The 57671-nt window shown below is 62.4% G+C and carries 51 protein-coding genes and 1 tRNA gene (2 of these 52 only partly in view); 31 read left to right on the plus strand and 21 right to left on the minus strand.

The window, feature by feature from the left end; all coding sequences use genetic code 11:
* Window positions 1–629, plus strand: partial view of a hypothetical protein gene (locus FLM52_14690; protein NVN56990.1) — the end only. It extends 883 nt beyond the left edge of the window; only the last 629 of its 1512 coding nucleotides appear in the window; its start codon lies off the left edge, out of view; its stop codon occupies window positions 627–629.
* Window positions 630–1970 carry a hypothetical protein gene (locus FLM52_14695; GenBank protein NVN56991.1) on the plus strand — a complete coding sequence of 447 codons (1341 nt, stop codon included), beginning with the start codon at window positions 630–632 and terminating at the stop codon, window positions 1968–1970.
* Window position 1971: 1 nt separating this feature from the next.
* Here FLM52_14695 and FLM52_14700 read toward each other — a convergent pair whose 3' ends face one another.
* On the minus strand, window positions 1972–2781 hold the full coding sequence (locus tag FLM52_14700) for a Dam family site-specific DNA-(adenine-N6)-methyltransferase (protein NVN56992.1): 810 nt from the start codon (window positions 2779–2781) through the stop codon (window positions 1972–1974).
* Between the two features lie 244 nt (window positions 2782–3025).
* The gene (locus tag FLM52_14705) at window positions 3026–3406 is read right to left on the minus strand and encodes a hypothetical protein (protein NVN56993.1); all 381 of its coding nucleotides are present in this window, start codon (window positions 3404–3406) and stop codon (window positions 3026–3028) included.
* A 138-nt stretch (window positions 3407–3544) separates the two neighbouring features.
* Between FLM52_14705 and FLM52_14710 the strand changes: the two genes are divergently transcribed.
* A complete protein-coding gene (locus FLM52_14710) occupies window positions 3545–4561 on the plus strand; it encodes a tyrosine-type recombinase/integrase (protein ID NVN56994.1) in 1017 nt (338 codons plus the stop codon).
* 54 nt (window positions 4562–4615) lie between these two features.
* Here FLM52_14710 and FLM52_14715 read toward each other — a convergent pair.
* Window positions 4616–4701, minus strand: a tRNA-Leu gene (locus FLM52_14715).
* A gap of 407 nt (window positions 4702–5108) precedes the next feature.
* On the opposite strand from FLM52_14715, the gene queA reads away from it, so the two are divergent.
* The 5 genes from queA to secF all read left to right on the plus strand — a co-directional run bounded on the left by queA (window position 5109) and on the right by secF (window position 10742).
* Window positions 5109–6140: a tRNA preQ1(34) S-adenosylmethionine ribosyltransferase-isomerase QueA gene (gene queA / locus FLM52_14720; protein ID NVN56995.1), complete on the plus strand. Its 1032-nt coding sequence runs from the start codon at window positions 5109–5111 to the stop codon at window positions 6138–6140.
* A gap of 161 nt (window positions 6141–6301) precedes the next feature.
* Window positions 6302–7438, plus strand: coding sequence for a tRNA guanosine(34) transglycosylase Tgt (gene tgt, locus FLM52_14725; protein ID NVN56996.1), 1137 nt, complete (start codon window positions 6302–6304; stop codon window positions 7436–7438).
* Between the two features lie 129 nt (window positions 7439–7567).
* Entirely contained in the window at window positions 7568–7903 is a 336-nt protein-coding gene (gene yajC, locus FLM52_14730) for a preprotein translocase subunit YajC (GenBank protein NVN56997.1), read from the plus strand.
* Between the two features lie 70 nt (window positions 7904–7973).
* The gene (gene secD, locus FLM52_14735) at window positions 7974–9824 is read left to right on the plus strand and encodes a protein translocase subunit SecD (GenBank protein ID NVN56998.1); all 1851 of its coding nucleotides are present in this window, start codon (window positions 7974–7976) and stop codon (window positions 9822–9824) included.
* Window positions 9825–9836: 12 nt separating this feature from the next.
* Complete coding sequence (gene secF / locus FLM52_14740) at window positions 9837–10742, plus strand: protein translocase subunit SecF (protein NVN56999.1); 906 nt, start codon at window positions 9837–9839, stop codon at window positions 10740–10742.
* Window positions 10743–10881: 139 nt separating this feature from the next.
* Here the strand turns inward: secF and FLM52_14745 are convergent, their stop codons facing one another.
* Complete coding sequence (locus tag FLM52_14745) at window positions 10882–11676, minus strand: inositol monophosphatase (GenBank protein ID NVN57000.1); 795 nt, start codon at window positions 11674–11676, stop codon at window positions 10882–10884.
* Window positions 11677–12118: 442 nt separating this feature from the next.
* Here FLM52_14745 and FLM52_14750 point away from each other — a divergent pair, with 442 nt between their 5' ends.
* The 14 genes from FLM52_14750 to der all read left to right on the plus strand — a co-directional run bounded on the left by FLM52_14750 (window position 12119) and on the right by der (window position 26939).
* A complete protein-coding gene (locus FLM52_14750; protein NVN57001.1) occupies window positions 12119–12916 on the plus strand; it encodes an RNA methyltransferase in 798 nt (265 codons plus the stop codon).
* A gap of 9 nt (window positions 12917–12925) precedes the next feature.
* A complete protein-coding gene (cysE, locus tag FLM52_14755; protein NVN57002.1) occupies window positions 12926–13879 on the plus strand; it encodes a serine O-acetyltransferase in 954 nt (317 codons plus the stop codon).
* A gap of 142 nt (window positions 13880–14021) precedes the next feature.
* Complete coding sequence (gene iscR, locus FLM52_14760; GenBank protein NVN57003.1) at window positions 14022–14495, plus strand: Fe-S cluster assembly transcriptional regulator IscR; 474 nt, start codon at window positions 14022–14024, stop codon at window positions 14493–14495.
* Between the two features lie 30 nt (window positions 14496–14525).
* Entirely contained in the window at window positions 14526–15674 is a 1149-nt protein-coding gene (locus FLM52_14765; GenBank protein NVN57004.1) for an aminotransferase class V-fold PLP-dependent enzyme, read from the plus strand.
* Between the two features lie 15 nt (window positions 15675–15689).
* A complete protein-coding gene (locus FLM52_14770) occupies window positions 15690–16016 on the plus strand; it encodes an iron-sulfur cluster assembly accessory protein (protein ID NVN57005.1) in 327 nt (108 codons plus the stop codon).
* A 260-nt stretch (window positions 16017–16276) separates the two neighbouring features.
* Entirely contained in the window at window positions 16277–16702 is a 426-nt protein-coding gene (locus tag FLM52_14775; protein ID NVN57006.1) for a nucleoside-diphosphate kinase, read from the plus strand.
* A gap of 354 nt (window positions 16703–17056) precedes the next feature.
* Window positions 17057–18214 (plus strand): 23S rRNA (adenine(2503)-C(2))-methyltransferase RlmN, encoded by a 1158-nt coding sequence (gene rlmN, locus FLM52_14780; GenBank protein ID NVN57007.1) that lies wholly within the window; start codon window positions 17057–17059, stop codon window positions 18212–18214.
* Between the two features lie 132 nt (window positions 18215–18346).
* Complete coding sequence (gene pilW / locus FLM52_14785; GenBank protein ID NVN57008.1) at window positions 18347–19285, plus strand: type IV pilus biogenesis/stability protein PilW; 939 nt, start codon at window positions 18347–18349, stop codon at window positions 19283–19285.
* Window positions 19286–19614: 329 nt separating this feature from the next.
* The gene (locus tag FLM52_14790) at window positions 19615–20652 is read left to right on the plus strand and encodes a DUF4115 domain-containing protein (GenBank protein ID NVN57009.1); all 1038 of its coding nucleotides are present in this window, start codon (window positions 19615–19617) and stop codon (window positions 20650–20652) included.
* 11 nt (window positions 20653–20663) lie between these two features.
* Window positions 20664–21779 carry a flavodoxin-dependent (E)-4-hydroxy-3-methylbut-2-enyl-diphosphate synthase gene (ispG, locus tag FLM52_14795; protein NVN57010.1) on the plus strand — a complete coding sequence of 372 codons (1116 nt, stop codon included), beginning with the start codon at window positions 20664–20666 and terminating at the stop codon, window positions 21777–21779.
* A 112-nt stretch (window positions 21780–21891) separates the two neighbouring features.
* A complete protein-coding gene (hisS, locus tag FLM52_14800) occupies window positions 21892–23175 on the plus strand; it encodes a histidine--tRNA ligase (GenBank protein NVN57011.1) in 1284 nt (427 codons plus the stop codon).
* An 87-nt stretch (window positions 23176–23262) separates the two neighbouring features.
* A complete protein-coding gene (locus FLM52_14805; protein NVN57012.1) occupies window positions 23263–23919 on the plus strand; it encodes a tetratricopeptide repeat protein in 657 nt (218 codons plus the stop codon).
* Complete coding sequence (gene bamB / locus FLM52_14810) at window positions 23916–25076, plus strand: outer membrane protein assembly factor BamB (GenBank protein NVN57013.1); 1161 nt, start codon at window positions 23916–23918, stop codon at window positions 25074–25076. Before FLM52_14805 ends, bamB begins: the two co-directional genes overlap by 4 nt.
* A 438-nt stretch (window positions 25077–25514) precedes the next feature.
* Window positions 25515–26939, plus strand: coding sequence for a ribosome biogenesis GTPase Der (gene der / locus FLM52_14815; protein NVN57014.1), 1425 nt, complete (start codon window positions 25515–25517; stop codon window positions 26937–26939).
* Between the two features lie 147 nt (window positions 26940–27086).
* Here der and FLM52_14820 read toward each other — a convergent pair whose 3' ends face one another.
* Complete coding sequence (locus tag FLM52_14820) at window positions 27087–27950, minus strand: ATP-binding protein (GenBank protein NVN57015.1); 864 nt, start codon at window positions 27948–27950, stop codon at window positions 27087–27089.
* Between the two features lie 273 nt (window positions 27951–28223).
* Here FLM52_14820 and FLM52_14825 point away from each other — a divergent pair, with 273 nt between their 5' ends.
* On the plus strand, window positions 28224–29027 hold the full coding sequence (locus FLM52_14825) for a M48 family metallopeptidase (GenBank protein ID NVN57016.1): 804 nt from the start codon (window positions 28224–28226) through the stop codon (window positions 29025–29027).
* Between the two features lie 312 nt (window positions 29028–29339).
* Window positions 29340–30590, plus strand: a complete 1251-nt coding sequence (locus tag FLM52_14830) for an EAL domain-containing response regulator (GenBank protein NVN57017.1) — start codon at window positions 29340–29342, stop codon at window positions 30588–30590.
* 225 nt (window positions 30591–30815) lie between these two features.
* On the opposite strand, the gene FLM52_14835 is transcribed toward FLM52_14830, so the two are convergent.
* Window positions 30816–33212: a response regulator gene (locus FLM52_14835; protein ID NVN57018.1), complete on the minus strand. Its 2397-nt coding sequence runs from the start codon at window positions 33210–33212 to the stop codon at window positions 30816–30818.
* A 48-nt stretch (window positions 33213–33260) separates the two neighbouring features.
* Window positions 33261–33704, minus strand: a complete 444-nt coding sequence (locus FLM52_14840; protein ID NVN57019.1) for a hypothetical protein — start codon at window positions 33702–33704, stop codon at window positions 33261–33263.
* 323 nt (window positions 33705–34027) lie between these two features.
* Here FLM52_14840 and FLM52_14845 point away from each other — a divergent pair, with 323 nt between their 5' ends.
* Window positions 34028–34744, plus strand: coding sequence for a response regulator transcription factor (locus tag FLM52_14845; GenBank protein NVN57020.1), 717 nt, complete (start codon window positions 34028–34030; stop codon window positions 34742–34744).
* Between the two features lie 180 nt (window positions 34745–34924).
* Here the strand turns inward: FLM52_14845 and aroE are convergent, their stop codons facing one another.
* From aroE to FLM52_14860, 3 genes are all read right to left on the minus strand, one after another.
* Window positions 34925–35758, minus strand: a complete 834-nt coding sequence (aroE, locus tag FLM52_14850) for a shikimate dehydrogenase (protein ID NVN57021.1) — start codon at window positions 35756–35758, stop codon at window positions 34925–34927.
* A 43-nt stretch (window positions 35759–35801) separates the two neighbouring features.
* Window positions 35802–36722 carry an oxygen-dependent coproporphyrinogen oxidase gene (gene hemF / locus FLM52_14855; GenBank protein NVN57022.1) on the minus strand — a complete coding sequence of 307 codons (921 nt, stop codon included), beginning with the start codon at window positions 36720–36722 and terminating at the stop codon, window positions 35802–35804.
* A gap of 179 nt (window positions 36723–36901) precedes the next feature.
* Entirely contained in the window at window positions 36902–37483 is a 582-nt protein-coding gene (locus tag FLM52_14860; GenBank protein ID NVN57023.1) for a tRNA threonylcarbamoyladenosine biosynthesis protein RimN, read from the minus strand.
* A 302-nt stretch (window positions 37484–37785) separates the two neighbouring features.
* Between FLM52_14860 and FLM52_14865 the strand changes: the two genes are divergently transcribed.
* Window positions 37786–38670, plus strand: a complete 885-nt coding sequence (locus FLM52_14865) for a 5'-nucleotidase, lipoprotein e(P4) family (GenBank protein NVN57024.1) — start codon at window positions 37786–37788, stop codon at window positions 38668–38670.
* Window positions 38671–38729: 59 nt separating this feature from the next.
* On the opposite strand, the gene dprA is transcribed toward FLM52_14865, so the two are convergent.
* Complete coding sequence (gene dprA, locus FLM52_14870) at window positions 38730–40004, minus strand: DNA-protecting protein DprA (protein NVN57025.1); 1275 nt, start codon at window positions 40002–40004, stop codon at window positions 38730–38732.
* 107 nt (window positions 40005–40111) lie between these two features.
* Entirely contained in the window at window positions 40112–41200 is a 1089-nt protein-coding gene (locus FLM52_14875) for a LysM peptidoglycan-binding domain-containing protein (protein NVN57026.1), read from the minus strand.
* A 219-nt stretch (window positions 41201–41419) separates the two neighbouring features.
* Here FLM52_14875 and FLM52_14880 point away from each other — a divergent pair, with 219 nt between their 5' ends.
* The 5 genes from FLM52_14880 to FLM52_14900 all read left to right on the plus strand — a co-directional run bounded on the left by FLM52_14880 (window position 41420) and on the right by FLM52_14900 (window position 47638).
* A complete protein-coding gene (locus FLM52_14880) occupies window positions 41420–41929 on the plus strand; it encodes a peptide deformylase (GenBank protein NVN57027.1) in 510 nt (169 codons plus the stop codon).
* 185 nt (window positions 41930–42114) lie between these two features.
* Entirely contained in the window at window positions 42115–43119 is a 1005-nt protein-coding gene (locus FLM52_14885) for a methionyl-tRNA formyltransferase (GenBank protein NVN57028.1), read from the plus strand.
* On the plus strand, window positions 43116–44567 hold the full coding sequence (gene rsmB / locus FLM52_14890; GenBank protein ID NVN57029.1) for a 16S rRNA (cytosine(967)-C(5))-methyltransferase RsmB: 1452 nt from the start codon (window positions 43116–43118) through the stop codon (window positions 44565–44567). Before FLM52_14885 ends, rsmB begins: the two co-directional genes overlap by 4 nt.
* Before the next feature lie 160 nt (window positions 44568–44727).
* Window positions 44728–46101: a Trk system potassium transporter TrkA gene (gene trkA / locus FLM52_14895; GenBank protein NVN57030.1), complete on the plus strand. Its 1374-nt coding sequence runs from the start codon at window positions 44728–44730 to the stop codon at window positions 46099–46101.
* 88 nt (window positions 46102–46189) lie between these two features.
* Window positions 46190–47638 (plus strand): potassium transporter, encoded by a 1449-nt coding sequence (locus FLM52_14900; GenBank protein NVN57031.1) that lies wholly within the window; start codon window positions 46190–46192, stop codon window positions 47636–47638.
* A 102-nt stretch (window positions 47639–47740) separates the two neighbouring features.
* Here FLM52_14900 and FLM52_14905 read toward each other — a convergent pair whose 3' ends face one another.
* The 9 genes from FLM52_14905 to FLM52_14945 form a co-directional block, all read right to left on the minus strand.
* On the minus strand, window positions 47741–48652 hold the full coding sequence (locus FLM52_14905; GenBank protein ID NVN57032.1) for a DTW domain-containing protein: 912 nt from the start codon (window positions 48650–48652) through the stop codon (window positions 47741–47743).
* Window positions 48653–48751: 99 nt separating this feature from the next.
* Complete coding sequence (locus FLM52_14910; GenBank protein NVN57033.1) at window positions 48752–49696, minus strand: bile acid:sodium symporter family protein; 945 nt, start codon at window positions 49694–49696, stop codon at window positions 48752–48754.
* Window positions 49697–49778: 82 nt separating this feature from the next.
* Window positions 49779–50528, minus strand: coding sequence for an NAD-dependent deacylase (locus FLM52_14915; GenBank protein NVN57034.1), 750 nt, complete (start codon window positions 50526–50528; stop codon window positions 49779–49781).
* Window positions 50529–50582: 54 nt separating this feature from the next.
* On the minus strand, window positions 50583–52361 hold the full coding sequence (gene aceK, locus FLM52_14920; GenBank protein NVN57035.1) for a bifunctional isocitrate dehydrogenase kinase/phosphatase: 1779 nt from the start codon (window positions 52359–52361) through the stop codon (window positions 50583–50585).
* A 218-nt stretch (window positions 52362–52579) separates the two neighbouring features.
* Window positions 52580–53545: a tRNA 2-thiocytidine(32) synthetase TtcA gene (gene ttcA, locus FLM52_14925; protein ID NVN57036.1), complete on the minus strand. Its 966-nt coding sequence runs from the start codon at window positions 53543–53545 to the stop codon at window positions 52580–52582.
* 212 nt (window positions 53546–53757) lie between these two features.
* Window positions 53758–53979, minus strand: coding sequence for a hypothetical protein (locus tag FLM52_14930; protein NVN57037.1), 222 nt, complete (start codon window positions 53977–53979; stop codon window positions 53758–53760).
* 430 nt (window positions 53980–54409) lie between these two features.
* Window positions 54410–55054, minus strand: coding sequence for a 3'-5' exonuclease (locus FLM52_14935; GenBank protein ID NVN57038.1), 645 nt, complete (start codon window positions 55052–55054; stop codon window positions 54410–54412).
* A gap of 28 nt (window positions 55055–55082) precedes the next feature.
* Window positions 55083–57041: a CBS domain-containing protein gene (locus tag FLM52_14940; GenBank protein ID NVN57039.1), complete on the minus strand. Its 1959-nt coding sequence runs from the start codon at window positions 57039–57041 to the stop codon at window positions 55083–55085.
* 164 nt (window positions 57042–57205) lie between these two features.
* Window positions 57206–57671: the end of a cation acetate symporter gene (locus tag FLM52_14945; GenBank protein NVN57040.1), read on the minus strand. It continues 1337 nt past the right edge of the window; only the last 466 of its 1803 coding nucleotides appear in the window; the start codon falls outside the window, past its right edge; its stop codon occupies window positions 57206–57208.

Raw genomic sequence — 57671 nt, forward strand, 5'->3', positions numbered from 1 at the left:
AAAACACTTCTAAAAGCTCAAAATCTGGCGGCCTATTTGGCGTTTCTAGTCATGATAGTGAGTCAATCATACCCTGGACGCGATCTCAACAAACAGCATTTATAATATACTTTGGTAACACTTTACTCGATGCTGTTAAAAATCATAATGGTGAATGGGTAAATGCTTTACGTCGAAACAAAACTGCCGATTTAGATGACCCAAGCTCCGATGCAGGTATGTTCGATAAGCGAAGTCACCTTAATACGGATCAAGGAATAAGATCAATTTTATCTCTTTTAAACGATGTTTGTGTCTCAAACTTACATTACCAAGACTTTATCGATTGGCATCCAGGTGAAGAATCAGGTGCGTTTTCTGAGGATAGTATAACGAAAGAACTATCTGCAATTGATGGGATGAATTTTTCAGTCCTTATCAAAGATTTCTGCAATACAATTGTAGCTTATGACTGGCGAACAGCTGCTGCACCGGAATTGAGTGAGGAAGCATCTAAACAAAAAATGATTTTTAGGGGCAGCGGTGGCTATGTAGAGTTAAAGAAAGACTTGACTGAATTCTGTATAAATAACAGTGTAAGTGCAGAATTTAGAACGTCTCTCGAACGCATGGTAGAGGCTACTAAATAAATGGAACCACAAGAGTTAAGTCAGAGTAGCCGGTCAGTACTGGAAAAGCAGTCTGAAGACGCTATTGTTAACGCACTAAGCTCTTTAAAAACAGCTTTCCATAACAGGACTCTTATCGACAGCGAAAACCCTTTTTTTATCAATCAAGAAGAGGCTATAAAAGAGTTTTTTAGTGAAATTACCGATTCACCAAAACCTAATAACGATTTGACAGAACACATGTCAATATCAGTCATCATACATAACAATGATGGATGGTCATATCTAACTCAAGCGATGCAAGCTATTATACGTGGCGATATAGGCGCTGCGAGTCACCTTGCATATTATGCCGAGCTAAGAGCCGCACTTAGCATTTTGGCAAGTCAAGGGATAGGTATATACAATTATAGAAATATCATCGTCGATAGCACAGGCAAAATTCATAAGCTAAATAAATCTCCAACGCATAAAATTACTTGGTTAGCTCTGGAGGAGTGGGCCAAAAGTGCCAATGCTAGCGACTTTTTTGGAAGCGAAATATTGCCCTTTAATATACCATTGCGAGACTGGCTGCATGAATATGAAGGTACACCTGACCTTTCCCATACAGGCGCAAGCTTAATCAAAATGTGGGGTCTAGAGCTTAGCAAATACTCTTTGGATAGAAGCTCTCGAAATGAGGTTTCGTATCAGGTCAACTTAAAACCAGAACTAAAGAGACTAACTCCACACGCTTTAACGAGTTTTATGTCTGAGATCTGGTCATCGTCAAATCCAGAATCAAAACCTTTCAGCAGCCTCGACAGCAAGCTATTAAAGAAAATATTACATACTATTTATAGTGAGAAATCTGATGCTATATTCACCCAATCCAGCTATGACACAACAATCAATAGAACTTGCTCAAATCTTGAAACGCCTGCTTATGTGAAATCATATTTAATAAGCAATGACAGCTCTGACGAATCATCTATCTTAGACTATGCATACAAGAATCGTGGCGCAGATGACGACTATCAGTTCTTAGATGTTTTCTCGAGAGCATTTTTGCTTTTAAGATTAGCATCTGCCAGCACATCAAGATTAATGAGAAAAGCAGATGTCACTCTCGATGAGCTGGCTTTCTGGTGGCTTCCGATGTCTTATTCATCCGGCATAGCCAATGAAGGTAGTTTGACAGGTGAGGCAGATTATGATTTTGAAAATTTATGGCACGAGATCAACGATGCTATTGAGGATCTGGAAGATGTAGATCCAGAAAACTCATGCGTAAAAACTTTCATGAGTGATTATGCTAACACTATAGAGCCTTTATCTCGCTTAGATAAGCTAACCTTTTTTGGTCTAAAAACAATGTAATCTACCAGAATTTAACCATTAGCTCTTCATATTTGCCGCGACTTTCTTTCTTACCAGATAGCACGCTATTTCTGGATAGCGTGCTATGGCCTACATAGTCACTATACAAATCAAAAATAGACTGATGATTCGCATTTGTCATTAATACTTTAGCACCTCTTAAAACAGCGCGCCCAATAGCATCTCTTAATCTTACCTGATCATCCCAAGAAAATAATTTCTCATTGTACTTAATAAATCCATTATAATTATGCTGGACAGTATAAGGAGGATCAATAAAGACGAAGTCATTCTCCTGAGCCCTATCAATTATACGTTCAAAATCCGAATTATATATAGAGGCTCTTCTTAGTAAACGGGCTGTTTCTCTAAAATCATCCGTCTCTAATATAACATTTTTCTTTGTCCCTATCGGAACATTGTACTTCCCTGACAAATTAACTCTATATAAACCATTCCAACAGGTTCTGTTTAAGTAAATCATACGTGCGGCTATCTCTTCCTGACTTAATGGAGACTGACCACGCATGTGGTAATAGAACTCATCGCAATGAAGTTCGTGATATCTTTTTAAAAGCTTCTCAACTTTACGATTACGATTGCGAAGCGCTTTATATGTAACAACAAGCTCACTGTTGAGATCAGATAATATCGCCTCTTGTGGCTTTAGATGAAAGAACACAGAGCCACTACCTACAAATGGCTCAATATATCTATTATATTCTTTCGGAAAAACATATGAATGATTATTTACTAACCACCGTTTTCCACCAGCCCATTTTAGAAAAGGTAGTATAACTTTTTCTGACATTTCATCATCCGAGTACAAAAAAGAAGCTCTATGATACGTGGCCTAAAAACCAAGCGCTATGGCATGGTCTCATGCGAGCAGACTCGGGCCGAGTAAAAAACCACACATCATAGCAGGCATCGTCCTAGGGAGTAACGTTAAAGCATCAACCTGAGGGGGGAGCCGCCATAACACCACAACTCATCTCAAAACCACCCTCGAGGTGGTTTTTTATGCCCGCGAGGAGAGTCAGATGCGGCAGGTATCACAGGCGGAATGGGTGCCGCCAGATCACTGTGCGTGCCCTAAATGCGACGGGTGCGGCGAATATCGCGGAACATTCCACACCTCGCCATGCGCCCACTGCCACGGCACTGGATACGCCGCGCCAGACGGCGAGGCGCTGCCGGCTGAGGATCTGATCGCCATGATCAGCCGCCGGCGCGATCACTGGCGGCGAGAGCATGCGCAGCTGCTGAGGGTGCCTGGCGTGCGCGAGGCAGTCGAGCAGCACAAAGCAAGGCAGCAGGCAGAGCAGGAACGGCAGGCCATGGGGTACGGGGTCGGCAGGTATCAAGGCGATTGATAGAGAGGCGATCACGATGGAATTGCTCACACCGGAGACGGTAGCGCGCCAGCTGAGCATGAGCATCAGCTGGGTGTATACGCACAAGCATGAGATAGGGTTTGTGCGACTCGGAAAGTCAATTCGTTTTGAGCCGGATGCGGTTAGAGAATATGCTGAGGGGTGCAAGCGTGGCCCCAACGTAGAAGAGGGCACCAGATGGGAATCAAAATCAGATACCGCGAGGACCGCGACCAGTGGGTGGTCACAGAGATCAGCAACGGTCGGCGGCATCAGCGATCTTTTGCGGGCGAGAAGCAAGGAAAGAAGCAAGCCAGAGAGTATGCAGCAGCCAGAGAGGCGGCATTAGATGAGGCCGCTTTCCAGGGCGAGGCCATGGGGCGGGAGCGCCGGCGCACATTCCTCGAGGGACTAGAGCGATGGGTCAGCGAGTACGACGTGGCCAGCCAGGCAAAGGCCATCAGGCCGGTGGCGGCATACATGGGCGAGAATGTACTGATCGGCCAGGAAACGGTCGATAAGGCGAGAAAGATGGCCAGCCATCTCAGGAAGGCGGGACGCGCTCAGAGCACGATCAATAATCACCTGCAGGTGGTAAAGCGGGTGCTCAATCTGGCGTATATCGAGTGGGGCTGGATCAGCCACCCGCTAGGCGACAAGATCCGAAAGAAGACGCCCAAGAATGAGCGCCACGTCTACCTCGATGCCGATCAGCTGACACGCCTGATGGAAGCGATACCGGACAAGCGGCAGACCGACAAACGGGTGATCGCCCTGGCAGCCTTGACGGGACTGCGCCAGGGCGAACTGCTCGCGCTGGAGCCTTCCAACATCCACGGCAATCGCATATTGCTGCGACCAGACCAGACGAAATCAGGCAAGGCTCGAGTCGTGCCGGTGCCAGAGGATGCACTGCCATGGTTGCACGCCTTGCCATTCGATACCACCTATGCGCGGTTGCGCAAGACATGGGAAGACGCGCGCCAGGCGGTAGGCCGGCCGGATCTGCGCTTTCATGATCTGCGCCATAGCTACGCGAGCATGCTGGCGCAGGCTGGTGAAAGCATGACAACAGTGCGCGACCTGCTGGGGCACTCGAGCCTGATCGTCACCAGCCGTTACTCGCACATATTCGACAAGGATCTCGACAGCGTGGCCATCAAGCTGCCGTCATTCCTGAATCAAAAACGCGGCGAAAACGCGGCGACGCATTAGGGAGGGGTAGGCCAGAAACGCAAACAGCCGCTCGTAAGCGACTGTTTTTAAAGGTGGTGCCGGTGGTCGGACTCGAACCGACACGCCTATTAAGCGGCGGATTTTGAATCCGCTGCGTCTACCAATTCCGCCACACCGGCAACGGAGCGAAATTATACGGGACATTGCGCCAAGGTCAACGAGTTTTGGCGTCAGATCAGACACATGGAGCGCTTCCTCACACCCCACGCCTCAGTGGACTGAGGCGTGTCGCCCGCAAACGGGTCTTCGCGTGGACGATGGCATTGGGTATCATGAGCGACCTTTTTCGTCTGCCCAGACAACCAAGGCCTCGAGAGTGTCGCACCTGACTGCCCCACCCGCAGAAAGGGGGTCATGCGCTCGCGACGAGTGCGCCAGTGTCTCAGGGCGGCATCTCCCCATTGTGCATGTACGCATGCCACGGAGCGCACCACGCGCTTCGCGCTATCAGAATGTCAGGTTGGCCATGTCACGTATCGATTCCGGTGATGCCTCGGGCGTTGCCACACCTTCCGACGCGCGCCCGATGCAGCGCAGCGATTACGATTTCAGCCTGCCGGATGAGCTGATTGCCCGCTACCCGTCAGAGCAGCGCAGCGATTGCCGTCTGCTGCACCTGGATGGCAAGAGCGGCGAGATCGTGCACCGTCGTTTCCCGGACCTGCTCGAGCAGCTGGAACCCGGCGATGTCGTGGTGTTCAACGACACTCGCGTGATCCCCGCGCGCCTGCATGGCCAGAAAGCCTCCGGCGGCAAGATCGAGATGCTGCTGGAGCGCCCGCTGGATGCCCATCGCGGCCTGGCCCACATCCGCTCCAGCAAGTCGCCGAAGCCTGGCACCGAGCTGATCTTCGAAGGCGGCATCACGGCCGTGGTCGAAGGCCGTCAGGAGGCGCTGTTCGAGCTGCGCTTCCACGGCGAGACGCCGATGATCGAGCTGCTCAACCAGCACGGCCACATGCCGCTGCCGCCCTACATCACTCGGGATGACGAGCTGTCGGATCGCGAGCGCTACCAGACGGTCTATGCCAAGCGCGATGGCGCCGTGGCCGCCCCGACGGCTGGCCTGCACTTCGATGAGCCGATCATGGCCGCCATGGCCGAGAAAGGCATCGAGACCGCCTTCGTCACCCTGCATGTCGGTGCCGGCACCTTCCAGCCGGTGCGCGTCGACAGCATTCTCGAGCACCACATGCACAGCGAATGGATCGAGGTCGGCCAGGAAGCCTGCGACACGATCGCTCGTGCCCGTGCCGCCGGCCGTCGCGTGGTCGCCGTCGGCACTACCAGTGTGCGCTGCCTGGAGAGCGCCGCCCAGGCCCATGGTGGCGAGCTGACCCCCTATTCCGGTGACACCGACATCTTCATCTATCCGGGCTACGAGTGGCAGGTGGTGGATCTGTTGATCACCAACTTCCATCTGCCGGAATCGACCCTGCTGATGCTGGTCTCGGCCTTCGCCGGTTACGAGCACACCATGACGGCCTATCAGGCGGCGGTGGAAGAGCGCTACCAGTTCTTCAGCTATGGCGATGCCATGCTGCTGGAACGCGCCTGACTCCCCTTTTCTGACATGGCCCCGGCATTCGCCGAGGGCCGTGTCATGCGCAGTTAACGCGCCCCGCGCTATGCTGCGGCATAGCGACTTAGTGGCTTGATGACATAGTGGCATCGACATACCAGCTGCGGCCTGTTTCGCCGCCAAGCAAAGAGAGCACCATGCGTAAAGAATGCTTCATGAGCTTTGAAAAGCTCGCGACCGATGGCCGTGCACGTCGTGGCCGCATGACATTTCCGCGCGGTACCGTGGAAACCCCGGCCTTCATGCCGGTGGGCACCTACGGCACCGTCAAGGGCATGACGCCGGAGTCCATCAAGGAGATCGGCGCCGAGATCATTCTCGGCAACACCTTCCACCTGTGGCTGCGTCCGGGCACGGAAGTCATCGAGGCGCATGGCGACCTGCACGACTTCGCACAATGGGACAAGCCGATCCTGACCGATTCCGGCGGCTTCCAGGTCTTCTCGCTGGGCAAGACGCGCAAGATCACCGAACAGGGTGTTCACTTCCGCTCACCGGTCGATGGCTCCAAGGTCTTCATGGGCCCGGAAGAATCGATGGCCGTCCAGCGCTCGCTGGGCTCCGACATCGTGATGATCTTCGATGAGTGCACGCCGTATCCGGCCACCCATGATGAAGCGCGCAAGTCGATGGAGATGTCTCTGCGCTGGGCCCAACGCTCACGCGATGCCCATGGCGACTCCCCTTCGGCGCTGTTCGGCATCATCCAGGGCGGCATGTATCCGGACCTGCGCGAACAGTCCCTCGAGGGTCTCAAGAAGATCGATTTCGATGGCTACGCCATCGGTGGCCTGTCGGTGGGCGAGCCCAAGGACGAGATGATCAAGGTCCTCGACTACCTCCCCGAGTGGATGCCGGAAGACAAGCCTCGCTATCTGATGGGGGTCGGCAAGCCCGAAGACCTCGTCGAGGGCGTACGCCGTGGTGTCGACATGTTCGACTGCGTGATGCCGACGCGCAACGCGCGCAACGGCCACCTGTTCACCCCGACGGGTACCGTCAAGATCCGCAACGCCGTCCACAAGCACGACACCTCACCGCTTGACCCGGACTGCGATTGCTATACCTGCCGCAACTTCTCGCGAGGCTATCTGCATCACCTTGATCGCTGTGGAGAAATGCTCGGCTCGATGCTCAACACCATCCACAATCTGCGCTACTACCAGACCGTGATGGCTGGTTTGCGCGGTGCAATTGAAGCGGGTACATTGCAGGACTTCGTGGAACAGTTCTATGCCGCGCGCGGCCTGCCGGTGCCGCCGCTGGCCGACTGATCGGGAAGAACGACGACCGGGGGCAGATCCTCCGGTCGTCTTGATATTCGACCCGTGTCAGACGTGAAGAAGAGCCTGAATCACGCTCATTGCATAACAACAGTTCACTCGTAACCTCTGGAGATACACATGCTGGAATTCCTGATTCCTGCCGCACACGCGGAAGCCGAAGCGGCTGTCGCCGGCGGCGGCGCCATCGGCCAGATCGTCATGCTGGTCGGCTTCGTGGTCATTTTCTATTTCCTGCTCTGGCGTCCGCAGTCCAAGCGCGCCAAGGAACACAAGAACCTGATCAGCAATCTGGCCAAGGGTGACGAAGTCGTCATCGGTGGTGGCCTGGTTGGCCGCATTACCAAGGTCAGCGAGCAGTTCATCACCATGGAGCTGAACGAAGGCAACGAAGTCAACGTGCAGAAGTCTGCCGTGGCTGCAGTCCTGCCGAAGGGCACCATCAAGTCCATCTGATCCCTCCTGCTGCCGGCCCCTGTGCCGGCAGCATGCTTTTCTCTCCCGCTCCACCAAGGACAGGGCTGCCATGCTCAACCGCTATCCGCTTTGGAAGTACCTGGTGATCTGCCTGGTACTTGCCGTCGGCGTGATCTACGCATTGCCGAATCTCTACCCCGAAGACCCGGCCGTGCAGATCAGTGCCGCCAGCGGCGCCGAGGCCATCGACCAGCAAGACCTCGATCGCGCCACCAGTGCCCTCGAAAACGCCGGCATCACGCCCAAGTCCGGGGAACTCAACGGTTCCACCGGCCTGATTCGCCTTACCAGCAACGACCAGCAGCTGCGCGCCAAGGAACTGATCAGCGAGGCACTCGGCGATGACGCCATCGTCGCGCTGAACCTGGCCGATGCCACGCCGTCGTGGCTGGCCAGCCTCGGTGCCTCACCGATGAAGCTGGGCCTTGACCTGCGTGGCGGTGTCCACTTCCAGCTGGAAGTCGACATGGACGCCGCGGTCAAGCAGCGCCTGGAAGTCAACGCCAGCGCCATCAAGGAAACCCTGCGCGAGGAGCGTATCCGCTACCGCGGCAGCGAAGTCGACGACGGCACCCTGAGCCTGACGTTCTCCGATGAGGAAGACCGCTCGCAGGCGCGCTCACTGATCTCGCGCGACTTCCAGAACTTCGAATACGACGAGCGCGATGTCGAGCGTGGGGCCGTACTGGACCTCACCCTGACCGCAGCCGCCGTCAAGGAGATTCAGGATTACGCGGTCAATCAGAACCTGACCACGATCCGCAATCGCGTCAACGAGCTGGGCGTGTCCGAGCCGCTGGTTCAGCGCCAGGGCCCGAACCGCATCGTGGTCGAGCTGCCGGGCGTGCAGGACACGGCCGCCGCCAAGCGCGTACTGGGTGCCACCGCCAACCTCGAATTCCGTCTCGAAGCGGCCAGTGACACGCCGGCCAGCGAGATGGAGAGCTTCGCGTTCCGCAACCAGCCGAGCCGCACCGCCAACATCATGAAGGACGTGATCATCAGCGGTGACAGCGTCTCCAGCGCCAGCACCAGCTTCGATGAAAGCGGCCGTCCGCAGGTCAACATCAACCTGGACGGCACCGGTGGCTCGATCATGAACCGCGTCACGCGTGCCGCGATCGGCCGCAACATGGCGGTACTGTTCATCGAGCACAAGACCCGCACGCGCACCGTGATGGAAGACGGCGAGAAGGTCGAGAAGCGCATCCCGTACACCGAGAAGGGGCTGATCAGCCTGGCAACCATCCAGAGTGCGCTGGGCAACAGCTTCCGCATCACTGGCCTCGACTCGCCGACGGAAGCAAAGGAGCTGTCGCTGCTGCTGCGCTCCGGTTCATTAGCCGCGCCGATCTACTTCGTGCAGGAACGCACCATCGGCCCGAGCCTGGGCGCCGAGAACATCTCGCGCGGCATCCTGTCCGTCGAGCTGGGCCTACTGCTGGTCGTGCTGTTCATGCTGGCGCGCTACAAGGCCTTCGGTGTCGTCGCCAACGTGGCCTTGACCGCCAACCTGGCGATCCTGATTGCCGCGATGTCGATGCTGGGCGCCACCCTGACCCTGCCGGGTATCGCCGGTATCGTGCTGACGCTGGGCATGGCGGTGGATGCCAACGTGCTGATCTTCGAGCGTATCCGCGAGGAAATGCGTTCCAAAATGCCGCTGCATCAAGCGGTGCATACCGGCTTCGAGCGCGCCTTCACCTCCATCGTCGATGCCAACATCACCACCCTGCTGGTCGCGGTGATCCTGTTCTCCATCGGCAGTGGCCCGGTCAAGGGCTTCGCGGTCACGCTGTCCATCGGCATCCTGACGTCGATGTTCACGGCGATCATGGTCTCGCGCGGCATCATCAATCTTGCCATTGGCGGCAAGACACTCAAGAAACTCTGGATCTGAGGGGCCATCGTGATGCGACAGTTTGACTTCATGAGCAAGCGGCGCGCGGCCTTCATCGTCTCCATCGTGCTGACGATCGTGGCCATTGGCGCCCTTGTGATTCATGGCCTGAACCTGGGCCTCGACTTTACCGGCGGCACCCTGGTGGAAGTGAAATACCAGGCGGCACCGGCGCTGGAGAGCGTGCGCCAGACACTGGAAGCCGCCGGCTACAAGGATGTCTCGGTACAGACCTTCGGTGCCAGCAACGAGATTCTGGTGCGTCTGCAGCAGAGCTTCGAAGCCGGCATCGGCAATGACATCGTGTCACACCTGCAGGCCACCGGTGACAGCGTCAACCTGATCCGCGCCGAGTTCGTCGGCGCCCAGGTCGGTGATCAGCTGCGCGATCAGTCCGGTCTCGGCATGCTGCTCGCCTTGGCCGTGGTGATGGTCTATGTGGCCTTCCGCTTCCAGTACAAGTTCGCCCTCGGCGCACTCATCTCGCTGGGTCACGACGTCATCATCCTGCTGGGCATCTTCGCCCTATTCGGACTCGACTTCGACCTGACGGTACTGGCCGCGGTGCTGGCCGTGATCGGCTACTCATTGAACGACACCATTATCGTCTACGACCGCATTCGCGAGAACATCCGCAAATCGCGTATCGATGACATGCCGTCGATCTTCAATGACGCCATCAACGCGACGCTGTCACGCACGCTGTCTACCTCCGGCACCACCTTGCTGGTGTTGCTGGCGCTGTTCTTCCTCGGCGGTGACATGATCCACAACTTCGCCATCGCACTGATCATCGGTGTGGTCGCGGGGACCTTCTCGTCCATCTACGTGGCAGCGGCGCTGTTGCTGGTGGTCGGCCTGAAGCGTGTGGATCTGATCCCCCCGCCCAAGGAGCAGTTCGAGGACGGCGCGCCGTAAGCGTCTCGCTCCTCCATCAGAGACAGACCGCCAGGCACGGATCGCCAGGCACAAAAAAACCCCACCTCATGCGAGGTGGGGTTTTTTTCGTTCTCCAGACGGCCCCGAGGGCTGTCAGGTCACGTCGTCTTGCAGGGGCTTACAGGTGCGGCTGCATGGTCTGCGCCAGCGCCTTGTACAGACGCGCGCCAGCAGCCATCAGGGTGCCTTCGGCAACCACGACCGGCGTGCCGTCGGCACTGCCTGCCAGTGCGCCACATTCCTTCAGGAACAGGCTGACGATCTCGCTGTCACCGGCATCCAGACCCAGCACATAGACGGCATCGACGCGACCGGAGGCCAGCTCGAGCACGTCCAGCAGCGCGCAGCCGCTGGTGCGCAGCATCTCGACCTGCGGGCCGACCTGCTGAACGATGGAGAGGTAGGTCGGCAGGTGACGCGGACGCTGCCAGCTTTCCGGCAGACCCATCGCCAGACGCGCACCTTCGATGGCGGTGGCGTTGGTCACGCGGATACGGTGACCGGAGTGCTGGGCGCCACGGCCACGGCTGACGATGTACTCTTCGTCAGTGAACGGCGCGATGACCACGGCGTGCTCGGCACGGCCCTTGAACAGGCAGACCACGGACAGCGCGAAGCCGGAGGCCGCGGATGTCAGGTTGGAGTAACCGTGCACCGGCTCGATGCGCCAGTGGTAGTCAGAGCCCTGACCTTCACCATCGCGATGGTCGGTATAACGGCCGGAGAGACCGTGCTGCGGATAACCGCGCTCCAGCTGACGCACGATGTGCGCTTCGGCGCGACGTGCAGTGTCTGCAATGAAGGTGTCGAGATCGTTGTCGCCACGGGCGACTTCGATACGTTCACGAGCACGGACGAACTGCTCTGCGGCACCGCGTGCAGCACGCAGCGCAAATTGGACCATCGGATGCATGATCAAGGCCTTGACGAGTCGGGAGCTGTTAAAGAACGGGTGCCACGGCGCGTGAGATACCAACGCGGCGCAACACGGATCGAGCGAAACTGGGTGCAATCGGACCAGGTGGTCATGTAGCCCGTACAGAAATCCTGATACGGCGCGGGGCGCGCTGCATAGTGCAAGGTATGCAGGCTGCCAGCCGCCACAGCACGCGGCGCCAACGAGGGCGAACACATGTTGCGACATGACGGGACGGCGTAGTTTATCAGAGCTCGGCTCAAGCTGCCATCGCGACACGCGATCTTCGCCGTAGAGAGACGGCGGGATCACGCCGCAGCTGACTGCTCCCTGCGCTGGCTTCATGCTAGGATATCGGGCTCTGGCGCACGTCTCGCCCAGCCCGGTGGCCGGGCCGCGTCGATTGCCCTGCCCTTCAATCGCTATCCTGGAAGTCCTCATGCTTGAACGTCTGCGCATTGTCCTGATTGGCACCAGCCACCCCGGCAACATTGGTGGTGCAGCCCGCGCCATGCTCAATATGGGCCTGGCCGATCTCGCACTGGTCGCGCCGCGATGTGAGGTGCAATGCCAGGAATCCGCCTCGCGCGCCTCGGGTGCCGATGCACTCGTCGCCAGCGCCTCGGTGCACGAGACGCTGGAAGAGGCCGTGGCGGATTGCAGTCTGGTGGTCGGTTGCAGCGCACGTTCGCGCAACCTGCCGTGGCCGATGATCACACCGCGCGCCTTCGGTGCCACCCTGGCCGATGAAGCCCGCCTGCCGGATGCCCGCGTGGCCATCGTCTTCGGCCGCGAGGATTCCGGGCTCTCCAATGAAGAGCTACAGCGCTGCCACCGCCACGTGCATATCCCGACCAATCCGGATTTCAGCTCGCTGAATCTGGCCGCGGCGGTGCAGGTGCTGGCCTATGAGTGCCGCCAGGCGTGGCTGGCCGACCAGGAAGCCGCCGGCGAGACGCCGCGTGCCGAGGATGACCAGCCGTTCGGTATCGACTGGGACAGCCCGCTGGCCAGCCATGCCGACCTCGAGCGCCTGTTCGAGCATCTCGAGAAGACACTGATCAGCGTCGACTTCCTCGATCCGGAACAGCCGCGCCAGCTGATGGCACGCCTGCGTCGCCTCTATCTGCGCGCGCGTCCAGATAGCATGGAAATCAACATTCTGCGCGGCATTCTTTCCGCGGTGGACAAGCAGGTTCGCCTGGCACAAGCCGACACGGCCAACCGCACTTCCTGAGGACACGCCATGTTCACTCGACTGCGTGAAGACATCGATAGCGTGTTTGCCCGTGATCCGGCGGCGCGCAACTTCTTTGAAGTCCTGACCAACTATCCGGGCCTACATGCACTGGTGGCCCATCGCATCAATCACTGGCTATGGCGCCACAACGCCAAATGGCTGGCGCGCACCGGCTCGACCCTGATGCGCTGGCTGACCGGCATCGAGATCCACCCGGGTGCCACCATCGGTCGGCGCTTCTTCATCGACCACGGCATGGGCGTCGTGATCGGCGAGACCGCCCTGATCGGCGATGACGTGACCCTCTATCACGGCGTCACCCTCGGCGGCACCACCTGGAACGCCGGCAAGCGCCACCCGACCCTCGGCGACGGTGTCATCGTCGGTGCCGGCGCCAAGATTCTCGGCCCGTTCACCGTCGGTGCCGGCGCCAAGGTCGGCTCCAATGCCGTGGTCACGCGTGAAGTACCTGCCGGCGCCACCGTCGTCGGCATTCCCGGCAAGATCGTCAAGCGTGCCGAGCCGGATGTGGCGGAGGAGCCGTCGGTCGACCCGGAAAGCCGCGAGGCCATGAAGGAGAAGTTCGGCTTCGATGCCTACGGCATGGGCCAGGACATGCCCGACCCGGTCGCGCGCTCCATGCACGCGATGCTCGATCACATGCATGCCGTGGACAAGCGCATCGAACAGATGTGCGGCACGCTGCGCAAGCTGGATGCCAGCTATCGCGCTGGGCGCCTGCCCGAGCTCGATGACGCCGACTTCGCCCAGCTGATCGATGAACTGGGGCCCTGCGGCGGCGAGACGACCGTCGCTGACGTGGCCGCGGCCCAGGGCAGCACCTCACCCAAGGCCCACGCCGCCGCATCCAGCGCATCGCAGGGCACTGCCCCGACTGAGCAATCACCGACCGAGCAGGCAAGCGATACGCAGGAGCCCGCTGAACGTCAGCATGGCTAAAGTTGACCAATTCAGTCGGGATTGACCCCGCCAGACCACCCCACCATAATGGGGCGCATTGAGACGCCGTCTCGCCAGAGGCGGCGACTACGCCCGGCCTCGTCCTCAACGTCGCAGGCTCCATCTGCTCACGGACTCTGTCATGCGCCTGACCACCAAGGGACGCTACGCCGTCACCGCGATGCTCGATCTGGCCCTGCATGCCAGTTGCGGCCCGACCTGTCTGGCCGATATTTCCGAACGTCAGGGCATCTCGCTGTCGTATCTGGAGCAACTGTTTGCGCGTCTGCGGCGTGCGGGTCTGGTCAAGAGCGTGCGTGGTCCCGGTGGCGGTTATCTGCTGGACACCGAACTCGAGACCACCTCGGTGGCGTGCATCATCGACGCCGTCAACGAGTCAGTCGATGCCACACGCTGTCAGGGAATGTCGGACTGTCAGGCCGGTGACACCTGCCTGACGCACCACCTGTGGTGTGATCTGTCCGACGAGATCCACGGCTTTCTCGACGGCATCAGCCTGGCCGACCTGGTCGCGCGCGAGGAGATACGCCAGATCGCCAGTCGTCAGCGCAAGGCGTGCGAGCCGACGCCGATCACCGTCATGCAGGGCAGCTGAACCCGTTCGTCATGTCTTCAGGAAGTCACCATGTCCCAGCCGATCTACCTTGACTATGCCGCCACCACGCCCGTCGACCCGCGCGTCGCCGAGCTGATGATGCGTCACCTGACGCAGGACGGCACCTTCGCCAATCCGGCCTCGCGCAGTCACATGCCGGGCTGGCTGGCCGAGCAGGCCGTCGAGGGCGCACGTCGTCAGGTCGCCGAACTGATCGGTGCCGACCCGCGTGAGATCGTCTGGACCAGCGGTGCCACCGAAGCCGACAACCTGGCGCTGACCGGCTACATGCGTGCCAATGCCGCGCGCGGCCGCCATCTGATCACCTCGACCATCGAGCACAAGGCGATTCTGGATACCGCCAGTGCGCTGGAAGCAGAAGGCTTCGAGGTCACGCGCATCGCGCCGCAGCCTGACGGCCGCATCAGCCCGGACAGCCTGCGCGACGCCCTGCGCAGCGACACCCTCCTGGTATCGCTGATGGCGGTGAACAACGAGCTGGGCAGCCTGAATGACCTGGATGCGCTGGGCGACATCGCCCATTCGCATGGCGCGGCCTTCCATGTCGATGCCGCCCAGGCGCCCGGCAAGGTGCAGATCGATGTCAGCCGTCAGCCTATCGACATGCTGTCGCTGTCCGCCCACAAGGCCTACGGCCCCAAAGGCATCGGCGCGCTGTACGTGCGTCGCCAGCCGCAGATCAAGGTCGATGCCCTGATCCACGGCGGTGGTCATGAGCGCGGTATGCGTTCCGGCACCCTGCCGACCCATCAGATCGTCGGCATGGGCGAGGCCTACCGCCTGAGCGGCGAGCAGTTCGACGCTGATCACCAGCACCTCATCGCGCTGCGTGATCAGTTCGTCGCCGGGCTTGCCGGCCTTGAAGGAGTGCACTTCAATACCGATATAGAGGTCAGTGCGCCCAACATCGTCAATCTCGCCTTCGAGGGCGTGGATGGCGAGGCGATGCTGATGGCGCTGCGCGGCATCGCGATTTCCACCGGTTCGGCCTGCAATTCCGCCAGTGTCGAACCGTCGTTCGTCCTCACCGGCATCGGGGTGCCCCGTCCACTGGCGCTGGCGTCATTGCGTTTCAGCTTCGGACGATTCACCACCGCCATCGACATTGAATCCGCGCTCGGCGAACTCAGGCATGCCCTGACCTCGCTGCGCGCCTGACCCGGGAGACTGCTCATGGCACACCTGTCGATTTCCCCCTCCGCCGCCGACCAGATCCGTGTCGTGCTGGCCGAGCGCGGCCACGGCCTTGGCCTGCGTGTCTCGGTCAAGCCAAGCGGCTGCTCCGGTTACAGCTACGTGCTCGACTTCGCCGACGAGGCCAACGAGGAAGACGCCGTCTTCGTCGATCACGGCGCCACCGTCTATGTCGACAGCGAAGCCCTCACCGTGCTCGACGGCTCCGAAGTGGATTACGTCAAGGACGGCCTGAACCGCTACTTCCGCTTCAACAACCCCAACGTCAAGGACGAGTGTGGCTGTGGCGAGAGCTTCAGCGTGTAGACGAGGCTTCAGCGTGTAGACCAGGCTTCAGCGTCCAAGCCAGACCTCAACGTCTGAGCCGACCCTCAGCGCCTCGCCAGCCCATGCCGACGAGGCGCTTGCCATCTGTGCGTCATGCGACTCAGGCATGATGGATGCAGCCGGTGGCACTTGCCGCTATAATGCCGCCCACTTTTGTCGCGCGCATGCCGACAGAGCCCGTTTTCCGCCGTGCGGCATCTGCCGTGCGGCTCTTCAAAGCTTGTCTCAGGAGATTCACCATGACTCAGCGCACTCTGTCCATCATCAAGCCGGATGCCGTTGCCAAGAACGTGATCGGCGAAATCTACTCTCGCTTCGAGAAGGCCGGTCTGCAGATCGTCGCTTCCAAGATGGTTCACCTGTCCAAGGAACAGGCCGAAGGCTTCTACGCTGAGCACAGCGAACGTGGCTTCTTCGGTGAGCTGGTCGGCTTCATGACTTCCGGCCCGGTCATGATCCAGGTGCTGGAAGGCGAAGACGCCATCACCAAGAACCGCGACCTGATGGGCGCTACCAACCCGAAGGAAGCTGAAGCCGGCACCATCCGCGCAGACTTCGCCACTTCCATCGACGCCAACGCCGTTCACGGTTCTGACGCGCCGGAATCTGCCGCTCGCGAAATCGCCTACTTCTTCGGCGACAACGAAATCTGCCCGCGCGGTTGATTTCGCCTTGTACGACTGAGAAGCCCGGCCCTTCGGGGCACGCGTCTCTCAGCCGTGCATGACACGACGGCCCTGCCTGCGAGGCGGGGCCGTCGTGGTATCGGACGTGCTGAAGCGCCGCGCGACAGCCTGCATCCCCTGAAGCAGATTCGACGCTTGAGCAGGTCCGATACGCTTTTCTGAAAGCCGCTGCAGCGCCCTCTCCCCACGCCATGTGACGCCCACGCGCACTGCGCTGATGACGAGAGCCTCTTGAGGTCTGCGAGCCATCGCCACCTCCGCTGACAGCGTCGCCCTGCAGACGTCTATCCTTTGTGAGACGCCTGCCCATCCCTGACACGACCGGCCCATACCATGACTGATACCACTGCAACTGCCACCGATGCCGCGGCCCCTGCCGCCGTCAAGCTCACCAACCTGCTGGGCCTGCCGCGCCCGGCGATGGAAGCCTTCTTCGAGAGCATCGGCGAGAAGAAATTCCGCGCCACCCAGGTGATGAAATGGATTCACCAGGAAGGCGTCGACAGCTTCGACGAGATGACCAACCTTGCCAAGCCGCTGCGCGAGCGCCTCAAGCAGGTCGCCGAGGTCCGTGCGCCGGGCATCGTCTATGAAGGTGAGTCCAAGGACGGCACCCGCAAGTGGGTGCTGGAAGTCAGCGATGGCAGCTACGTCGAGACCGTGCTGATCCCGTCCGAGAACGGCAACCGTCGCACCCTGTGCGTGTCTTCCCAGGTAGGCTGCTCGCTGGACTGCAGCTTCTGCTCCACCGGCAAGCAGGGCTTCGAGCGTGACCTGACCGCCGCCGAGATCATCGGCCAGGTGTGGGTCGCCACCCGTGGCGCCGAAGACCGCAAGGACACCCGCAAGCGTCCGGTCACCAACGTGGTGATGATGGGCATGGGCGAGCCGCTGATGAACTACGACAATGTCGTGCCGGCGATGAAGCTGATGCTGGACGACAACGCCTATGGCCTGTCCAAGCGTCGCGTCACCCTCTCCACCTCTGGTGTGGTGCCCAAGCTGGACCAGCTCGGCGATGAGATGGACGTCAGTCTGGCGATCTCGCTGCACGCGGCCAACGATGAATTGCGCAACGTGCTGGTGCCGATCAACCGCAAGTGGAACATCCGCGCGCTGCTCGACTCCTGCCATCGCTACCTGGCCAAGTGTGACGACGCCCGTATCGTCACCATCGAGTACACCCTGATCAAGGACGTCAATGACCAGATCAAGCACGCCGAGGAACTGGCCGCGCTGCTCGACGAGCTGCCGTGCAAGATCAACCTGATCCCGTTCAACCCGTTCCCGCATTCCGGTTACGAGAAGCCGTCACGCAACCAGGTGATGCGCTTCCAGCAGCGTCTCTATGAGCTGGGCTACACCGCACCGGTGCGCGCCACACGTGGCGATGACATCGACGCCGCCTGTGGCCAGCTGGTCGGCCAGGTCAAGGACCGCACCCGTCGTGCCGAGCGTTACATCAACGCCATCCAGCTCGACGCCGACTGAGCGGCTGCCAGGTCTGACCTGACGCCATCGCCATGGCGACGCGCCGCCCTGCCGCCTTGACTTGTGGCAGGTGCGGCGCTTTGATGGGGGGCGCTTTTGTTGCCTGCCGCGACCCTCGCCCGCAGGCACATCATGAGCCTTCATTCACGCGAGGATTGCATGCCGAGTCGTCTGCCCCGTCATCGCACCAATGAGCATGGCCCTGTCGCCCATCACTCTGTCGCACAGGGCACTGTCGCCCATGGCACTGTCACACAGGGCCCCTGCCAGCATGATTCCCACACCCGCACCGCTGCTCGCGGCATCACTCGCCGCACCCGAGCCCTGCTGCTGTGCCTCGGATTTGCCGGCCTGACCCTCGCAGGCTGCGCGACACGCGTGGAAACCAACGACCCCTACGCCCCGCCGGATGACAACAAGGCCTCGAATGCCTACGTGGAACTCGGAGAGGCCTATCTGGGTCGTAATCAGCTGCAACGCGCCGACAGCGCCTTCCAGAAGGCACTCAAGCTGCAGAGCAGCAATGCCGAGGCCAAGGCCGGGCTGGCGATGATCTATCAGCGCCAGGGTGAGAACGTGCTCGCCGATGACTATTTCAATCAGGCCATTTCCAGCGATCCGTCCTTTACCCGTGCGCGCAACAACTATGCGGCCTTTCTCTACTCTCGCGGTGAATACGTCGAGGCCTGTCGGCAGCTCGAGATCGCGGCAGAAGACCTGACCTACGACAATCGTGGTCAGCTCTATACCAATCTGGGCCGCTGTCAGATGCAGCTGGGCAAGACCAGCGAGGCCGCGAAGAGTTTCGAGCGCGCCGTCAAGATCAACCCGCGTGAGTCAGAGGCCTGGTTGGCGGTGGCACGCATGTCACATGACGCCGGCGACAATGACGCCGCCCAGTCGGCCCTGAGCCGCTACTTCCGCCTGGCAGGCACCGACAGCGACAGTCTTGCCCTGGCCGTCGATGTGGCTACAGCTCGCGGCGACAGCCGTCTGGCAGACCTCTACAGCCGTCAGCTGGAGCAGGTCATGACACGGGAATCCGGTCGCGCGGTGATTCGCACTCCCTGAGCAAGGCGCAACGACGCCGCTGATGGGGCCACCTCTTGGGCGGGGGCGCTGCAAGCAGGGCCGAGAAGACCGAATTGCCGGTGAAAATCTCGGCGCGGGCTTGGTATAGTGCCGACGCGGACGAACGTGTGTTCGTACGCGTCGATTGGCGTGGGAGTCATCGCTTTTCACGCTGCTCGCTCGCACGATGATCAACGAGTCGTGCAGTACCCGGCCAATCGCGCGACAGCATCAGTCAGCATGCTCCAGTATCAGGAGCAGTTCCCGCAGTACCGGAAGAGCGCCCGGATGTGCGTTCGGTAGACAGTTTTTCCTTACAAGGATGCGCCATGAGCGAACATCAACCCGCCCCTGATCAGCACGCCAGTGATGCACTGCCTGGCACGCGCCTCAAGCTGGAGCGCGAACATCAGGGGTTGTCGCGTGATGAGGTGGCGACACAGCTCAACCTGCGCCCCAGCCTGGTCGATGACCTGGAACGCGACCACTACGACCAGATTCCCATTGCCGCGTACCGTCGCGGCTATCTGCGTGCCTATGCCCGCCTGCTGGGTATGGACGAGAAAGCGATCGTCGGGCAGTACAATGCCCAGTTCGGCACCACCGAAGCCGAGCGCTACACTCCCAGCTCCACACCGTCGGTGCGCCCGCCGGGCAAGATGGGCAAGTACCTGTTCCGCCTCGTCAGCCTGCTGGTCATCGCCGGCCTGATCGGCCTCAGCTACGTGTGGTGGCAGAGCGGCGACTATGGCCGCACCTCGCCGGCCGAAACCTCCGCCCTCGAAGGCGGCAACGATGCGGACAGCGCCGAACCGGTCGTGAACGCCGATGGCTCCATCGAGCTTTCGCTCTCGCAGTCCTCTGCCAGTGAAGCGGCGCCGTCCTCCACTGCTACCGCCACCGGTGATGCGTCTGCCGTCGAGGCAGCCACCTCGTCCGAGGCGACAGCGCAGAGTGCTGACGCGCTCGACACGAACGCTGGCGCGCCGGGCGCTGCAGAGGCTGGTACGTCAGCGTCTGACGCTGCCACGGATAGTGCCGCTACCACTGACGTGAGCACAGTCGCCGATGCCAGTGCCGACACCCCGCAAGAGAGCGCAGCAGAAGAAGCTACGCCGGCGGCAGACCCGCGCAAGCTTGAATTGACGTTCAACATCAATTCCTGGACCGACATCCGTGATGTCGATGGCAAGCGCCTGCTGCGCGGCAACAACGAGGCCGGCACCAGCACGACGCTGGAAGGCAAGCCGCCCTTCACGCTGACCATCGGCAATGCCTCTGGCGTCGAATTGCGTTACATGAATGAAGCGGTCGACCTCACGCGCGTCACGCGCGGCAGTGTTGCCAAACTTACCCTCGGTGAATGATCCGGAATCCCATGCATAGTCACTCCCCCATCAAGCGCCGCGTCTCGCGCAAGATTCATGTCGGCAATGTGGCCGTCGGCGGCGATGCACCGATTTCCGTGCAGAGCATGACCAACACCGACACCAACGATGTCGCCGCCACCGTCGCGCAGATCAAGCGCCTCGAGGATGCCGGTGCCGATATCGTGCGTGTCAGCGTGCCGGACATGGATGCCGCCGAAGCCTTCGGTCGCATCAAGCAGCAGAGCAACATCCCGCTGGTGGCCGATATCCACTTCGACTACAAGATCGCCCTGCGTGTGGCGGAACTTGGCGTCGACTGCCTGCGCATCAACCCGGGCAACATCGGTCGTGAAGACCGCGTGCGTGCCGTGGTCAGCGCCGCCCGCGACAACGGCATCCCGATCCGCATCGGCGTCAACGCAGGCTCGCTGGAAAAGGACCTGCAGAAGAAATACGGCGAACCGACGCCGGCGGCGCTGGTCGAATCTGCCATGCGTCACATCGACCATCTGGATCGCCTCGACTTCCAGGACTTCAAGGTCAGCGTCAAGGCCAGCGACGTGTTCATGGCCGTCGCCGCCTATCGTGACCTGGCGGCGCGCATCGAACAGCCGCTGCACCTGGGCATCACCGAAGCCGGCGGCCTGCGCTCGGGCACCGTCAAGTCTTCCATCGGCCTGGGCATGCTGCTGATGGATGGCATCGGTGACACCATCCGCGTGTCGCTGGCCGCGGACCCGGTCGAGGAGATCAAGGTCGGCTTTGACATGCTCAAGAGCCTCAAGTTGCGCGCCAAGGGCATCAACTTCATTGCCTGTCCCAGCTGCTCGCGTCAGAATTTCGACGTCATCAAGACCATGAACGAACTGGAGACACGTCTTGAAGACGTGCTGACGCCGCTGAACGTCTCGGTCATCGGCTGTGTCGTCAATGGCCCCGGCGAAGCCAAGGAGACCGATGTCGGCCTGACCGGCGGCAGCCCCGCCAACCTGGTCTACCTGGACGGCAAGCCGGCCAGCAAGTTGACCAATGACACCCTGGTTGACGATCTTGAGCGACTCATCCGTGACAAGGTCGCGGAAAAAGAGGCCCGTGAGGCCGACACTATCATCCGCCAGAGCTGAGCTTGTCTCGGCTGGCTTGCGCGTCGTGAGTGACGCGCCTTCGTCTCCCCACCCGCCTGCATGACCTCATGCGAGCGACGTGGGGAGACGCGCAAGGATTCAGGAGAGAACGTTGAGCACCAAGATCCAGGCCATTCGTGGCATGAACGACCTGCTGCCGGACCAGTCACCGGTATGGCAATACTTCGAGCACCAGGTGGAAGCGCTGATGGGCCAGTACGGCTATCGCGAGATCCGCACCCCCATCGTCGAGCAGACCGCACTGTTCAAGCGCTCCATCGGCGAAGTCACCGACATCGTCGAGAAGGAGATGTACACCTTCGACGACCGTAACGGCGACAGCCTGACCTTGCGTCCGGAAGGCACCGCCAGCTGCGTGCGCATGGCGATGGAGAATGGCCTGGTCCACAACCAGATCCAGCGTCTGTGGTACACCGGCCCGATGTTCCGCCACGAGCGCCCGCAGAAGGGCCGTTATCGTCAGTTCCATCAGGTGGGCGTCGAAGCCTACGGCATGGAAGGCCCGGACATCGATGCCGAGATGATCCTGCTCTCCGCGCGTCTATGGCGTCAGCTGGGCCTGCTTGAGCACGTCACCCTCGAGCTCAACTCGCTGGGTAGCCTTGAGGCGCGTGCCGCCTATCGTGACCTGCTGGTCGAATACTTCGAACAGCACCTGGATGTCCTCGACGAAGACTCCAAGCGTCGTCTGCACAGCAACCCGCTGCGCATCCTCGATACCAAGAACCCGGACATGGCCGCCGTCGTCGACGCCGCGCCGCGCCTGGGGGATCACCTTGATGAAGAATCCCGCGTGCACTTCGAGGGCCTCAAGGCACGACTCGACGCCGCTGGCATCGAATACGTCATCAACCCGCGTCTGGTGCGTGGCCTCGATTACTACTCGCGCAGTGTGTTCGAATGGACCACCACCGCACTGGGCAGCCAGGGCACCGTGTGTGCCGGCGGCCGCTACGACAGCCTGTTCGAACAGCTGGGCGGCAAACCGGTACCGGCGGTCGGCTTCGCGATGGGCGTCGAGCGCCTCATCCTGTTGCTCGAGACACTGGAACTGGTACCGCAGGACGTCCGCGAGACCGTCGATGTCTACCTGATGTCGATGGGCGAGCAGGCCGAAGGCGAAGCCATGCGTCTGGCCGAAGAGCTGCGCACCGTCCTGCCCAACCTGCGCCTGGTGCTGCATTGCGGTGGCGGCAGCTTCAAGAGTCAGATGAAGAAGGCCGACAAGAGCGGTGCACGCATCGCGCTGATTCTTGGTGAGAATGAAGTCATCGAAGGCACGGTGGCGCTCAAGTTCCTGCGCGAGGAACGCGACCAGGAAACGCTGAACCAGCGTGCGCTGGGCGAACGTCTCGACAGCGTCTTCGGCGCCTGAGACTGCCAATGAATATCGGGCGGAGAGCCAGCTCTCCGCCTCTCGAATGCAAGTGCCGGCATACCGGCCAGGTCAAGGAGACCGCCCGTGGCGGAAGAGCTCAGAAGCGAAGAAGAACAGCTTGAAGCCATCAAGCGTTGGTGGAGCGAGAACGGCAAGTCACTGATTGCCGGTGTCGTACTGGCCGGCGCCGGTGTCTTTGCCTTCAAGGCCTGGCAGAACTACGAAGCCAGCCAGTCCGAAGCGGCCTCCGCGCGTTACCAGCAACTGATCAGCCTCGTCAGCCAGCCCAAGCTGGAAGACGCCGGTATCGAGCAGGCGCGTACGCTGATCGGCGAACTGGAAAGCGAGCACGGCAACAGCCTCTACACCCAGATGGCGCATCTGCTGGAGGCCAGCATGTCGGTCAAGGCCAACGATCTCGACGCAGCCGCCACGGCGCTGCAGAGCGTGATCGACAACAGCGATGATAACTACCTGCAGGGGCTGGCCAGCCTGCGTCTGGCGCGAATCAACGTCGAGCGCGGCGACAACGACGCGGCACTCGCCCTGCTCAAGAGCCCGCCGGCGCCGCTGGCAGCGCAGGCGGCGGCAGTGCGTGGCGATGCCCTGGCCGCACAGGGCAAGCGTGATGAGGCCATCGCCGCCTATCAGCAGGCCAGCACCCTGTCGCAGGAAAGTGGTCAGCCGGTCTACGGTCTCGACCTGAAACTCGCCGATCTGGCTGCGGAGTCTTCTTCATGAGCGTTACTCGTCGTCTGAGCGTACCGGCCTCGCTGCTGGCCGTGAGTCTGCTGGCCGGTTGTGCCAGCAGTGCCCAACCGGAATATGCGCCCAAGGAGCTGGTCGATTTCGATCGCCAGGTCGCGCTGGATTCCGTCTGGAGCGAATCGGTCGGCAATGGCCTTGGCCGTGCCCACTATCCGTTGTCCCCGATCTTCGCCAACGACAGGCTGTTCGTCGGTGCCGAAGGCGGTGAACTGGAAGCCCTCGCTGCCGACAGTGGCGACGACATCTGGCAGACACGGTTGCCGGCTGGCATCACCAGCGCACTGAATGCCGATGCCTCCCGCCTGTACGTCGGTACGCGCGATGGCAAGGTCAGCGCCGTCAGTCAGGAAGATGGCAGCATCGAATGGAGCACGCGTGTCTCCAGTGAGGTGCTGGCCGCGCCGCAGTACAACGCCGAGCTGGTCGTGGTGCAGAGCGTCGATGGTACCGTGACCGCGCTTGATCGCTTCACCGGCGAAGAGCAGTGGGCCTACTCGGCCACGATTCCGGCCCTGACACTGCGGGGCACCGGCGCGCCGCGCGTCATCCAGCCGGTCACCTTCGCTGGCTTCGCCAACGGCAAGCTGGTCACGCTCGACAATCGCTCAGGTCAGGAACTGTGGGACCTGCGCGTCGCCGTGCCGTCCGGGCGTACCGAGGTGGACCAGCTGGTCGATCTCGATGGCCAGCCGGTGCTGACCCAGGATGGTCGCCTGTTCGTCACCAGCTACAACGGTCGCCTGATCGCACTGGACGCTCGCAACGGCGAGCCGCTGTGGGACAAGCCGTCCTCCAGCTATCTGACGCCCATCGTGGTCGGCGATTACCTGTTCAGTATCGACAACGCCAGCCATGTGCTGGCGATGGATGCCAACACCGGTAACGTGCTGTGGAAGTCCGAAGACCTGGAAGGTCGCTGGCTGACCTCTCCGGCCTTCGTCGATGGCAAGCTGGTGGTCGGTGACTACGAAGGCTATGTGCACCTGATCGACGCCCAGAGCGGGGAGATGGCCGGCCGCTATGACGTGGGGGGCGATGGCATCAGCATCACCCCGCTGACCGAAGGCAAGCGCATCTATGTCTACACCAACGATGGCGAGCTGACGGCGCTGGACCTCGAAGCCCCGTAAGCCATTGATCGAGCGCGCATGTCAGCCTGCCCCGCAAGCTGACATGCGCGCTAGGTCAGCCCTCGTCACGACAACGGCAGCCTCCTGGCTGCCGTTGTCGTAATGCGCCATTGGTAGCAACTCCCTGTCAATGCTAGAATGCTGCCCCCGCTGATCCCGTGAGTCGACTGACGCCTCCCTCGCGTCGGTAGAGCCACAGGATTCAGCCACGAGATCATTTCCGCGGAGAGTGCCAAGGCTCGCTCCGCGGGCCATACTGGAGACGGGCCTCGTCCGGCGCCTGCCGACGACGCGCTCCAGTGACCCAAGTCCGATATCATCGCTATCGCCCTGCCTGCACAAGGTGCTTTCCAGCCGTCATGGTTCGAAGCAGACCGGTTCGAAGCAGACCGTACGGGGCCGGCATCGATGCTATCCCTGCGAATGCTGTGAGATTCCATGAACCCCGTGATCGCCCTGGTCGGCCGCCCGAATGTCGGCAAGTCGACGCTATTCAATCGCCTCACCAAGACCCGTGATGCTCTGGTCGCCGATTTTCCCGGCCTGACCCGTGACCGCAAGTACGGCACTGGCAAGGTCGGCGGCAAGCCCTACACCGTCATCGACACCGGCGGCATCAGCGGTGACGAGGAAGGCATCGACCTGATGATGGCCGGCCAGTCACTGGCCGCCATCGACGAAGCCGACATCGTGCTGTTCATGGTCGATGCGCGCGCCGGCCTGAACATGGCGGACGAGGCCATCGCCAATCACCTGCGCGTCAACCAGAAGAAGACCTGGCTGGTGGTCAACAAGACCGACGGCATGGACGAGGAGATCGGCAAGTCCGACTTCTGGACCCTGGGTCTGGGTGATCCGCGCGCCATCGCCGCCGAGCACGGCCGCAACGTCACCACGCTGCTGGAAGAGGTGCTCTCGCCCTACCCCGAAGTCGAGGAAGGCGAAGACGAGGACCTGCACCCGGAGCTGGATGATCGCGGCGTGCGCATCGGCATCATCGGTCGCCCGAACGTCGGCAAGTCGACGCTGGTCAATCGCCTGCTGGGCGAGGAGCGCGTGGTGGTCTTTGACCAGGCCGGCACCACCACCGACGCGGTGGAAATTCCCTTCGAGCGTCGCGGCAAGCCTTACCTGCTGGTCGATACCGCCGGGGTTCGTCGTCGCAAGAACGTGCGCGAAGTGGTGGAGAAGTTCTCCATCATCAAGACGCTGGAAGCGATCAAGAAGTGCAACGTCGCCGTGATGGTGCTCGATGCCCGCCAGGGGCTGGTCGAGCAGGACCTTCACCTGCTGGACTTCGTGCTGACCAGCGGCCGCGCGTTGGTGCTGGCGGTCAACAAGTGGGATGGCCTGGAAAGCGAAGCCAAGGAGAAGATGCGCTCCGAGATCAAGCGTCGTCTGGGCTTTGCCGACTACGCTGACCTGCACTTCATCTCCGCGCTGCACGGCACTGCGGTGGGTGACCTCTACCCGTCCATCGACCGCGCCTTCGAAAGCGCCGTGGCCCGCTGGTCGACCAAACGTCTGACCACCCTGCTGCAGGACGCCACCCAGGCGCACCAGCCGCCGATGGTCAACGGCCGTCGCATCAAGCTGCGCATGGCTCACCAGGGTGGCGCCAATCCGCCGCTGATCGTGGTGCACGGCAACCAGACCAACCGTCTGCCGGAAGCCTACAAGCGCTACCTGACCAACACCTTCCGCAAGGTGCTCAAGGTCAAGGGTACGCCGATGCGTTTCGAGTTCCGCTCCGGCGACAACCCCTTCGATGGTACCCAGGGGGCTGACGACCGCGAGCGTGCGAAGGAGCGTTCACTGGCGCGTACCAAGGAAGCTCGCAAGGAGCGCAAGCAGCGCCGTTGATGGCGTGAACTGCGCCTGTGGGTGATGGCAGGCCAGCGAATCCGATCCGCCAGCCTGCCCCATGAAAAAGCCGCCCCTGCAGATGACTGCAGGGGCGGCTTTTTCATGTCGCGAGCACTGATGTTTCCAGCACCTCAAGCGCCGGGCTCACGCCTCCAGCGTCTTCTGCCCCGCCCATAGATTGGCGAACTGCCAGGCGGCACGCCCGCTGCGCACCCCACGCTGGGTGGCGTAGCGCAGCGCCTCGCCACGCGCCGCCTCATCGAAGCTTCCCGCACCGAGACGCCATTCCACCCAATGCTGACAGGTCTCCAGGTAGGCGTCCTGATTGAAGGGGTGGAAGGCCAGCCACAGGCCGAAGCGGTCCGACAGCGAGATCTTCTCTTCCACTGCATCGCCATGATGCAGCTCGCCATCGACGATGTGGGTGGCCTGGTTGTCGCTCATGTGCTCCGGCAACAGATGACGACGGTTGGAGGTGGCGTACAGCAGCACGTTCTCCGGCGGCCCGGTCAGGGTGCCATCCAACACGCTCTTGAGCGCCTTGTAGGCGTCATCACTGCCCTCGAAGGACAGATCATCACAGTAGACGATGAAGCGATGCGGCTGCTGAGCCAGCTCGGCGACCAGCGCCGGCAGTGCCGGCAGGTCGTGACGATCGATCTGGATCAGACGCAGCCCCTCACGGCCCAGGGTATTGAGCAGCGCGCGGACCAGCGATGACTTGCCGGTGCCACGCGCGCCCCACAGCAGCGCATGGTTGGCCGGCTTGCCCGCGAGGAAGGCACGAGTGTTGGCCAGCAGCTCACGCTTCTGGCGTGCGATGCCGAGCAGGTCCTCGAGTGTCAGGGCGTCACGCGGCGCGATCGGCGTCAGGCGCCCTCCCAGGGGGTGGCGAGTCCACAAGGCGGCGACATCGCGTGTCCAGTCCACTTCGGCAGCCGTCGGCGGCAGCATCGGTTCGAGTCGGTCCAGCAGATGCGAGAGGCGGCGTTCAAACTCTGGCGACATGATGATTCCCTGTCAGATACATGGGGTCCGGGCCGTGGCAGGCCCATCAGATCACGCCCAGTATCTCATGCCCGGCGGCCCCGTCTGGCCTGACGATGCTGTGATCTCAGCAACGTATCATTTCACTGACTGCACCACTTCGCCTATCCGGTTATGCTGTCTGCACGTTTCTTGCACGTTCAGCGTCGCCCTGCCGTGCGCTTGAAGATTGTCACGTCATCTAGCCAGGAGGCCCCAATGCCAGGATTGCTCGATCTCTCATCTCCCCGCGCCCTGCGTCGTCTGCTCCCGCTGGCGGCCCTTGCGGCGTCCGTCACCCTGAGTGCCTGCGCCAGCTCTCCGCTGGGCCGCAGCCAGCTGACTCTCTACTCGGACCAGGAACTGGAGAAGATGGGAGAAGCCAGCTTCAGCAAGTACCAGCAGGAGCTGCCGGTGGTGGAAGGACGTCAGGATGCCTACGTCAGCTGCGTGGCAGATGCGGTGACCGCCAAGGTGCCCGCCAGCTATGGCATCAGCGGCTGGCAGGTCAAGGTATTCGAGGACGAGTCCGCCAATGCCTTCGCGCTGCCGGGCGGCTATATCGGCGTCAACACCGGGTTGCTGGAGGTCGCCGAGAATCAGGACCAGCTGGCGACCGTCATCGGCCACGAGATCGCCCACGTGCTGGCGCGCCACGCCAACGAGCGCGTCTCGACCCAATCGCTGACCTCCGCCGGGCTGTCGCTGACCCAGGCACTGGCAGGCCTCGAAGGCACCGGTGGCGATCAGCTCATGGGCCTGCTGGGCATGGGCGCGGAATACGGCGTGCTCAAGCCGTTCTCGCGCTCCCACGAGTCCGAAGCCGACCTGCTGGGGCTGGACCTGATGGCCGAAGCCGGCTTCGACCCGCGCGCCAGCATCAAGCTGTGGGCCAACATGAACGCTGCCGGAGGCGCGCAACCTCCGGTGTGGATGTCGACGCACCCGAGTGATGAGCAGCGCATGGCGGCCCTCAACGAGCGCCTCGAGACCGCTCTGCCGACCTATCAGCAGGCCCGCGCCGCCGGCGAGAAGCCCAACTGCGATCGTCTGCGCTGACCCCGCCCATGTGGCGTGGCTTGACCAGTCTCAGGCAACACACGCCCGCGCAGTCCCGGAGGCAACCCGGGGCTGCGCGGGCGTGTGACGACTTCCCTCCTGCTACCCGCCTCTTCCTTGTTTGATAACCCCCCTCCCCGCCTCTTGCTGGCTCCCCCTGGCGGCCTCTCCCTGGCTGACTCACGCTACCCGCTTTCTGATTCATCGACCTGACAGCTCGAATGTAAAAAGACGCCGTCAAATGTGTCGATATCCGCGAATCATGTAACCGCATTGCTAATCTGGGATCACCTGCTCGCCTGCGCACTGCCCATGCAGACACTTCATGCACAGCGGTGTGAGCGTATTCCCGACACTCGCTTGAGGATGCCTTATATGACTCGACACGCACTCATCATCGACGACGATCCGGATTTTCGTGAGCTCATCAGTGGGCTGCTTTCCGCCCATGGTTTCGACTGCACGCAGAGCGAAGGGCTGCAGGACATCGCCTGCAATCCCGCCTGCCTGGAGACGGACCTCATCCTGGTGGACTACGAACTGGGCGACTTCACCGGCGATGATGTGCTCGGCTATCTGCGCGAACGCAATGTCGAGGCGGGCATCATCCTGATGAGCGCCTGTCACAACGACGACATGCAAGCGATGGTCGCCAGGGGCAAGCGCAGTGGCCTGGAGATGCTGGGCCAGCTCGGCAAGCCCTGCGACATCATGCACCTGGCCTCTCTGCTGGCAGAGCTGGATAAGCAACGCAATCCGCTGTCACTTGATGAACTGGATGATGCTCTGACCGAGCGCCAGCTGCATCTCGTCTATCAGCCCAAGATCGACCTCGCCAGCGGCCGGCTCAGCGGCGCGGAAGCTCTCGTGCGCTGGCAGCATCCTCTGCGCGGCATGGTCATGCCCAACCAGTTCATCGCCCTGGCGGAACGCACCAACCGTATCGAGGCACTCACCTGGCAGGTCATCGAGCATGGTTTCCGCCAGCAGGGCCAATGGCAGTCCCAGGGCCTTCACCTTGATCTCGCGCTCAATCTGTCACCCCAGCTGCTGCGCACCCGCGACATGCTGAAGACGCTGGATGCGCTGGCCAGTCAGCATCATGTCGATCCGCACTCCATCACGCTGGAACTCACGGAGAGCTGCGGGATCGACTGCCTCACCTACGCTCGTCACCTGCTCAATGCCATTCGCGACCGCGGCTATCGCCTGGCGCTGGATGACTTCGGCACCGGTTTCTCCTCGATGATGCAGCTCTACAACCTGCCGTTCGACGAATTGAAGATCGACCAATGCTTCGTCGGGCGCAGCGACAGCCACCCGGAAGCGCGCGCCATCACCCGTACCATCGTCGAGCTGGGCCAGCGTCTGAATCTCGCCGTGGTCGGCGAAGGCATCGAGACCGCGGAACAGCGCGATTACCTCTGCGATACCCGCTGCAATATCGGTCAGGGCTATCTGTTCGCACGCCCCATGCCCGTCACCGATTTCAATGCCTGGAGCCGCTGCCCGCCCAGTGCCGTCAATGCAATCAGCCAGCGCCACACCTCCGCAGTCCATTGAGGAGGCTGGCGTCCCGCCGCAGCGCAGGACAGACAGCGGGAATGCCACAACACCCCACGACACAGACGCCACCCATGTCGCCATGGGTGGCGTCTGTGTCGTGAAAGCCAGGATAAATCGTGAAGGCCAGGATGAAGAGAGCGAAAGAAGGCGGGAACGGGAGAACCAGAGGGACGGTAGTGGAATGCTGTCGGCTATCTATCACGCCATCACGTCCCAGTACCGTCAGGAGAACAGGTAGCCCTCTGCGAGGAGGCTGTCCCGCGTCGGCATACTCAAGGAGCGCAATGTGGCGACATGCTGGTGTACCTCGGGCAGATCCTCACTGATCACCGCCTCCTCCAGCGCCTTGGCGCCACTGGCTATGCCGCTGCATCCCAGCGAGGCTGACGCCCCCTTTAGGGAATGTGCCTCGCGCTTGAGCTCGGTGAGATCCCTCTGCTTCAGCAAGGTCACCATCACGTCGAGGCGTCCATCGAGGCGCGTCAGGTAATTGCTCAGCAGTCGTGAATAGGCCTCGCCACTCAGGGTCTTGAGCAGCTCCTGACAGGTCGCGTGCTGCAGCAAGCAAGGCGCAGCATCGGGCAGAGAGTGCGCGGCTGAGTCGTCAGTTGCTACATCGAGCGCCTGAGCAGCGTCGATCTGCGCGCCCTGATCATCAGCCGCTGACGAGCTGACGCCATCATCGCCTGGTGCCTGCATGACGGTAGTCCGCTCGCCAGCCGAAGCCTCTGGCTTCTCTGACGCAAGCGCATTCTGCTGCGAATCAGAGGCCTGCAAATCAGAGGCCTGGACCAGATACTGTTGCAGTACCCGATGCAGATCATCACGCGTGAAGGGTTTGTGCAGCACCCCCTGCATGCCGGCATCGATACAGCGGCGGGCATCCTCCTGCATCACGTTGGCGGTCATCGCGATGATCGGCAGACGAGCGCTGGCGGGTTGCTCGGCCTCGTGCTGACGCCAGCGACGTGTTGTCTCGACGCCATCCAGTACCGGCATCTGCATGTCCATGAACACCAGATCGACATCGTTGCCAGCCTGCGCAAGCCATTCGAGTGCCTGCTCACCGTCTTCCACCACCGTGACCTGCTGTCCCAGATACTCGAGCATGGCCCGCGCCAGTGACTGATTGACCTCGTTGTCTTCTACCACCAGCACGCTTGCATGGGGCAAGGGCGCATCTCCCACCGCCTGCTGCGGGCAAGCCTCGGCGACGGTCAATACCGGCAGCGGCACGCGGCACCAGAAGCGACTGCCGAGCCCGAGATGGCTCTCGACGCCGACCTCACCGCCCATCGCCTCCACCAGTCGCTTGCAGATGGCAAGCCCGAGCCCGGTGCCTTCATGTCGACGCGCAATCGAGGTATCCACCTGGGTGAAGGGCGCGAACAACTGGCTCACCTGGTCGGCGGCGATCCCGCAACCGCTGTCGTGAACCTCGAAATGAAGCGTCTCGCCGTCTTCCAATGATGCCCTCAGCCGGATAGTGCCCTGGGGACAGAACTTGAAGGCGTTGTTGAGCAGGTTGGTCAGTACCTGACGCAGGCGATTGACGTCCCCCTTGACCCAGACAGGCAGATCATCGGCACGTTCTTCGAGGAAAATGCGCGAGCATCCCTTGCCGGCACTGCCTGTCTGGCGATGGTAATGCGCGGCCAGAGAATCGAGGAATTCGGGCAGTGAGAAACAGCGCTGATCCAGCTCCAGCTTGCCGGCTTCGATCTTGGAATAATCCAGCACATCATTGATGACGGCCTGCAGGCTCTCGGCACTCTGGCGCAGCATCGCCAGATATTGCTGGCCACGCCGGGTCGAGACTTCCTCGCCGATGAGGTCCGACACACCGACCATGCCATTGAGCGGGGTGCGAATCTCATGGCTCATGATCGCCATAAATTCCGACTTGGCACGACTGGCCGCCTGCGCCAGCTGCACCATGCCATCCAGCTCCCGGGTGCGCTCCTCCAGCTTGCGGGTCTTTGAGGCCCGTCCGCGACTCTCGACGATCAGCGCGACCACCAGCACGATGCCGCTCAACGTCATCAGCAGCACCAGCGACAGCGCGAGGGCATACAGGTTGAGGAGCTCCGAGCGCTCCCTGGTGCGCTGGATAGCGGCCTCGGCATTGATGTTGAGCAGCAGCTCGCCGGCCTGCTCCTGAAGCGAGGCAAGCCGGCTGAGTATCTGCACATAGAGGGACGCATCACGCGCCTGACGACTCGCCAGGTCCATGATGGCGCTGTCCAGCACCTCGATTCTGGGCAGCATGGCCATCAGCCGGGCATGCAGGTCGGGCATCCCCGCCAGCATGCTGCCCAGTTGGCCGCTCTGCAGCAACTGCACCCGGCTATAGAGGATGTCGAGCCGCAACAGCAGCTCGCTGTCATCCATCAAGGCGGGCGGCGTCGGGGTCTTCTGTTCCTCGGCCACCACCATGCGCAGCTCGCGCACTTCCCTGTCGAACTGATAGACCGCCCAGATCAGATTCTCACGCAGCTTGTGCTCGAGTGCCTGCTGACGCTGATAGACCAGAACGCCAGTCACCAATGCCGAGACGAAGAACAACGTCGCGGCAATGGCGATGGCGGCTCTGAAATGCAGGGAACGGAGTGGGTTCATGCACGGACATCCTGCCAGAGCTCATGACGTTGAGCGGTAAAAGCGGGGTCAGCGTTCAATTTCAATGCGCTTCACCTGCCAGACAGAGCGGGTCATGATTTCCTCGTTGAGGAGATCCGGCTGCTCACTGAAGGGGTAGATGATGAAGATGGGGCCATTGTCGCGCACACGCAGTCGCTTGCCATCGACTTCCATGGCCAGTATCACCGGATAATCGAAATAGTCCTGCACCGGCGCGCTGGCGGCGTAGTCATTGAGCGCCACGATACGCATGGTGCCATCCTCGACGCCCACCGCCTCCATCAACGCTGAACCGAGCGGACCGCTGAAGCTCACTTCGCCGTCATGCCAGGGGGTGGTGGTCACGGTTTCCCGTTGCGTCAGCGCCATGAGCATGGCGCGATCGAAATGCGCCTCGCCTCCGGCGTTGGTATGGGTAATATCCCCGGTGACGCGCAACACCACCGGCCCCTGCGGTGCCTCCAGGGCCATGGCGAAGGGGGAAAACGACAGTGTCAGCAGCAGAAGCCAGTGGCGTATGCGAGGTAACGCCGTGGTGAGGCAGCGCAGGAGAATGAGAAGCGGCATAAGAAGACTCCAGGGGGCATGGACAGCCATGGATGACGGCCGGAGATTCACCGTCTCGTTTCATCCTCACCACTCACGCGCCAACAGCGGCAACGTGTCATAAAGTAGCGAAGGGGATGAACGCGAGTATATGTCGCCTTCGTCCTGCCAAACGTGAACCATTGTGACGCGGTCTCACGCAAGAGACGCGTAGACTGCTTGCGATACCCACCCGGGGAGGCAGCGACATGCAAATCGGCATTCTGGAAGATGATCATGATCAACGTGATTACCTGACCCTGTGTCTCGAGGCCCAGGGACATGAGCTGGCAGGCTTCGAGCGCGCCAGCCAGTTGTTGCGCGCGCTGCGCGAGCGCAGCTTCGACCTGCTGATCATCGACTGGCAACTGCCGGATGCCTGCGGCATGGAGCTGACGCGCACACTGCGCAGCGAGCACGGCTGGCGGGGGCTGATCCTGTTCATCACCGCAAGCCAGGGAGAGGAGGATGTCGTGCATGCGCTTCAGCACGGCGCCGATGACTTCCTGGCCAAGCCTATCCGCCCTGCCGAGCTCACGGCGCGTGTGGAAGCGCTGGGCAGGCGTTTCGTCACCTCCGACACCCATTACCTGCAGCCCAAGGTGGCCATCAGCGATCAATATCGGATCGAGCCGGATGAACACACCATCTGGTGCGGCGAGGAGCCGGTCGCCCTGACCCAGCGCGAATATCAGCTGGCCTCCCTGCTGCTGCGCCACGTCGGAGAGCTTTACTCACGCGCCTACCTGCTGGAGATGATCTGGGGAGTCAACGGAGACATCTCGACCCGCACGGTCGACACCCACGTCAGCCGCTTGCGGCGCAAGTTGGGACTGAACGGCAGCCGTGGGCTCAGGCTGAAAAGCGTCTATCAGTACGGATATCGGCTCGAATCCTGTGCCACGGCCCCCGTCAAGAGCAGCTGAGCGCCAACAGCGAGGCGTGAGCACGCTGGACCGTGGCCAACCAAAAAGGAGCGGGGGACTCTGTCGAGTCCCCCGCTCCTTTTTCATCGTCTGTCGTCTGACTGGTCGGCTAGCGGGTCATCTGGCTGCCCGTCTGGCGGCCATCTGAATCGACGTGCATGCCCGGCAAGCTCCCGCGGATCACCCCTCCGCCAGCATCCTGCGCAACATGTTTGCCACGGGCTCTGTCTCCGGGCGCTTGTGACGCCACAGGAAGTAGGACTCGGCCGCCTGCTCCACCAGCATGCCGAGACCATCCTCGACCCGCGCACCGCGCTCGCTGGCCCAACGCATGAAGACGGTCGGCTCGGCGGCATACATCATGTCGTAGGCGAGCGCCTGCGGAGAGAACAGCGAATCCGGCAACGGCGGCAGCTCGCCGCCCAGCGATGCGCTGGTGCCATTGATGACCAGATCGAACTGGCCCTCGATGGCCGCATAGCTGCCGCCGGACAGCAGGCAGCCTTCCCCCGCCAGGTCGGCGAAGTCCTCGGCCAGCGCACTGGCCTTGGCAACGGTGCGATTGGCGATCACCAAGGCCGCCGGCTGCCTGGCCAGCAGAGGTTCCAGCACACCACGCACGGCGCCACCCGCGCCGAGAATCAGGATGCGCGCACCCTTGAGCGGCGCCTCGAGACGTTCGAGATCACGGGTCAGGCCGACACCATCGGTGGTATCGCCGTATAGCTGACCCGTCTTGCCGAGCATCAGCGTATTGACGGCGCCGGCGCGGCGGGCACGCGGGCTCAGCACATCGACCAGCCGGAAGGCCTGCTCCTTGAAGGGCACGGTAACATTCGCCCCCTGGCCACCTTCGGCGACGAACTCGGCCCAACCGGCCGCGAAGTCACCGACCGGCGCCAGTCGTGCCTCATAACTCAGGGAGTCCTTGAGCTGCTCAGCGAAGGAGCGATGGATCAACGGGGATTTCGAGTGGGCAATCGGGTTGCCGAATACAGCGTAACGGGACATCAGGACTCCGGGACAATCACAGAAAAGCGTCAGGTCAATGCGGCGATCAGGCCTCTTCGCCCAGCCAGTCGCGGGCATGCAGGAAGTCGCGATACAGTACCGCTTCGGCACTGCCTTCCTCGGGCTCGTAGCCGTACTTCCAGTGCACTACCGGCGGCATCGACATCAGGATCGACTCGGTGCGTCCGCCGCTCTGCAGGCCAAACAGCGTGCCGCGGTCCCAGACCAGGTTGAACTCCACGTAGCGCCCGCGGCGATAGAGCTGGAAGTTGCGTTCACGCTCGCCATAGGCCGTCTCGCGGCGGCGCTCGACGATAGGCAGATACGCCTCAAGGAAGCTGTCGCCGACGGATTGCTGGAAGGCGAAACAGCGCTCGAAGCCCCACTCGTTGAGGTCATCGAAGAACAGGCCACCCACGCCCCGCGTCTCGTCGCGATGCTTGAGGTAGAAGTACTCGTCACACCAGGCCTTGTAACGCGGATAGACATCACTGCCGAAGGCGATGCAGGCATCATAGGCCGTCTGGTGCCAGTGACGCGCGTCTTCTTCATGCGGGTAGAACGGCGTCAGATCGTAGCCGCCCCCGAACCACCATACCGGCGCTTCGCCCTCCTTCTCGGCGATGAAGAAGCGCACATTGCCATGGCTGGTCGGCACGTGCGGGTTGTGCGGATGCAGCACCCAGCTGACCCCGACGGCGTGGAAGCTGCGACCGGCCAGCTCCGGACGTACCGCCGTCGCGGAAGCCGGCAATTCATGTCCGAAGACATGCGAGAAATTGACGCCACCCTTCTCGAAGACGCCGCCATTCTCGATGACCCGTGAGCGACCACCGCCGCCCTCGGCGCGTTCCCAGCTGTCTTCACGGAAACTTGCCTGGCCATCGCAGGCTTGCAGCGCCTCGCACAGGCGGTCTTGCAGATCGAGCAGGTAGACCTTGACGTCTTCGAGATTGGCGTGGGCCACGATGCCTCCGGTAGAACGGGAATGAATGATGACGGGGCGACACCCGTCGTTGGCCGCTGCTGGCGGTGAACTGCCAGCTTACCGCGACACGCTGCGCTCGGCAGATCGGAAAATGCCCCTCTTGGGCACCTGGATGACGCGGCACTGATCTGGATCAACCCGAGCGGCGATCCTGCTGCTCAGGCGCGCAGTACCTTGCCGGTCGCGAGATCACGAATGGTGCTGGGACGCGGGTTGCCACCGAGCGGCCCCTCGAGGATCACGTCATTGACCAGCGCGTCGCCGAAGGCGTCACGCACCTCGTCTGCAGTCATGGCAGGCGACTCGCCGGCGCGGTTGGCCGAGGTCGACACCAGCGGGCCACCAAAGGCGGCGCACAATGCCTGGACCAGCGGATGATCGGTCACGCGCACGGCCAGGCTGACGTGTTCACCGCGCAGCAAGGGGTGCGCACGGCCATTGTCAGGCACCAACCAGGTATAAGGTCCTGGCCAGCTGGCCAGCAGCTGCTCACGCTGCTCGACGGTAACTCCCGCCAACCAGGGTTCCAGCTGAGCGATATCACCGGCGATCAGGATCAGGCCCTTGGCGGCGTCACGGGACTTGAGCTTGATCAACCGTGCCAAGGCCTCACCATCGTCGGGATCACACCCCAGCCCCCAGACGGCCTCGGTGGGATAGGCAACGATGCCCCCATTGCGAAGACAGGCAGCGGCGCCGTCGAGGGCACGCTGATCCAGCGAAACATCACTGACATTCATGATCTGCTCGAACTCCTAGCTGCGGCAACACGATGGCGGCGATTCTAGCACGCTCACCGGCGCGAGACCGACGCTGCACATCGACGCAACACGGCGTCGCGCCGGGGTGGCATAGGCGCACCGACCGGTTCACGGCATGATGAAGGGGTCCATCGCCCTCAGGGTATTGCGAAACTGACGCAAAGGCTTGTTTCAAAAGACTATCGAGGTCATTTGGACACTTTGCTGGACAGTCTTCAGCGCCGGGCCTGTGGCGTTCCCCCACTTTCCCTCCCTCTTTTCTTCAGACAAGGATGTGATCCATGCGTCGCGCTTTCTCACTGACCACCTCAGCCGCTCTACTGCTGGCATTGTCAGGCTGTGCCAGCTCTGGCACCCAGACACCCACAGCGCCGGCGCCACGCCCTGCCCCGCTGCAGGATGCCGCAACGCAGGCGCCCTTGAGCGACCAGGCCATGCTGGCGACCCTGTGGATACAGCGCAGCGCGGAGTTTCATGCCCTGTCACTGCAGGCCTTCAACGTGGCCCACGACCGCCTGAATCTGGCGCTGGCACGTCGTCACGCACAGGACAAGCCGCTGGCGGTGGTCGTCGATGTCGATGACACCGTGCTCGACACCACCAGCTACGGCGGTTGGGCACTGCGTGAAGGTCGTACCTACGACAGCCAGAGCTGGGCTGACTGGGTGGATGATGCCGTCTCCACGGCTTCACCGGGCGCCGTGGCGTTCCTCAACTACGCTCACGAAAGCGGCGTCGATGTCTACTACATCACCAACCGCAAGGCGGCCGGCAAGCAGGCCACCATCGCCAATCTTGCCGCGCTCGGCTTCCCGCAGGCCAATGCCGAGCACGTGATGCCGCGCACCGACAGCTCCGACAAGACCGCGCGCCGCGCGCGGGTCACGGCCGAGCATGACATCGCGCTGCTGATGGGCGATAACCTCGGCGATTTCGATCAGGCCTTCCAGCAGTCCACCACCCGCGCACGCAATGCCGAAGTTGCCCGCCAGGCGGATCAGTTCGGCCGTCGCTTCGTGCTGCTGCCAAACCCGACCTACGGCGAGTGGGAAGGCGTGCTCTACGATGGCAACTGGGGTGCCAGTGAGCACGAGAAGCGTGCCATGCGTGATGCGGCGCTCAATGCCTGGCAGCCCGAGAGCGGCACGGTCAACCAGGGCAAATGAGGTCAGGTTGCCGGCCTCTCGGATCATTACTGCCAGGCCGGCAACATTAGCTCAGAACCTCAGAGCCGCTTCCAGCCACCCGGCGCCTGCATGACTCGCCCTTCTAGCTCCAGTTCCAGCAACTGCATGCTCAGCTCACTGACCGAGGTGCCACTCAGCTCGACCAGCTTGTCCAGCGCCAGCGGCACCGCCCCCAGAAAGCACAACGGTGCCGCCTCCTGACTGACAGGGGGTGTGACTGCCTTTGAGACTGGCATCTCGAGCGATGGCAGGGGCAGTGACGATTCAGCGTCGCGGGTGGCTGAACGATTAGCTGAGCGAGGGGTTGAGAGAGAGCCCGTAAAGACGGCAGCGGGCTGTTTGGACGACGCCACCCGGGCCTGCGCTGACGACTGCTCGGTCGAGTGCGCCGGCAGCAGGTGCTTGAGCTCCGCCAGCATGTCATCGACGTCGCGTACCAGCGTCGCCCCCTGACGAATCAGCTCCAGACAACCGCTGGCGGTGATGTCATCGATGCGTCCCGGCAGCGCGAACACCTCGCGATTCTGCTCCATCGCCAGCCGGGCACTGACCAGTGAGCCACTGCGCAGCGTGGCTTCGACCACCAGCACGCCAAGTGACAGACCGGTGATCAGCCGATTGCGGCGTGGGAAATGACGCGCATGCGCGCCGGTGCCTGGCGGATGCTCCGAGAGCAGCAGGCCGCCACCCTCCAACAGCCGTTGGCGAAGACGATGATGCTGAGCGGGATAGACCACATCGACCCCACAGCCAAGCACCGCCAGCGTCGAGGGGTTGGCCGCATAGTCATGTGCGCCGAGACGCGCTGACGCCGCCAGGGCTCCCTGATGCGCCGCGGCATCGACTCCCAGCGCCAGCCCACTGGCAACACTCCAGCCACGAGAGACCAGCTCAGCCGCGAAGTCATGTGCATGCCGCAGGCCTGCATGACTGGCCTTGCGTGCGCCGACGATGGCCAGCATGGGCAACTCAAGCAGCGACTGACGCCCCAGCGCCCAGAGCGCCAACGGCGGGTCCGGCAGGGTATCAAGCATGGCGGGCCACTCGGGGTCAGCGGGGGTGAGCAGATGATAGCCCTGCGCCGGCGCATGCCAGGCTAGGTCTGTCATCACCTGCTGATAGAGCGGCGAGGATTCGGGGCGCTCGCACCAAAGGCGCAGCGGTGCCGCCAGGCGTGGCGGCAGTATGGCCAGCCAGCCCTGCGGCCAGTCGGCACGCTCACGCAGCTTGGCCGCGGTATGCGTGCCAAAGCCCGGCAGGCGCGCCAGAAAGACGAAATCCGCCCGCGAGGGGCCGCGCTGTTCGACATCGATCGACACGCCACACCTCCCGGGCGGATTAATGACTTACCCTGGTTGTTCACTTCAGCACGATGAGTCGTTTCACCACGCCGATGCTTGCGGGTGACAGAGGCTTTCGATCAGCCGTGGGGCTCCAACAGCTTGTCACCGACGCTCAAGGGGCGTGCTGCCTGCATCACCAGCGCGTAGCTGACCTTGTCGTAGATGCGAAATACCATCACCAGACCACCTTCCTCACCGGGCAGGGTGATCGGCTCACCGGTCACGGGGTCGGTGATCGTCTCGCCACGGCGCTCGATACCGAAGACGTATCCCGGCTGGATGCCTTCACGGCTGCCGCGATTGAGCGCCACGATGTCATTGCGACCGATGTTGCGCAGTCCATCGGGGGCCGCGAGAATGACGCCGCCCACATCTTCTTCGGGCGGCTGCGGCTGGAAGCTGGTGGTGATCGCACCACCGTCCGCCGGCAGCAACAGATCACCATTGAGAATCTCGCGATTGGCTGACAGCACACGCAGCACACCGATATCGCCTTCGCGGCGCTCAAGCTTGATGTCGCCGATGCTGATCATCTCCAGCCCCAGAAACTCCTGAGTATCCGGGTCCAGATAGCGCTGGCCCTTGCGGTAGACGCTGTAGGTGTCATTGGCGGACCAGTTGCCACGGGCATAGATGGTATCGCCGGCGCCGCTGATCAGGCGGGTGTCATCCCCGGCCACGATATAGGGCGCATCGGTGAGCAGCGCCGGGTCAATCACGCGATGCTCTTTCAGGAAGGCCGAGATCTTTTCCAGCGGAATCGGTGGCACCGCCTCGCGCTTGGGAATCTTGCGGATCTGGGGAGACAGCTTGACGACACCACCCTGGCCGCGCTCCAGGCGCAGACGTGGCTCACCATTCTCGTAGTAGAGCGAGATGCGATCGCCCGGATAGATCAGGTGCGGATTCTTTATCTGCGGATTGGCGCGCCAGACTTCCGGCCACAGCCAGGGCTCACGCAGAAAGCGTCCGGAGATGTCCCAGAGCGTATCGCCACGCACCACCACATAGGTGGAAGGTACGTCATCACGCACGGTTGCTGCCTGTGCCAGCGACATCCCTGCGCTTGCCCCCAGCGTCGCCATGCCGAGGAGTGCCGTGAAGACGGCATTGCCGACCAGTCGTTTCATGCCCATTCCTGCGTCCCTTGCGTTATTGCCACCCATCGCTCGGTGGTGATGGTCTTGTTCTGAACTCCGCACCGCGCAGACCCGCTCTGCCCCGCGCCTGGTGGCTGCTGCCCCCTGTCCATCGCCATGCCAGATCAATCCTGACTATTGCCGCGATAGTAGCAGCATTGACGGCATTCGGTTCCGTTCCTCGCTTGCGCACACTACAATATCAGGCAAATCCTTTCTGACAGCACAACGGTAATTACACCAGCCATGGCCAAACGCGAAATCCTTGAATTCCCTGATGAGCGTCTGCGCAACGTTGCCGCCCCGATCGACACGATCGACGCCGAGCTGCAGACCCTGATCGACGACATGATCGAGACCATGTATGACGCCCGCGGCATCGGCCTCGCCGCGTCACAGGTCGACGAGCATCGCCGTCTCATCGTCATCGACGTCAGCGAAGATCAGTCCCAGCCGCTGGTGCTGATCAACCCGGAATACACCCCGATCGGTGATGAACAGCAACCGATGCAGGAAGGCTGCCTGTCGATTCCTGAATATTATGCCGAAGTCCCGCGCTATCTGAAGGTACGACTCAAGGCTCAGGACCGCAACGGCGATGCCTACGAACTGGAAGCCGATGGCCTGCTGGCGCATTGCATCCAGCACGAGCACGACCACCTGCAAGGCAAGCTGTTCGTCGACTACCTCTCCCCGCTCAAGCGTGATCGGGTGATGAAGAAGATGCAGAAACGCCACAAGCTGCAAGAAGCCTGATCCCTCACGCTCGGCCACACGGCCGATATTGAGCGCATGGCGGCACCGCACGAAGGCCGAGGGGATGCCCTCGGCCTTCGTGCGGTTACGAGTCCATCAGCCGCGCCTGTCGCGCTGGCTGTCCTGCCGCAACCGTCAGCACCTTGAGCACGGCCGCCTCCGTGCTCCTACATGAGTCATAGCACATGTCGAAAGCCCTGCGCATCGCCTTTGCCGGCACCCCCGATTTCGCCGCCGAGTGCCTGTCCGCCCTGCTGGGCAGTCGCCACGAGATCATCAGTGTCCACACCCAGCCTGATCGCCCCTCCGGGCGTGGTCGCAAGCTGACCCCGGGCCCCGTCAAGCAGCTGGCACTCCAGCATGATATCCCTGTCCATCAGCCGCTCAACTTCAAGGACGAGGCCGATCGCCAGATTCTGCGCGACCTCGAGGCCGACATCATGGTGGTGGTGGCCTACGGGCTGATCCTGCCGCAGGCGGTGCTCGATATCCCGCGTCTGGGCTGTCTGAACATCCACGCCTCGCTGTTGCCGCGCTGGCGGGGGGCCGCACCGATCCAGCGTGCCATCGAAGCCGGTGACAGCGAATCCGGCGTCACCATCATGCAGATGGATGCCGGCCTGGACACCGGTGACATGCTGCTGACCCGCCGCACCCCGATCACCGCCAGCACCACCGGTGGCGAGCTGCACGATGCGCTGGCGGCCCAGGGTGGCGAGGCCATCGTCACGGCCCTCGACGCCATCGCCACAGGCGACCTGCCCGCGACCCGCCAGCCGGAAGAGGGCGTGACCTACGCCGCCAAGCTCTCAAAGGCCGAGGCCGAACTCGACTTCACCCGCCCTGCCGCCGAGCTGGACGCGCGCATCCGCGCCTTCAATCCGTGGCCGGTGGCCTGGACCCGCCTTGAAGGCGAGCCGCTGCGCCTGTGGATGTCGCGCACCGGCGAGCAACGCCTCACCGACAGCGTGACGCCCGGCACCCTGCTGGCGCCCGGCAAGGATTGCCTGCGCATCGCCTGCGGTGACGGCCATGAGGTGCTGGAGATCACCCGGGCCCAGCTGCCCGGCGCCAAGCCGCTGTCCGTCAAGGACCTGCTCAACTCCCGTGCTGCGCGCTTCCCCGAGGGCCTCGTCCTTGGCGCGGACCACACCCCTGATACCGATTCCCAGACCGAGACTTCCGCATGAGCCAGTCAGACAACCCGTCCTCCAAGGGCAACGGCAAGAAGCGCAACTCCCTGCCGCCAGCCCGCAGCAAGGGCGGCGGTCAGAAGCACGGCGGTGCACGTCGCAAGCCTGACAATGCACCGGCCTCGCCGGGTGCCGCCGTCCGGGTCGCCGCTGCGCGCACCCTGGCGCCGGTACTGGCGGCAAAGACCTCTCTGAATCTGGACGGACTGCCCTCTGGCGTGGCCGGACGTGATCAGGGCCTCTACAAGGCGCTGTGCTTCGGCGTCTGCCGCCAGCTGCCGCGTCTGGATACCCTGGCGGGCAAGCTTTTGAAGTCATCCTTCAAGGCCCAGGACCAGGACATCCACGCCCTGCTGCTGCTCGGCCTCTATCAGCTGCTGTACATGCGCATCGCCCCGCACGCCGCCGTCGGTGAGACCGCTGGCGCCGCCCGCGGACTGGGCAAGGGCTGGGCCACCGGCGTGCTCAATGCCTGTCTGCGTCGCTTCCAGCGTGAGCAGGAAGCGCTGGAAGCCGAGGTCGACAAGGACCCCGCGGTGGCGCTTTCTCACCCGCAGTGGCTGCTGGAGACCTTCCAGCGCAACTGGCCGGACGACTGGCAGGCCATCGCCGAGGCCAACAATGCCCAGGCGCCGATGACCTTGCGCGTCAATGTCTCCGCCATCAGCCGCGACGACTACCTCGCCCAGCTGGCGGAAGCCGAGATCGAAGGCGTGGCCTGCCCCTTCGCCGAGCACGGCATCACCCTGACCAGCGCCTGCGACGTCAGCGCCCTGCCGGGCTTCGAGGAAGGCCTGGTCAGCGTGCAGGATGAAGCGGCACAGCTGGCGGGTCAGCTGCTGGCGCCGGCCGTGACGGCCATCAACGCCGAGGGTGAAGGCGTGCGCCTGCTGGATGCCTGCACCGCGCCGGGCGGCAAGCTGGCGGACATGCTGGAACGCTTCCCGGGCCTGGACGCCACCGCCATCGACATCGACGGCGAGCGCCTCGAGCGCGTGGAAGAGACGCTGGAGCGTCTGGAGCTGGGTGCCGGTGTCGTGTGTGCCGATGCCAGTGAACGCGACTGGTGGGACGGCGAAGCCTTCGACGTCATCCTGCTCGACGCGCCCTGCTCCGGCAGTGGCGTCATCCGTCGTCACCCGGACATCAAGCTGCTGCGTCGCCCGAACGACATCGGCGATCTGGCACGCCTGCAGGGCAAGCTGCTGGCCAATCTGTGGGACATGCTCAAGCCCGGCGGCACCCTGATCTACGGCACCTGCTCCATCATCACCCAGGAAAATGCCCGCGTGATGGACCGCTTCCTGGCCGCGACACCGGACGCCAAGGCCGAGACCATCAAGGCCGACTGGGGCCGTGTCTCCGGTGCTGGCCGTCAGATGCTGCCGCAGGTCAATGGCCACGACGGCTTCTACCTGGCCCACATCACCAAGGCCAGCGCCTGATCACAGCCAAGCGAGCCGTGTCGGCGCGACGTCCGTGATGACATGAGACGCCACGCCTGACATTCCCGGACAGCCGCGCCCCGACTCTCGGGGCGCGGCTGTCTTCCGTCCTGGCACTGGTTTATCCTGTGCCGACTGAGCAACAGCGGACGAGCCGGACATGAAAATCATCATTCTGGGCGCAGGTCAGGTCGGCGGAACGCTCGCCGAACACCTGGCCCATGAAGAAAATGACATCACGGTGGTGGATACCGACAGCGAACGGCTGCGCGAGCTGCACAACCGACTCGACATCCGCACGGTCACGGGGCCGGCGAGCTATCCGCAGATCCTGCGGCAGGCGGGTGGCGAGGATGCCGACATGCTGATCGCGGTGACCAACTCTGACGAGGTCAACATGATCGCCTGTCAGATCGCCCATAGCCTGTTCCACACGCCGACCAAGATCGCGCGCGTACGCTCGACCGCCTATCTGACCCGCAAGGGCCTGTTCTCGCATGACGCCATCCCGGTCGACGTGCTGATCAGCCCCGAGCAGGTGGTGACGGACCACATCCGCCGCCTGATCGAGTACCCCGGCGCCTTGCAGGTGCTCGACTTCGCCAATGGCGTCGCCCAGCTGGTCGCGGTGAAGGCCTATTACGGCGGGCCACTGGTCGGTCAGGAACTCGGTTTCCTGCGTCGCCACATGCCCAACGTGGATACCCGCGTCGCCGCCATCTATCGTCGCAACCGTCCGATCATCCCGCGCGGTGACACCGTGATCGAAGCCGATGATGAGGTGTTCTTCATCGCGGCACGCAAGGATATCCGTACCGTGATGGGCGAGCTGCGACGCGTCGATCGCAACTTCCGCCGTGTAGTGATCGCCGGTGGCGGCCATATCGGTGAGCGTCTGGCCGAGACGCTGGAGCACAGCCATCAGGTCAAGATCATCGAGCACTCGCTGGCGCGTTGCACCAACCTCTCCGAGCGCCTCGATCGCACCGTGGTCCTGCACGGCAGCGCCACCTCCAAGCGTCTGCTGCTGGAGGAGAACATCGAGGATTGCGACATCTTCTGCGCGCTGACCAACGACGACGAGGTCAACATCATGTCGTCGATGCTGGCCAAGCGACTCGGCGCCAAGAAGGTGCTGACGCTGATCAACAACGCGGCCTACGTGGACCTGGTGCAGGGCGGCGAGATCGACATCGCCATCTCGCCCCAGCAGGCGACCATCGGCGGCCTGCTGACCCACGTGCGCAAGGGTGACATCGTCAATGTCCACTCGCTGCGCCGTGGTGCGGCGGAGGCCATCGAGGCCATCGCCCACGGCGATGAGCGCTCCTCCAAGGTGGTAGGCCGACGCATCGAGGATATCAACCTGCCGGAGGGCACCACCATCGGTGCCGTGGTACGCGGCAAGGAAGTGCTGGTGGCGCATCATGACCTGGTGGTGGAGTCCAACGACCACGTCATCCTGTTCGTGGTCGACAAGCGTCGCATCCGCGAGGTGGAGCGCCTGTTCCAGGTCGGGTTGACCTTCTTCTGATGCCGGCCTCAATGACTACCGCCCCGCGCCCGCACCGACTGTCACTCGGTGGCCTCGCCACGCTGCGCCTCTTTCAGGGAGGCGCCGCATGAGTCTACGCGTGATCTCTCGCATCCTCGGTATCCTGCTGATGCTGTTCAGCCTGACGCTGGTGCCGCCGATGCTGATCTCGAGGGTCTTCGAGGACGACACCCTGAGCGCCTTCGCCGTGGCGATGGGCATCACCCTGCTGACCGGTTTCGCGCTCTTCTACCCCAATCGGCACGCCCGCAAGGAATTGCGCAACCGCGATGGTTTCCTGATCACGGTGCTGTTCTGGACCGTGCTGGGGGCCTTCGGCTCGCTGCCCTTCCTGCTCGCCGAAGACCCGAACCTGACCATCATCGATGCCATGTTCGAGTCGTTCTCGGGACTCACCACCACCGGCGCCACGGTGATGACGGGACTCGATCTGCTGCCTCACTCCATCCTCTACTATCGTCAGCAGCTGCAATGGCTGGGCGGCATGGGGATCGTGGTGCTGGCGGTGGCGATCCTGCCGACACTCGGCATCGGCGGCATGCAGCTCTACCGCACCGAGATCCCCGGCCCGCTGAAGGACTCCAAATTGACGCCGCGCATCACCGAGACGGCCAAGGCGCTGTGGTACATCTACGCCGCGCTGACACTGGTGTGCTTCGCCAGTTACTGGGCGGCCGGCATGAGCTGGTTCGATGCCCTGGGCCACAGCTTCTCGACCGTCGCGGTCGGCGGCTTCTCGACCCACGATGCCAGCATCGGCTACTTCGATTCCGCCAGCATCGAGATGATCTGCGTGTTCTTCATGGTGGTATCCTCGATCAGCTTCGGCCTGCACTTCGCCGCCTGGCGCGAGGGTCGCATCAGCCATTATCTGCGCGACCCGGAGACACGCTTCTTCCTGATCCTGCTGCTGATCCTGACCTGCGTCACCATCGCCGGCCTGCTGCTCACCGGCAGCTACGATGACAGCAAGGCGCTGCGCCACGGCCTGTTCGAGGCCGTCTCGGTCGCCACCACCACCGGCTTCGGCGTCGCCGATTTCACCGGCTGGCCGGGCGTCTTGCCGATGATGCTGTTCATCGCCGCCTTCATCGGCGCCTGTTCCGGGTCCGCCGGTGGCGGCATGAAGGTCATCCGCATCCTGCTGATCCTCAAGCAGGGCGTGCGCGAGATCCATCGTCTGATCCACCCCAATGCCATCCTGTCGGTCAAGGTCGGCAAGATGCGCATCTCCGAGGGTGTGGCTGAAGCGGTATGGGGCTTCTTCTCCGTGTACCTGATGCTGTTCGTGCTGATGATGCTGGGCATGCTGGCCACCGGGCTTGACCAGGTGACGGCGTGGTCTGCGGTCGGCTCGGCGCTCAACAACCTGGGGCCGGGACTGGGCGAGGTCGCGACCCACTACGGCGATATCCCGGGGGCCGCCAAGGGTATCCTGATCCTCGCCATGCTGCTGGGTCGTCTGGAGATCTTCACCATCCTGGTGCTGTTCACGCCGGCCTTCTGGCGGCGCTGACAGCCGTGCCGATAACCCCCAACGCGCCAGGAGCATCACCTTGAACAAAAACGCCCCCGTCGGAGCACTCCGACGGGGGCGTTTTGTATTGTATTGCTTCGACTATGACTCGCCGGTAGTGGCGTCACGGCGCGCCAGCAGGCGCCGCATCGGCGCGGTCGGCTCCAGCACATAGTGGATACGACTGGCACGATAGCAGTCGTTGAAGGCATCGAAGTAATCATCCAGCACGCTGGCCGCCGCCTCCTCTCCGGCCTGACGCAACAGCTCCGCCGCCACCTCCGCCGTACACAGATGTGATTGGGACGCCGGTTTGCGCAGGTGATAGCGCGTCAGACGCGTGGTGTGCAATGGCAACACCGGCAAGCCGTCCAGATACGGACTCTTGCGGAAGATGCGCCGTGCCTGACGCCAGGTACCATCCAGCAGGATGAACACCGGAACGCGCGCCTCGCCACTGGCGGTATGCGTCGCCACATCGGCGCCGACACCGGCGATGGCATTCACGTCAACCACGCGGTCGGCGTAATCGGGCTGGTCATCCGGGAAGATGATGAAGGGCTGATAGCGCTCATCTTCCAGCAGCGCCAGCAGGCGCGGGTCAGGCTCGACGCGATACCAGCTGAAGACCTCGGTGCCCGCCAGCACATCCGAGATCAGGCGCCCGGTATTGGTCGGCTTGTAATGTTCCAGCGGATGGGTGATCAGCCAGAACTTGATCCGCGACTCGGCGGTGACCTGATAGGGACACAGGCAATTGAGCCTAGGCAGGCGGCACGCCTCACAGCGAATCACCTGACTGCCGCGCGCCTTGAACTCGCGGCGCGGATGCCGCCCGTGCCACGCCTCCGGCTCGCCACTGGGCAGCGTGGTGATGCCACTGCCTTCGCCTGGCGCGACGGTATCAATTGCCACAGCGTCGCCATCGACGCTGGAGACGTCAGCGGAAACAGAGTGAGGCGCACAGGCGGCGATATCGTCGCCATCAGCCGGCGGGGGGCGGGAATCACACATGATGAGCAGTCAGGACCAAAGAAAAAGGGACGCGCATTCTAGCATGCGCGTCCCTTTCTCATATTCCTCTATCACAGCTCAAGCTATCAACTCGCGGGATCAGACCTCGTAGCGGTGCTTGCTGCCGGTCACGAACTTGGGCGGACGACGCTTCCAGTAGCCTGCCAGCAGCGACCCCGAGACGTTGTGCCAGATGGAGAAGATCGCCCCCGGCAGCGCCGCCGTGGCGGAGAAGAACTGACTGGCCAGTGACGCCGCCAGACCAGAATTCTGCATGCCGACCTCGATGGCGATGGTGCGCGAAGTGCGTTCATCCAGTCCGAACAGACGCGACAGGCCATAGCCTGCGCTCAGGCCGATGGCATTGTGTGCCACGACCGCCAACGCGACCAGCGGGCCCAGCGTGGCGAGGCGCCCGACGTTGAGCGAGACCACGATGGCGATGATCAGCACGATGGCCAGCATGGCCAGACTCGCCAATGCCGACTCCCACTCGCGGATCAGATCTCGCGCGAAGTGGTGGACGACCACGCCGAGCACGATGGGTGCGACCACCAGCTTGGCGATGCTCAGCAGCATGCCGCTGACCGGCACGTCGATATCGGTGCCCAGCAGCCACCAGGTCAGCAGCGGCGTCATCACGATGGAGAGCAGCGTCGAAGCCATGGTCATCGAGACCGATAGCGCCACGTGTCCGCCGGCAAGCCAGGTCATCACGTTGGAGGAGGTTCCCCCTGCCGTGGCACCGACCAGCACCATGCCCACCGTCAGCGCCGGGTCCAGCCCCAGCAGACGCGCAATCAGGAAGGCGGCCAGCGGCATCACGCTGTATTGCAGCAGCAACCCGAGCGCGATCGGGCCGGGGCGACGTGCCACGCGTATGAAGTCGTCACGCGACAGGGTCAGGCCCATGGCGAACATGATCAGCGCCAACAGAGGCTGAATGGTGCCCTTGAGCGCCACGAACGGCGCCGGAGCCACCACGGCGATGCCGGCAAAGACCAGCGCCCACAAGGGGAAGAAACGATTCAGCGTCTCGAACATGCTTTTCACTTTTCGGTCGCCCGGGGCATCGATTTCCCGGAAATTGCTGGCCCGCCTCCCATGGCAGGCCTGAAGGCGCGCATCATAACGTATCAGGCAGTCCCAGGTGGCCCTGATACAACCAATGGCGCACAAGCCTCGGTACCGCCTGACCGGCACTTTCGGCCAGCGGCAGCACGCCGGGCTCGGCCAGTTCATCGGCATTCGGGTCGACCAGCACGATGGGGGCGTCCAGCGGTGCTGCTGCATAGAGGTTGGAGGCCGGCATGACCTTGAGCGAGGTACCGACGATCAACAGCAGATCCGCCTCGGCGGCGATCTCCTCGGCGACCGCATAGAGCGGCACCGCCTCACCGAACCACACCACGTCCGGGCGCAGCTGACTGCCCTTGTCACACAGATCCCCGAGGCGAATGCCGCCACGCGGCAAGGGATAGCGCAGGCCGTGGTCGACGCTGGAGCGCGCCTTGAGAATCTCGCCATGCAGGTGCACGACCTCGCGCGAGCCTGCACGCTCATGGAGATCGTCGATGTTCTGGGTGATGACCGAGACGCGAAAGCCGTGCTGCTCAAGCTCCGCCAGCGCCTTGTGGGCCGCGTTGGGCCTGGCACGCCGCACCTGGGTGCGGCGATCATCGTAGAAGCGCAGCACCTGCTGAGGGTCACGTCGGAAGGCCTGCGGCGTCGCGATGTCTTCCAGACGATGCTCTTCCCACAGGCCATCCTCGGCGCGGAAGGTGCGCAGGCCGCTCTCGGCACTGATGCCGGCGCCACTCAACACGACCAGATGGCGTCCATGGCGTGCACCGGGGTCCTTGAAGCCTTCACTCATCTAGCACTCTCTCTGGCATTGGACAGGTTCGAACAGCGGGCATGGCGATCACACTCAGTCATCGATGAAGTCCTGACTGCGATCGACACCGAAGCGACGCTTGTTGCGATAGGGATAGACATCGATCACGCGCCCTTGCGCGATGGCGTCCTGCAGGCCACGCCACCAGCTGGCCTGGAAGATCTCGGGATGCAGCTCGTAGAACAGCTTGCGCAGCTGGAGGTCGGCAAACAGGAAGGGGCCGAACTCCTCGGGGAAGATGTCGTTGGGCCCCACCGAATACCAGGGCTCGCTGGCCAGTTCCTGCTCAGGGTAACGTGCCTCGGGAATCTCACGGAAGTTGCACTCGGTCAGGTAGCTGATCTCGTCGTAGTCATAGAAGACCACCCGCCCGTGGCGCGTGACGCCGAAGTTCTTGAGCAACATGTCGCCGGGGAAGATGTCAGCGGCAGCCAACTGCTTGATCGCATTGCCATAATCATTGAGCACCGTGCGGGTTTCCTCGGCGTCACACTCCTCGAGATACAGGTTGAGCGGCGTCATCATGCGCTCGGTATAGCAGTGACGGATCAGCACCTTGTTGCCGCGCAGGCTGATCGAGGAGCTGCACACCTCCAGCAGCTCGTCGAGGCAGGCCGGGTCGAAGTGGTCCTTGCCGACGGTAAAGTTCGAGAATTCCTGCGTGTCTGCCAGTCGCCCGACGCGATCATGGCGTTTGACCAGACGGTATTTCTCGCGCACCTGATCACGACTCATGTCCTTGCCGGGGGCGAAGCGGTCCTTGATCAGCTTGAACACCAGCCGGTAACTAGGCAGCACGAAGACCGCCATCACCATGCCGCGTACGCCCGGTGCGATGATGAACTGATCGGAGCGACTCGCCACATGCTGGTTGAGGCCGCGGAACAGTTCGGTCTTGCCATGCTTGTAGAAGCCGATGGCGGCGTACAGCTCGCCGATGGGCTTCTCGGGCATCAGGGTCTGCAGGAACCCGACCACCTCGCTGGGCACTTCGATCTCGACCTGGAAGTAGGCCCGCGTGAAGGAGAAGATGATCGAGACCTCCTCCGGCTCGATGATCACGGTGTCCAGATAGACGCCATCGCGTTCGGTATGCAGCACCGGCAACACCAATGGCAGGGTCTGGCCACCTCCCTCGATGCGCCCGACCAGATAGGCGCCCTTGTTGCGATAGAAGACGCTGCGCAGCATCTCGAAGGCAGCGTCCGGCGCATCGCGCACCGCCTCAGGCAGCGTCGCGAGCAACATCTCGGCACCCAGCGTCACATCGCGCCCCTGATGCTCGAAGGCGATCCCCAGCGGCGCCTCGTTGAGCACGGATTCGAGTGCCCCGGCCCAGTCACCCTCGACCGGCACACGATGACTGATGCTCAAGCCGGAATGGCGTGCCGGCCTCTGGCGGGATGGCGAGACGAACATCCAGTCATCGCGGATGTGGCGATGGGAAAACACGCTGCAGAAGATGGAGTTGTAGAAGGTCTCGGCCAGCTTGTAGTCGAGGCGTTGATCGATCAGCGCCATATACTGCCGCTTGGCCTCGCCCCACAGGGTGCACTCGCACAGGCGGTCTGGCTCGAAGGCGCGCTCCAGCCGCTCCATGGTGGCGGCGACCTTCTCATCGTAGAGGTTGATGCGCGCGGCGGAGGCCTGCTGGGCTTCCCGCCAGTCGGCCTCGATGAAGCGTCGCCGCGCGTCACTGGAGATCTGCTTGAAGCGTGATCGATATTCATCGAAGCCATGCAACACGGTCGCCGCCAGTCGCTGGCCCTGCTGGCCATTGCCGCGCTCGTCACTGTCCACATCATTGCCCATCGCCGCCTCCCAGCCCTTCAGTCACCTGACATGACCAAAGCATGCGGACTGTCGCGCCAGCAAGCGAGACGACAATGGTCGCGGGCCTTCAACCCTGACTCACGCCAGGTGCGCCAGCCCTCAACGCCGGGCGGGAGAGTGACCGCCTGAAATACAGAACGCCACCCCGCAAGCGAGGTGGCGTTCATGATGTCTGACGATGGCCAGTCGAGTGTGGCTTACAGCTCATGCCCCAGCGAGGCCGCCGAGTCGGCCAGCGGCTTGACGCGGCGCTCGGCCTCGAACAGATCATCGGCCATGCCGGCCTGCTCGGAACTCATGTCCAGCGCATCGATACGCGATGCCTGGAAGCGGTCACGCTGCTCATCGAGGCCGGCGAAATCGAACAGGTCGCGGTCTGCCAGATGTGATGGCGCCACCGAGGTGACGGCATGGAACATGGTTTCCAGACGCCCCGGATGCTTCTTCTCCCAGTCCTGCAGCATCTCCTTGACCACCTGACGCTGCAGATTCTCCTGCGAGCCGCACAGGTTGCAGGGGATGATAGGAAACTCGCGGGCGTTGGAATAGGCCTCGATATCGGACTCACGGCAGTAGGCCAGCGGGCGAATCACGATATGACGCTGGTCATCGGAGAGCAGCTTGGGCGGCATCGTCTTGAGCTTGCCACCGAAGAACATGTTCAGGAACAGCGTCTCGAGGATGTCATCGCGGTGGTGGCCGAGGGCGATCTTGGTCGCGCCGATCTCGGCGGCGAAGCCATACAGCGAGCCGCGACGCAGACGCGAGCACAGCCCGCAGGTCGTCTTGCCCTCCGGCACCTTCTCCTTGACGATGGAATAGGTGTCGCGCTCAAGGATGTGATACTCGACGCCCACCGACTCGAGCCATGCCGGCAGCACATGCTCCGGGAAGCCGGGCTGTTTCTGATCGAGATTCACTGCCACCAGCGTGAACTGCACCGGCGCATTGCGCTGCAGGTTCATCAGGATATCCAGCATGGTGTAGGAATCCTTGCCCCCGGACAGACACACCATCACCTTGTCGCCATCACGGATCATGCCGTAATCGGTGATGGCGGTACCGACATTGCGCCGCAGGCGCTTCTGCAACTTGTTCAATTCGCGCTTGGCAGTGGCCGCATCAGTGGGGCTGGACGAAAGCTCGCTATCGGGTGTGAACATGGGGCATCAGGCTGACAGTTTGGAAGGGCGCACAGTCTAGCATTGGCCAGTAGACGGTCACAGAGGCAGCGTGCTTCAGGCGGGGGGCCTGCCACCTGTCGGGGAAGGTGGCGTGGCGCCGACGCAAGATACGCCAACGCCCGCAGTCAGCGGGCGTTGGCGTGTGGCATGCACCGTGGGGAACAGCGGCGCTTGCAGGAAGGCCGCGCAAGCTAGAACAGGCGCAGCACTTCCAGATAGCGGATCACCACCCCGCCCAGCATCACGAGGATACCGAAGCGTTGCAGTCTGAATTCAAGCGCAGTGAGCGCAAGCTTGCGTGACCAGAACATCAGCACACCGCGCATGTCCTGTGTCCGGCGAATATAGAGGCCGTAGGCAAACAGCACGATGGCCAGGCCAAGAATCAACAGCGTGTTGGTCGCGATCAGCATGTCGCACCTCGTGGGCAAGTACCCCTGAGTCACAAGGAAGGCAATCGTGGGCGGATGCCTTATCTGAAGCCGGGCCCCGAGCAGATGCCCGGGGCCCGACAGTCATCACCTGGCGCAGTGATGACGATCCTGAAGAGAATGATGCCGTCCTCAGGCCTGACAGAGGCTGGCTGACAGCAGGTCCTTGTCACACATGGCCTTTGCTCGCTGTCGCCGCTTCATTATGGTTATCAAAGCTGCTCGGTCTTGCATCCTGCATGGCTTGGCCGTCCTGCTGGCCGGTAGTGCACTGGCGTGCAATTCGTGTCGACATATCGCCGCAGCGGGCGTGTCGTATGGCTGCCAGTGTGGACAAAGGCAGTGCGCCGGGCCATTGGACATTCCGGCAACAGACCTTGGCATAATAGCCTTGAGGATGATGTCGACTGACTCAGGCCTGACTGGCCAGCGAGGGCGACAGCGGTGCCTGCATCAGGCGTTGCGCCATCAGCGCACTGGTCACGGCGTCCCCCAGCGCAGTGTGGCGACCGATCACCGGCACGCCGAGGGCATCAGCCATCGCCTCGAAGCGCAGGTCCGGGGCGGCATCCGGCTGCTCATGCTTGCAGCGCCTAGCGTAATCACGCGCCAGATCATGACGCTGGTTGGGCATATCAAAGCCGTAGCGTGGCCGCAGGTGACGGTTGATCACCGCGACATCGAAGTCGATGCACCAGCCCACCAGCGGGCGATTGCCGATGAACTCCAGCAGCTGTCGCAGCGCATCGCCCAGCGCTTCTCCACCATGCAGATCGATACCGCGCAGACGATGGATACGGATCGAGTCGCCCTGCAGCCCTTGCGGGCATTGCAGGTAGAGCGACAGTGCGCTGGAGGTATGAATATGGCGCGCATCGAAACGCACCGCTGCCAGCGAGACCAGCTCGGCGTGACCGACATCGAGACTGGTGGTCTCGCAGTCCAGCGCCACACGCTCCCCGCCCCGCTCGGCGGCATGCCAGGGACGAAAGAGCTCGGCGAACTCGCCCTGCGCATGACGACGACGATCACTGGCGCGTCTCAGTTGTTCGAACATGCCACCTCCCCTCGGCCTTGAGGCCGGTTCAGTATTCCAGGTGATAACGATGTGACAGGCGCTGCTTGAAGTCCTTGACCCGACTCAGGGCATCGCGCAATAGATCACGCTCCAACGAGGACAGCGACTGGGTGATGATCAGGTTGCGACTCCCTGCCTCCCGCGCCGCCGAGGTCTTGTCCTGGCCATCTTTGCGCGAGTCGCCAGCCCCGCCGGCGGCAGCGCCATGTTCGTCCTCTTCCAGATGGCGCAGCTGCTGGCGCAGACGCAACTCGGCAAACAGCGACAACGCCTCGGCAAGATCGGCGCTGTCGCTGGCCTCGATACGCCCATCGCTGACCAGCGCCTCAAGCCGCGCGAAGGTGCCGGTGGCCATCACTCCACGTTCCAGCGCCATGGTGCGAACGCCATGCACGATGGGGAAGATGCCGCCCTTCTTGATATCGATGCCGTGGCGCGGCGAGCGCAAGGAGCCGAACAGCGTCAGCGGGGTCGAGAAATGCAGCGCCGGGCGCGCGAAGTGCGACAGCAGCAGTTCATCACGCGTGGCGTGGCGCACCAGATGGCCGCGCAAGCTGTCGACCAGTGCTTCATTGCCGCCGCTGGCGCGCGCATCGAAGACGATGGCCAGATTCATCAGCGCCTCGCCATCGCGCCCGGCGCACCAGCGCGCGATCTTGCCGCGCCAACGCGACTCGGTGGCGACCCACTCCGGATTGGAGACCATGATGTTGCCCGGGCATGGTGGATAGCCGAGACCCGCCAGGGCGTCACTGAAGTGCTGCAGGATGTCCTCGTTATCGGGCCACTGGTGGCCATCGGCTATGATCAGTCCATTGTCCTGATCGGTCTTGAGGATCTGCTCTCCGCGCCCTTCACTGCCCATCAGCATCAGGCAACTGGAGGCTCGGTGTTCCTCCGCCACCAGCATGGCGAAGGTGCGCTCGATCAGGCGCCCGTTGAGCGCACTCAACAGCCCCATCGCATGGCGTATGTGGACTCCCTGCATCGCCAGCGCCCTGACCATTTCCGGCAGACGCGCACTGGCCTGCTCAAGCGCCGCCATGTCAGAGGCGCGCTCGATCTCGAGACTCACCAGCTGACTGCGATTGGAGAAGAACCCCAGCACGTCGGTCAGCTCGATGACCCCGACGACCGCCGCGTCAGGCGTCAGGCGCTCCTTGACCACGACCCGCGCGACCCGGTGACGGGTCATCTGCACCAGCGCCTGGAACAGATACTCCTCCGCCGTGACCGCCACCAGCGCAAAGCTGCCCAGCGAGGCGAGCGGATGGTTGGGAGCCAAGCCCTGAATCACCAGCGCATTGAGCAGGTCTGTGCGTGTCACCACGCCCTGACGCCCTTCGACAGAGATGATCAGGCTGTCCGCCCCCGCCGTCTGCATGGCCTTGACCCCCTGCTCGATGCTGGCGCTGGCCGCCAGCTTGAGCGGCGGGCGCATGCAGTCCATCACCCGCGCCAGCATGAAGCCCGCCTGGTCGCGACTCGCGCCCTGACGGGTATCACGCTGCGCCGCCAGCAGCCGCGCCTTGTCACTCAGGCTGTGCTGGAAGTACTCACCGAAGGCAGGACACTCATGGCACAGCGAGAAGAACAGCTGAGCGGGTAGCTGGTAGCACAGCGTCTCCTGCTCGCAGACGAAACGGGTACGGCAATGGCCATTGAGCAGCGTCAGCGCCCCGAACAGGTCTCCCGCGGTGTAATGACCGATGCGCAGACTGCCCCAGGCATCCAGCCCCTCGCGCTGCGCCTTGTCGAGCGTGGCGGCGTCCGGCAGTGCCGAATCAGCGGCCAGTTCCGCCACCTCGCCCTTGTGAATGATGTAGACCGCCTCACCGACGGCCCCCGGCACCAGCGGCTGTGCCAGTGCCTCGAAATAGTGAAGATCCACCCCTTCGGCCAGTCGTTGCCGAAGTCGCTCATCCAGCAGACTGAACGGCGGCTCCTCGAACGCGATATCCACCAGTGACGCTTGCATGACAGCGACTCCCCTCTGCGCGTGCATCGCTGATCGATGCACGAGCCCTCAAACCACGATGCCCCGCCTGCAATTGCAAGACGGGGCTTCGGGAAACGGGGGCCTGTTCGCGCCGATGCTGCGTGCTGCGCGAACAGGCCCTGCTGCCTGAATCAGTGATCCACTGCTGTCCCGGCCCCGCGCGGAACACGAATGTCCTCGACGATATGCTGGATGTGCTCGGGCGGCGGCGGGGTCATCTTGCAGACGATGACTGCGACGACGAAGTTGAGCACCATGCCCAGTGAGCCGATCCCCTCCGGCGACACACCCAGCAACCAGTTCTCGGCACTGTTGAGTTCCGGCGAGATGAACTTGAAGTAGACGATGTAACTGAAGGTGAACACCAGGCCGACCAACATGCCCGCGATAGCACCTTCCTTGTTCATGCGCTTGGAGAAGATCCCCAGCAGGATGACCGGGAAGAAGCTCGATGCCGCAAGCCCGAAGGCAAAGGCCACTACCTGCGCCACGAAGCCTGGCGGATTGATGCCGAAGTAACCGGCGATGACGATGGCCACTGCCGCCGCCAGACGTGCCGCGATCAGCTCCTGCTTCTCGCTGATATCAGGCTTGAAG

Source organism: bacterium Scap17 (assembly GCA_013376735.1).
Classification (GTDB): Bacteria; Pseudomonadota; Gammaproteobacteria; order Pseudomonadales; family Halomonadaceae; genus Cobetia.

What these genes read in the sequence shown, in the direction of transcription:
- FLM52_14695 (NVN56991.1), top strand. Translation starts at nt 630, where the DNA reads ATGGAACCACAAGAGTTAAGTCAGAGTAGCCGGTCAGTACTGGAAAAG.
- FLM52_14700 (NVN56992.1), bottom strand. Translation starts at nt 2,781, where the DNA reads ATGTCAGAAAAAGTTATACTACCTTTTCTAAAATGGGCTGGTGGAAAA.
- FLM52_14705 (NVN56993.1), bottom strand. Translation starts at nt 3,406, where the DNA reads ATGCTCAGCTGGCGCGCTACCGTCTCCGGTGTGAGCAATTCCATCGTG.
- FLM52_14710 (NVN56994.1), top strand. Translation starts at nt 3,545, where the DNA reads ATGGGAATCAAAATCAGATACCGCGAGGACCGCGACCAGTGGGTGGTC.
- queA (NVN56995.1), top strand. Translation starts at nt 5,109, where the DNA reads ATGCAGCGCAGCGATTACGATTTCAGCCTGCCGGATGAGCTGATTGCC.
- tgt (NVN56996.1), top strand. Translation starts at nt 6,302, where the DNA reads ATGCGTAAAGAATGCTTCATGAGCTTTGAAAAGCTCGCGACCGATGGC.
- yajC (NVN56997.1), top strand. Translation starts at nt 7,568, where the DNA reads ATGCTGGAATTCCTGATTCCTGCCGCACACGCGGAAGCCGAAGCGGCT.
- secD (NVN56998.1), top strand. Translation starts at nt 7,974, where the DNA reads ATGCTCAACCGCTATCCGCTTTGGAAGTACCTGGTGATCTGCCTGGTA.
- secF (NVN56999.1), top strand. Translation starts at nt 9,837, where the DNA reads ATGCGACAGTTTGACTTCATGAGCAAGCGGCGCGCGGCCTTCATCGTC.
- FLM52_14745 (NVN57000.1), bottom strand. Translation starts at nt 11,676, where the DNA reads ATGCATCCGATGGTCCAATTTGCGCTGCGTGCTGCACGCGGTGCCGCA.
- FLM52_14750 (NVN57001.1), top strand. Translation starts at nt 12,119, where the DNA reads ATGCTTGAACGTCTGCGCATTGTCCTGATTGGCACCAGCCACCCCGGC.
- cysE (NVN57002.1), top strand. Translation starts at nt 12,926, where the DNA reads ATGTTCACTCGACTGCGTGAAGACATCGATAGCGTGTTTGCCCGTGAT.
- iscR (NVN57003.1), top strand. Translation starts at nt 14,022, where the DNA reads ATGCGCCTGACCACCAAGGGACGCTACGCCGTCACCGCGATGCTCGAT.
- FLM52_14765 (NVN57004.1), top strand. Translation starts at nt 14,526, where the DNA reads ATGTCCCAGCCGATCTACCTTGACTATGCCGCCACCACGCCCGTCGAC.
- FLM52_14770 (NVN57005.1), top strand. Translation starts at nt 15,690, where the DNA reads ATGGCACACCTGTCGATTTCCCCCTCCGCCGCCGACCAGATCCGTGTC.
- FLM52_14775 (NVN57006.1), top strand. Translation starts at nt 16,277, where the DNA reads ATGACTCAGCGCACTCTGTCCATCATCAAGCCGGATGCCGTTGCCAAG.
- rlmN (NVN57007.1), top strand. Translation starts at nt 17,057, where the DNA reads ATGACTGATACCACTGCAACTGCCACCGATGCCGCGGCCCCTGCCGCC.
- pilW (NVN57008.1), top strand. Translation starts at nt 18,347, where the DNA reads ATGAGCCTTCATTCACGCGAGGATTGCATGCCGAGTCGTCTGCCCCGT.
- FLM52_14790 (NVN57009.1), top strand. Translation starts at nt 19,615, where the DNA reads ATGAGCGAACATCAACCCGCCCCTGATCAGCACGCCAGTGATGCACTG.
- ispG (NVN57010.1), top strand. Translation starts at nt 20,664, where the DNA reads ATGCATAGTCACTCCCCCATCAAGCGCCGCGTCTCGCGCAAGATTCAT.
- bamB (NVN57013.1), top strand. Translation starts at nt 23,916, where the DNA reads ATGAGCGTTACTCGTCGTCTGAGCGTACCGGCCTCGCTGCTGGCCGTG.
- der (NVN57014.1), top strand. Translation starts at nt 25,515, where the DNA reads ATGAACCCCGTGATCGCCCTGGTCGGCCGCCCGAATGTCGGCAAGTCG.
- FLM52_14820 (NVN57015.1), bottom strand. Translation starts at nt 27,950, where the DNA reads ATGTCGCCAGAGTTTGAACGCCGCCTCTCGCATCTGCTGGACCGACTC.
- FLM52_14830 (NVN57017.1), top strand. Translation starts at nt 29,340, where the DNA reads ATGCAGACACTTCATGCACAGCGGTGTGAGCGTATTCCCGACACTCGC.
- FLM52_14835 (NVN57018.1), bottom strand. Translation starts at nt 33,212, where the DNA reads ATGAACCCACTCCGTTCCCTGCATTTCAGAGCCGCCATCGCCATTGCC.
- FLM52_14840 (NVN57019.1), bottom strand. Translation starts at nt 33,704, where the DNA reads ATGGCCCTGGAGGCACCGCAGGGGCCGGTGGTGTTGCGCGTCACCGGG.
- FLM52_14845 (NVN57020.1), top strand. Translation starts at nt 34,028, where the DNA reads ATGCAAATCGGCATTCTGGAAGATGATCATGATCAACGTGATTACCTG.
- FLM52_14860 (NVN57023.1), bottom strand. Translation starts at nt 37,483, where the DNA reads ATGAATGTCAGTGATGTTTCGCTGGATCAGCGTGCCCTCGACGGCGCC.
- FLM52_14865 (NVN57024.1), top strand. Translation starts at nt 37,786, where the DNA reads ATGCGTCGCGCTTTCTCACTGACCACCTCAGCCGCTCTACTGCTGGCA.
- FLM52_14875 (NVN57026.1), bottom strand. Translation starts at nt 41,200, where the DNA reads ATGGGTGGCAATAACGCAAGGGACGCAGGAATGGGCATGAAACGACTG.
- FLM52_14880 (NVN57027.1), top strand. Translation starts at nt 41,420, where the DNA reads ATGGCCAAACGCGAAATCCTTGAATTCCCTGATGAGCGTCTGCGCAAC.
- FLM52_14885 (NVN57028.1), top strand. Translation starts at nt 42,115, where the DNA reads ATGTCGAAAGCCCTGCGCATCGCCTTTGCCGGCACCCCCGATTTCGCC.
- rsmB (NVN57029.1), top strand. Translation starts at nt 43,116, where the DNA reads ATGAGCCAGTCAGACAACCCGTCCTCCAAGGGCAACGGCAAGAAGCGC.
- trkA (NVN57030.1), top strand. Translation starts at nt 44,728, where the DNA reads ATGAAAATCATCATTCTGGGCGCAGGTCAGGTCGGCGGAACGCTCGCC.
- FLM52_14900 (NVN57031.1), top strand. Translation starts at nt 46,190, where the DNA reads ATGAGTCTACGCGTGATCTCTCGCATCCTCGGTATCCTGCTGATGCTG.
- FLM52_14905 (NVN57032.1), bottom strand. Translation starts at nt 48,652, where the DNA reads ATGTGTGATTCCCGCCCCCCGCCGGCTGATGGCGACGATATCGCCGCC.
- FLM52_14910 (NVN57033.1), bottom strand. Translation starts at nt 49,696, where the DNA reads ATGTTCGAGACGCTGAATCGTTTCTTCCCCTTGTGGGCGCTGGTCTTT.
- FLM52_14915 (NVN57034.1), bottom strand. Translation starts at nt 50,528, where the DNA reads ATGAGTGAAGGCTTCAAGGACCCCGGTGCACGCCATGGACGCCATCTG.
- aceK (NVN57035.1), bottom strand. Translation starts at nt 52,361, where the DNA reads ATGGGCAATGATGTGGACAGTGACGAGCGCGGCAATGGCCAGCAGGGC.
- ttcA (NVN57036.1), bottom strand. Translation starts at nt 53,545, where the DNA reads ATGTTCACACCCGATAGCGAGCTTTCGTCCAGCCCCACTGATGCGGCC.
- FLM52_14930 (NVN57037.1), bottom strand. Translation starts at nt 53,979, where the DNA reads ATGCTGATCGCGACCAACACGCTGTTGATTCTTGGCCTGGCCATCGTG.
- FLM52_14935 (NVN57038.1), bottom strand. Translation starts at nt 55,054, where the DNA reads ATGTTCGAACAACTGAGACGCGCCAGTGATCGTCGTCGTCATGCGCAG.